The organism is Methanobrevibacter sp. UBA188, from assembly GCF_905234905.1.
GTDB lineage: Archaea > Methanobacteriota > Methanobacteria > Methanobacteriales > Methanobacteriaceae > Methanocatella.
Window position 1 is genome coordinate 1 of record NZ_CAJOJM010000003.1, and the last position, 57,671, is coordinate 57,671.

General features: G+C 31.4%; 61 protein-coding genes, 1 tRNA gene and 1 other RNA gene (1 of these 63 running past the window's edge). 17 read left to right on the forward strand and 46 right to left on the reverse strand.

Annotation, left to right across the window (positions count from 1 at the left end):
* Positions 1–414: 414 nt before the first annotated feature.
* A complete protein-coding gene (locus QZ143_RS00955; RefSeq protein ID WP_292880349.1) occupies positions 415–2,451 on the reverse strand; it encodes a hypothetical protein in 2,037 nt (678 codons plus the stop codon).
* A gap of 425 nt (positions 2,452–2,876) precedes the next feature.
* Here QZ143_RS00955 and QZ143_RS00960 point away from each other — a divergent pair, with 425 nt between their 5' ends.
* Positions 2,877–4,691 (forward strand): DUF2070 family protein, encoded by a 1,815-nt coding sequence (locus tag QZ143_RS00960; RefSeq protein ID WP_292880352.1) that lies wholly within the window; start codon positions 2,877–2,879, stop codon positions 4,689–4,691.
* Here QZ143_RS00960 and QZ143_RS00965 read toward each other — a convergent pair.
* Positions 4,686–4,958, reverse strand: coding sequence for a hypothetical protein (locus QZ143_RS00965; protein WP_292607083.1), 273 nt, complete (start codon positions 4,956–4,958; stop codon positions 4,686–4,688). The two genes, QZ143_RS00960 and QZ143_RS00965, sit on opposite strands and share 6 nt — an antisense overlap.
* A gap of 88 nt (positions 4,959–5,046) precedes the next feature.
* On the opposite strand from QZ143_RS00965, the gene rqcH reads away from it, so the two are divergent.
* The gene (gene rqcH / locus QZ143_RS00970; protein ID WP_292880355.1) at positions 5,047–7,056 is read left to right on the forward strand and encodes a ribosome rescue protein RqcH; all 2,010 of its coding nucleotides are present in this window, start codon (positions 5,047–5,049) and stop codon (positions 7,054–7,056) included.
* Here rqcH and QZ143_RS00975 read toward each other — a convergent pair.
* Together QZ143_RS00975 and QZ143_RS00980 are read right to left on the reverse strand one after the other, a co-directional pair.
* A complete protein-coding gene (locus tag QZ143_RS00975) occupies positions 7,053–7,772 on the reverse strand; it encodes a metal-dependent hydrolase (RefSeq protein WP_292607078.1) in 720 nt (239 codons plus the stop codon). The two genes, rqcH and QZ143_RS00975, sit on opposite strands and share 4 nt — an antisense overlap.
* Positions 7,772–8,938, reverse strand: coding sequence for a hypothetical protein (locus QZ143_RS00980; protein ID WP_292607075.1), 1,167 nt, complete (start codon positions 8,936–8,938; stop codon positions 7,772–7,774). Before QZ143_RS00980 ends, QZ143_RS00975 begins: the two co-directional genes overlap by 1 nt.
* 182 nt (positions 8,939–9,120) lie before the next feature.
* Between QZ143_RS00980 and QZ143_RS00985 the strand changes: the two genes are divergently transcribed.
* Both QZ143_RS00985 and QZ143_RS00990 read left to right on the forward strand, forming a co-directional pair.
* Positions 9,121–9,327 carry a class III signal peptide-containing protein gene (locus QZ143_RS00985; RefSeq protein ID WP_292607073.1) on the forward strand — a complete coding sequence of 69 codons (207 nt, stop codon included), beginning with the start codon at positions 9,121–9,123 and terminating at the stop codon, positions 9,325–9,327.
* On the forward strand, positions 9,287–9,502 hold the full coding sequence (locus tag QZ143_RS00990; protein WP_292880358.1) for a class III signal peptide-containing protein: 216 nt from the start codon (positions 9,287–9,289) through the stop codon (positions 9,500–9,502). Before QZ143_RS00985 ends, QZ143_RS00990 begins: the two co-directional genes overlap by 41 nt.
* Positions 9,503–9,519: 17 nt before the next feature.
* Here the strand turns inward: QZ143_RS00990 and fwdF are convergent, their stop codons facing one another.
* The 4 genes from fwdF to QZ143_RS01010 all read right to left on the reverse strand — a co-directional run bounded on the left by fwdF (position 9,520) and on the right by QZ143_RS01010 (position 14,321).
* Complete coding sequence (gene fwdF / locus QZ143_RS00995; protein WP_292880361.1) at positions 9,520–10,527, reverse strand: tungsten-dependent formylmethanofuran dehydrogenase subunit FwdF; 1,008 nt, start codon at positions 10,525–10,527, stop codon at positions 9,520–9,522.
* Between the two features lie 9 nt (positions 10,528–10,536).
* Entirely contained in the window at positions 10,537–10,728 is a 192-nt protein-coding gene (locus tag QZ143_RS01000; RefSeq protein WP_292607067.1) for a 4Fe-4S binding protein, read from the reverse strand.
* Positions 10,729–10,830: 102 nt separating this feature from the next.
* On the reverse strand, positions 10,831–11,289 hold the full coding sequence (locus QZ143_RS01005; protein WP_292607064.1) for a phosphopantetheine adenylyltransferase: 459 nt from the start codon (positions 11,287–11,289) through the stop codon (positions 10,831–10,833).
* 107 nt (positions 11,290–11,396) lie between these two features.
* The gene (locus tag QZ143_RS01010; RefSeq protein ID WP_292880364.1) at positions 11,397–14,321 is read right to left on the reverse strand and encodes an Ig-like domain repeat protein; all 2,925 of its coding nucleotides are present in this window, start codon (positions 14,319–14,321) and stop codon (positions 11,397–11,399) included.
* A 492-nt stretch (positions 14,322–14,813) separates the two neighbouring features.
* On the opposite strand from QZ143_RS01010, the gene QZ143_RS01015 reads away from it, so the two are divergent.
* Genes QZ143_RS01015 through QZ143_RS01025 form a run of 3 tightly spaced genes read left to right on the forward strand, consistent with a single transcriptional unit; the run spans position 14,814 to position 18,446 of the window.
* Positions 14,814–16,367, forward strand: coding sequence for a radical SAM protein (locus QZ143_RS01015; RefSeq protein WP_292880367.1), 1,554 nt, complete (start codon positions 14,814–14,816; stop codon positions 16,365–16,367).
* 59 nt (positions 16,368–16,426) lie between these two features.
* A complete protein-coding gene (locus QZ143_RS01020; protein WP_292880369.1) occupies positions 16,427–17,545 on the forward strand; it encodes a pyridoxal phosphate-dependent aminotransferase in 1,119 nt (372 codons plus the stop codon).
* The gene (locus QZ143_RS01025; protein WP_292880372.1) at positions 17,538–18,446 is read left to right on the forward strand and encodes a cation diffusion facilitator family transporter; all 909 of its coding nucleotides are present in this window, start codon (positions 17,538–17,540) and stop codon (positions 18,444–18,446) included. The genes QZ143_RS01020 and QZ143_RS01025 overlap by 8 nt, the downstream gene beginning before the upstream one ends.
* A 6-nt stretch (positions 18,447–18,452) precedes the next feature.
* Here QZ143_RS01025 and QZ143_RS01030 read toward each other — a convergent pair.
* The 9 genes from QZ143_RS01030 to hdrC form a co-directional block, all read right to left on the reverse strand.
* A tRNA-Ser gene (locus QZ143_RS01030) sits at positions 18,453–18,536 on the reverse strand.
* Between the two features lie 62 nt (positions 18,537–18,598).
* An RNA gene (ffs, locus tag QZ143_RS01035) (signal recognition particle sRNA) lies at positions 18,599–18,914 on the reverse strand.
* 154 nt (positions 18,915–19,068) lie between these two features.
* Complete coding sequence (locus QZ143_RS01040) at positions 19,069–19,461, reverse strand: CBS domain-containing protein (RefSeq protein ID WP_292607050.1); 393 nt, start codon at positions 19,459–19,461, stop codon at positions 19,069–19,071.
* Entirely contained in the window at positions 19,439–20,350 is a 912-nt protein-coding gene (locus QZ143_RS01045; RefSeq protein ID WP_292607048.1) for a 2-phosphoglycerate kinase, read from the reverse strand. The genes QZ143_RS01040 and QZ143_RS01045 overlap by 23 nt, the downstream gene beginning before the upstream one ends.
* A gap of 101 nt (positions 20,351–20,451) precedes the next feature.
* Positions 20,452–21,141, reverse strand: a complete 690-nt coding sequence (locus QZ143_RS01050; protein ID WP_292880376.1) for a metallophosphoesterase — start codon at positions 21,139–21,141, stop codon at positions 20,452–20,454.
* Between the two features lie 9 nt (positions 21,142–21,150).
* Positions 21,151–21,678 carry a DUF2096 domain-containing protein gene (locus tag QZ143_RS01055; RefSeq protein WP_292607043.1) on the reverse strand — a complete coding sequence of 176 codons (528 nt, stop codon included), beginning with the start codon at positions 21,676–21,678 and terminating at the stop codon, positions 21,151–21,153.
* Positions 21,675–21,941, reverse strand: a complete 267-nt coding sequence (locus QZ143_RS01060) for a DUF749 domain-containing protein (RefSeq protein ID WP_292607040.1) — start codon at positions 21,939–21,941, stop codon at positions 21,675–21,677. Before QZ143_RS01060 ends, QZ143_RS01055 begins: the two co-directional genes overlap by 4 nt.
* 192 nt (positions 21,942–22,133) lie before the next feature.
* Entirely contained in the window at positions 22,134–23,030 is an 897-nt protein-coding gene (hdrB, locus tag QZ143_RS01065; RefSeq protein WP_292880379.1) for a CoB--CoM heterodisulfide reductase subunit B, read from the reverse strand.
* A 23-nt stretch (positions 23,031–23,053) separates the two neighbouring features.
* Positions 23,054–24,043, reverse strand: coding sequence for a CoB--CoM heterodisulfide reductase subunit C (gene hdrC, locus QZ143_RS01070; RefSeq protein WP_292880382.1), 990 nt, complete (start codon positions 24,041–24,043; stop codon positions 23,054–23,056).
* Positions 24,044–24,226: 183 nt separating this feature from the next.
* Between hdrC and QZ143_RS01075 the strand changes: the two genes are divergently transcribed.
* Positions 24,227–24,970 carry an archaeosine tRNA-ribosyltransferase gene (locus tag QZ143_RS01075; RefSeq protein ID WP_292880385.1) on the forward strand — a complete coding sequence of 248 codons (744 nt, stop codon included), beginning with the start codon at positions 24,227–24,229 and terminating at the stop codon, positions 24,968–24,970.
* On the opposite strand, the gene QZ143_RS01080 is transcribed toward QZ143_RS01075, so the two are convergent.
* From QZ143_RS01080 to QZ143_RS01090, 3 genes are all read right to left on the reverse strand, one after another.
* Positions 24,962–25,384 carry a PsbP-related protein gene (locus QZ143_RS01080; RefSeq protein WP_292605185.1) on the reverse strand — a complete coding sequence of 141 codons (423 nt, stop codon included), beginning with the start codon at positions 25,382–25,384 and terminating at the stop codon, positions 24,962–24,964. The genes QZ143_RS01075 and QZ143_RS01080 overlap by 9 nt on opposite strands.
* Positions 25,385–25,387: 3 nt before the next feature.
* Entirely contained in the window at positions 25,388–26,299 is a 912-nt protein-coding gene (locus QZ143_RS01085) for a hypothetical protein (RefSeq protein WP_292605187.1), read from the reverse strand.
* Between the two features lie 464 nt (positions 26,300–26,763).
* On the reverse strand, positions 26,764–26,907 hold the full coding sequence (locus tag QZ143_RS01090; protein ID WP_292605191.1) for a hypothetical protein: 144 nt from the start codon (positions 26,905–26,907) through the stop codon (positions 26,764–26,766).
* A 295-nt stretch (positions 26,908–27,202) separates the two neighbouring features.
* On the opposite strand from QZ143_RS01090, the gene QZ143_RS01095 reads away from it, so the two are divergent.
* On the forward strand, positions 27,203–28,138 hold the full coding sequence (locus tag QZ143_RS01095; RefSeq protein ID WP_292605193.1) for a 3-hydroxyacyl-CoA dehydrogenase: 936 nt from the start codon (positions 27,203–27,205) through the stop codon (positions 28,136–28,138).
* 378 nt (positions 28,139–28,516) lie between these two features.
* On the opposite strand, the gene dph5 is transcribed toward QZ143_RS01095, so the two are convergent.
* Complete coding sequence (gene dph5, locus QZ143_RS01100) at positions 28,517–29,308, reverse strand: diphthine synthase (RefSeq protein ID WP_292880388.1); 792 nt, start codon at positions 29,306–29,308, stop codon at positions 28,517–28,519.
* Between the two features lie 35 nt (positions 29,309–29,343).
* On the opposite strand from dph5, the gene QZ143_RS01105 reads away from it, so the two are divergent.
* The gene (locus tag QZ143_RS01105; RefSeq protein WP_292880390.1) at positions 29,344–30,345 is read left to right on the forward strand and encodes a class I SAM-dependent methyltransferase family protein; all 1,002 of its coding nucleotides are present in this window, start codon (positions 29,344–29,346) and stop codon (positions 30,343–30,345) included.
* A gap of 27 nt (positions 30,346–30,372) precedes the next feature.
* Here the strand turns inward: QZ143_RS01105 and QZ143_RS01110 are convergent, their stop codons facing one another.
* The 10 genes from QZ143_RS01110 to QZ143_RS01155 form a co-directional block, all read right to left on the reverse strand.
* On the reverse strand, positions 30,373–30,879 hold the full coding sequence (locus QZ143_RS01110; RefSeq protein ID WP_292880392.1) for a hypothetical protein: 507 nt from the start codon (positions 30,877–30,879) through the stop codon (positions 30,373–30,375).
* Between the two features lie 71 nt (positions 30,880–30,950).
* The gene (locus QZ143_RS01115) at positions 30,951–31,277 is read right to left on the reverse strand and encodes a hypothetical protein (RefSeq protein WP_292605201.1); all 327 of its coding nucleotides are present in this window, start codon (positions 31,275–31,277) and stop codon (positions 30,951–30,953) included.
* Positions 31,278–31,662: 385 nt separating this feature from the next.
* Positions 31,663–32,592, reverse strand: coding sequence for an S-methyl-5-thioribose-1-phosphate isomerase (gene mtnA / locus QZ143_RS01120; protein ID WP_292605203.1), 930 nt, complete (start codon positions 32,590–32,592; stop codon positions 31,663–31,665).
* A gap of 233 nt (positions 32,593–32,825) precedes the next feature.
* A complete protein-coding gene (locus tag QZ143_RS01125) occupies positions 32,826–33,746 on the reverse strand; it encodes a manganese-dependent inorganic pyrophosphatase (protein ID WP_292880394.1) in 921 nt (306 codons plus the stop codon).
* 97 nt (positions 33,747–33,843) lie between these two features.
* Positions 33,844–34,710, reverse strand: coding sequence for a radical SAM protein (locus tag QZ143_RS01130; protein WP_292880396.1), 867 nt, complete (start codon positions 34,708–34,710; stop codon positions 33,844–33,846).
* Positions 34,711–34,775: 65 nt separating this feature from the next.
* Positions 34,776–35,336 (reverse strand): methanogenesis marker 17 protein, encoded by a 561-nt coding sequence (locus QZ143_RS01135; protein WP_292605209.1) that lies wholly within the window; start codon positions 35,334–35,336, stop codon positions 34,776–34,778.
* A 16-nt stretch (positions 35,337–35,352) separates the two neighbouring features.
* On the reverse strand, positions 35,353–36,594 hold the full coding sequence (locus QZ143_RS01140; protein ID WP_292605211.1) for a methanogenesis marker 15 protein: 1,242 nt from the start codon (positions 36,592–36,594) through the stop codon (positions 35,353–35,355).
* A gap of 4 nt (positions 36,595–36,598) precedes the next feature.
* On the reverse strand, positions 36,599–37,054 hold the full coding sequence (locus QZ143_RS01145) for a methanogenesis marker 5 protein (RefSeq protein WP_292605213.1): 456 nt from the start codon (positions 37,052–37,054) through the stop codon (positions 36,599–36,601).
* Between the two features lie 13 nt (positions 37,055–37,067).
* A complete protein-coding gene (locus QZ143_RS01150; protein ID WP_292605215.1) occupies positions 37,068–37,535 on the reverse strand; it encodes a methanogenesis marker 6 protein in 468 nt (155 codons plus the stop codon).
* Entirely contained in the window at positions 37,507–39,054 is a 1,548-nt protein-coding gene (locus QZ143_RS01155; protein WP_292880399.1) for a methanogenesis marker 3 protein, read from the reverse strand. Before QZ143_RS01155 ends, QZ143_RS01150 begins: the two co-directional genes overlap by 29 nt.
* A gap of 129 nt (positions 39,055–39,183) precedes the next feature.
* Here QZ143_RS01155 and QZ143_RS01160 point away from each other — a divergent pair, with 129 nt between their 5' ends.
* The gene (locus tag QZ143_RS01160; RefSeq protein ID WP_292880402.1) at positions 39,184–39,933 is read left to right on the forward strand and encodes a thermonuclease family protein; all 750 of its coding nucleotides are present in this window, start codon (positions 39,184–39,186) and stop codon (positions 39,931–39,933) included.
* On the opposite strand, the gene QZ143_RS01165 is transcribed toward QZ143_RS01160, so the two are convergent.
* From QZ143_RS01165 to QZ143_RS01180, 4 genes are read right to left on the reverse strand one after another with little or no spacing between them, the layout of a single operon-like run.
* Positions 39,930–40,718, reverse strand: a complete 789-nt coding sequence (locus QZ143_RS01165; protein WP_292880405.1) for a DUF4013 domain-containing protein — start codon at positions 40,716–40,718, stop codon at positions 39,930–39,932. The genes QZ143_RS01160 and QZ143_RS01165 overlap by 4 nt on opposite strands.
* Before the next feature lie 5 nt (positions 40,719–40,723).
* Complete coding sequence (locus QZ143_RS01170) at positions 40,724–41,698, reverse strand: methanogenesis marker 2 protein (RefSeq protein WP_292880407.1); 975 nt, start codon at positions 41,696–41,698, stop codon at positions 40,724–40,726.
* Between the two features lie 14 nt (positions 41,699–41,712).
* On the reverse strand, positions 41,713–42,834 hold the full coding sequence (locus tag QZ143_RS01175) for a DUF2117 domain-containing protein (protein WP_292880410.1): 1,122 nt from the start codon (positions 42,832–42,834) through the stop codon (positions 41,713–41,715).
* The gene (locus tag QZ143_RS01180) at positions 42,831–43,337 is read right to left on the reverse strand and encodes a ribonuclease VapC (protein ID WP_292605229.1); all 507 of its coding nucleotides are present in this window, start codon (positions 43,335–43,337) and stop codon (positions 42,831–42,833) included. The genes QZ143_RS01175 and QZ143_RS01180 overlap by 4 nt, the downstream gene beginning before the upstream one ends.
* Before the next feature lie 302 nt (positions 43,338–43,639).
* On the opposite strand from QZ143_RS01180, the gene QZ143_RS01185 reads away from it, so the two are divergent.
* Genes QZ143_RS01185 through QZ143_RS01200 form a run of 4 tightly spaced genes read left to right on the forward strand, consistent with a single transcriptional unit; the run spans position 43,640 to position 46,055 of the window.
* Positions 43,640–44,425, forward strand: a complete 786-nt coding sequence (locus tag QZ143_RS01185) for a transcriptional regulator FilR1 domain-containing protein (protein ID WP_292605231.1) — start codon at positions 43,640–43,642, stop codon at positions 44,423–44,425.
* Between the two features lie 5 nt (positions 44,426–44,430).
* A complete protein-coding gene (locus tag QZ143_RS01190; protein WP_292880412.1) occupies positions 44,431–45,228 on the forward strand; it encodes a transcriptional regulator FilR1 domain-containing protein in 798 nt (265 codons plus the stop codon).
* 6 nt (positions 45,229–45,234) lie between these two features.
* The gene (locus tag QZ143_RS01195; RefSeq protein ID WP_292605235.1) at positions 45,235–45,534 is read left to right on the forward strand and encodes an ArsR family transcriptional regulator; all 300 of its coding nucleotides are present in this window, start codon (positions 45,235–45,237) and stop codon (positions 45,532–45,534) included.
* A 14-nt stretch (positions 45,535–45,548) separates the two neighbouring features.
* Positions 45,549–46,055: a MogA/MoaB family molybdenum cofactor biosynthesis protein gene (locus QZ143_RS01200; RefSeq protein ID WP_292605237.1), complete on the forward strand. Its 507-nt coding sequence runs from the start codon at positions 45,549–45,551 to the stop codon at positions 46,053–46,055.
* Positions 46,056–46,094: 39 nt separating this feature from the next.
* On the opposite strand, the gene pyrE is transcribed toward QZ143_RS01200, so the two are convergent.
* On the reverse strand, positions 46,095–46,622 hold the full coding sequence (gene pyrE, locus QZ143_RS01205; RefSeq protein ID WP_292880489.1) for an orotate phosphoribosyltransferase: 528 nt from the start codon (positions 46,620–46,622) through the stop codon (positions 46,095–46,097).
* A 9-nt stretch (positions 46,623–46,631) separates the two neighbouring features.
* Positions 46,632–46,865, reverse strand: coding sequence for a PRC-barrel domain-containing protein (locus QZ143_RS01210; RefSeq protein ID WP_292605241.1), 234 nt, complete (start codon positions 46,863–46,865; stop codon positions 46,632–46,634).
* Between the two features lie 147 nt (positions 46,866–47,012).
* Between QZ143_RS01210 and xseA the strand changes: the two genes are divergently transcribed.
* Positions 47,013–48,401: an exodeoxyribonuclease VII large subunit gene (gene xseA, locus QZ143_RS01215; RefSeq protein ID WP_292880416.1), complete on the forward strand. Its 1,389-nt coding sequence runs from the start codon at positions 47,013–47,015 to the stop codon at positions 48,399–48,401.
* Positions 48,401–48,619, forward strand: coding sequence for an exodeoxyribonuclease VII small subunit (gene xseB, locus QZ143_RS01220; RefSeq protein ID WP_292605245.1), 219 nt, complete (start codon positions 48,401–48,403; stop codon positions 48,617–48,619). The genes xseA and xseB overlap by 1 nt, the downstream gene beginning before the upstream one ends.
* Here the strand turns inward: xseB and QZ143_RS01225 are convergent.
* The 9 genes from QZ143_RS01225 to QZ143_RS01265 form a co-directional block, all read right to left on the reverse strand.
* The gene (locus tag QZ143_RS01225; protein WP_292880419.1) at positions 48,609–49,613 is read right to left on the reverse strand and encodes an adenosylcobinamide amidohydrolase; all 1,005 of its coding nucleotides are present in this window, start codon (positions 49,611–49,613) and stop codon (positions 48,609–48,611) included. The two genes, xseB and QZ143_RS01225, sit on opposite strands and share 11 nt — an antisense overlap.
* A gap of 42 nt (positions 49,614–49,655) precedes the next feature.
* Entirely contained in the window at positions 49,656–51,266 is a 1,611-nt protein-coding gene (gene thsA, locus QZ143_RS01230; RefSeq protein ID WP_292880422.1) for a thermosome subunit alpha, read from the reverse strand.
* Between the two features lie 369 nt (positions 51,267–51,635).
* Complete coding sequence (locus tag QZ143_RS01235; protein WP_292880427.1) at positions 51,636–52,886, reverse strand: hypothetical protein; 1,251 nt, start codon at positions 52,884–52,886, stop codon at positions 51,636–51,638.
* A gap of 230 nt (positions 52,887–53,116) precedes the next feature.
* Positions 53,117–54,166 carry an aspartate-semialdehyde dehydrogenase gene (gene asd, locus QZ143_RS01240; RefSeq protein ID WP_292880429.1) on the reverse strand — a complete coding sequence of 350 codons (1,050 nt, stop codon included), beginning with the start codon at positions 54,164–54,166 and terminating at the stop codon, positions 53,117–53,119.
* Between the two features lie 9 nt (positions 54,167–54,175).
* On the reverse strand, positions 54,176–54,997 hold the full coding sequence (dapB, locus tag QZ143_RS01245; RefSeq protein WP_292880432.1) for a 4-hydroxy-tetrahydrodipicolinate reductase: 822 nt from the start codon (positions 54,995–54,997) through the stop codon (positions 54,176–54,178).
* Positions 54,998–55,009: 12 nt separating this feature from the next.
* Complete coding sequence (gene dapA, locus QZ143_RS01250; protein WP_292880435.1) at positions 55,010–55,903, reverse strand: 4-hydroxy-tetrahydrodipicolinate synthase; 894 nt, start codon at positions 55,901–55,903, stop codon at positions 55,010–55,012.
* Positions 55,900–57,120: an aspartate kinase gene (locus QZ143_RS01255; protein ID WP_292605256.1), complete on the reverse strand. Its 1,221-nt coding sequence runs from the start codon at positions 57,118–57,120 to the stop codon at positions 55,900–55,902. Before QZ143_RS01255 ends, dapA begins: the two co-directional genes overlap by 4 nt.
* A gap of 215 nt (positions 57,121–57,335) precedes the next feature.
* The gene (locus tag QZ143_RS01260) at positions 57,336–57,533 is read right to left on the reverse strand and encodes a 30S ribosomal protein S17e (RefSeq protein WP_067043908.1); all 198 of its coding nucleotides are present in this window, start codon (positions 57,531–57,533) and stop codon (positions 57,336–57,338) included.
* A protein-coding gene (locus QZ143_RS01265) for a chorismate mutase (protein WP_292605258.1) crosses the window boundary here: on the reverse strand, positions 57,520–57,671 show its 3' end. 187 nt of this gene lie beyond the right edge of the window; only the last 152 of its 339 coding nucleotides appear in the window; the start codon falls outside the window, past its right edge — the gene reads right to left on this strand; its stop codon occupies positions 57,520–57,522. Before QZ143_RS01265 ends, QZ143_RS01260 begins: the two co-directional genes overlap by 14 nt.

Below are 57,671 nucleotides of genomic sequence, written 5' to 3' on the forward strand. Positions count from 1 at the left end.
ATGCTTAGTAGATTTCATGCCTAATAGTCAAGGAAAATCCACATATTATTATGAATGGAAATGCTTTGACGAAAAAATAGGCATGGCCTAAGAATCTCCGGCTTCTACAAGCCGGAGAGGTTCAAAACATACACATATTAAAGAAAAAAATTAAACATACAGTTTTTCACTATATTATTAGACCACAAATATTTAAAATAATGATCAATAATTTTGCCTGTTTAGAATTTATTTTAATTTAAGTGATTGATATTTTTCATTAAAATAAATAAACTCAAAAAAAAAGCATCACATAATTAATAGATGCATGAATATGACTAAAATGAGAAAAAAAATAAAATGAGCAATGTTTTCCAAATCACATATGATTTAAAAACATTGCTTTAATATTGTTTCAACGCAGATAAATTAAATCTACTTAATTTTAATATTTACAGATTTAGTTACTTTTTTATAGAGTGAATTACCTTTATAGGTTATAACAGATTTAAAAGTACCTTTTTTAGTTAATTTGGTAATTTTAAATATTGCTTTACCATTGCTATTGGTTTTAGCTGTATAGGTTTTACCTTTCACTTTAAGAGTAACTTTGACATTTTTAATAACTTTATTTTTATGATTTTTCAAGGTTATTGTGTACTTTTTGGTTTTAACAGTACGTTTAAATGTTTTCGCTTTAGCAGTTATTTTCGGAGTTCCTTTAGCGACTACAACTTTAGCATCCCTAATTGAACTATCATAAGCTAAATCACCTGCAAAAGTAACTGTTGCAACATATGTTTTTGGTTTTAAATTACTTGGAACGGTAATTGATATTTGACCTGCAGAGTCTGTAACCCCACTATAGGTTTTATCATTAAGTACAACATAAAGTGTTTTACCACTTACAGGATTAGCTTCATAATCTCTTAAAGTAATAACCATTTTTTTACTGTTTAAATAAACAACACTTAAATCATCAGCATAAACTACAGTTGAAGATTTAATGCCCAATATTGCTTTTCCAGCATCTTCAATAATCTTTATAATTTCTGTAATGTTTATGTATTTAGAGATATCGAAATCTTTGATAAAGTCAATGATATTATCAATAATACCAGTGATGTTAAAGAATTTAGTAATGTTATCTAAGAAACCAGTGATATTTAACTTATTAAATAACTCTGTAAAGTTCAAATTATCTAAAAATCCAGTAATATTTAATTTATTAAATAAATCAGTGAAATTCAAATTATTTAAAAATCCAGTAATATTCAAACCATTGATAAACTCAGTGAAGTTAAAGTTATCTAAAAATTCAGTGAGATTTAACTTATCCAATAACGCAGTAAAGTTCAAATTATCTAAAATTTCAGTAATATTCCAACCTTTAAATATATCAGTAAAGTTCAAATTATCTAAAAATTCAGTAATATTCAAACCATGGATAAACTCAGTGAAATTGAAATTATCTAAATATTTAGTAATATTTGAAAGTCCAGTGATATTCAGACCATTTATAAATTCAGTAAAGTTGAAATTATCTAAAAATCCAGTAATATTTAAATTTTCTAAAAATCCGGTAATATTCAAACCACCAAATATATTAGTAAAATTAAGGTTATCTAAAAATCCGGTAATATTCAAACCACCAAATATATTAGTAAAGTTAAGATTATCTAAAAATCCAGAGACATTCCAATTATTGAAAAATTCAGTGAAATTCAACTTATCAAAAAATCCTGTAATGTTCAAACCACCAAATATATTAGTAAAGTTAAGGTTATCTAAAAATCCAGTAATATTCCAATTTTTAAATAATTCAGTAAAGTTCAAATTATTTAAAAAATCAGTAATATTAAAATTATCAAAAATACCAGTGAGATTCAAACCAGTAATATTTAAACCAGACAATAAACTAGAAGCATTCCAATTATCAAAGACGCCAGTGAGATTCAAACCAGACAATAAACTAGAAGCATTCCAATTATCAAAGACGCCAGTGAGATTCAAACCTGTGAAATTAAAACCAGTCCAGAAACTAGAAATATTCCAACCAAAGACCTCGGTGAAATTAAAATTAAAAACTCCATTTCCATCATTTAAAACAACACCATCTTGTTGAGCACCAAGGACATTATCAACATTAATTTTGGTCGGAACTGATTTGATTTCGTCGGAATTAGTATCTTCAATAACATTTACAGTCGTATCAACATCAGTCACATCATTTTCAGTTGATTGATTATTTACATCATCAGTTATGTTTTCTTCAATAGTTCCAATCTCAGTTGCCAATGATTTGTCTTCCAAATCATTTATTTCATCGACAGCTATTTGATCATTAATATTGGAATCTTTAACTGAAGAAATTACATCATTAGTGAAATTATCACTATCTGAAGCACTTACTGCACCAACAGCAAGTAAAGAAATAAGTATAACTGAAAGTATAAACGTATATTTCTTCATTAATTATTCCTCCACACTTTTGAAAAAAATCTAAAATAATATATAGATATTATTTGAATTATATTATTTAAGATAGTTATACTATATTTAACCACTTATAAAAACTTTTATAAAAAAAAACAACATCTTTAATAATATTTTTATTATGATTTGATTTTTCGACCAAAAATATCAGCATGATGTTAAAAATACTAATCATTATAATATTTCATGTGAAATTCAAGGATAGAAACCTTTTGATTAAAAACTGAAAATGATTCACATCACCAATTAAACATCAATAATTGTTGGACTAAACTTCATATCAATTATTTGTGTCATCATGAATAATGAAATATGATAATTATAAATTTGACAAATTTAATATATTTGTTATGACTAAATTTTTATATGAACATTAATTAAAAGTAGTGAGATAATTTTTTATGTCAAGCATGAGTAGCGTTGCAGGACTTTCAAAATATATAACCACCCTGCCCAAAACAAAATTTTCCATAATTGGAATGATATTGATAAGTACCCTAACAGGATCATTATATTTTTTAATTGATTCCGTGAGCCATAGTATTCTAGAAGAAATCTTATATGGTGGAATTTATTTTTTAATGATTATCGGCATTACATCAATTATGAGTGGTGGGCTTAATCAGCAGGTCATAAGTATAATGGATGGTATAAACGTTAAAATAAAGCATTCCATGTTTTTGTCTGCACTTTCAATGACAATATTATGTATTATATTACTTATTGGAGGAGTAATTTCAAGAATCCTAAATTTGGATATCTTTTTAAACTCATTATTATTCGGTTGTGTTTTGATATATGGGTTCAACACATTAGTATTCTGGGCCACTTCAAAGATGAGGTTCACAAAAGCGGTTACAGCAGCATTAATTCAACCAGTACTCATATTGGCAATGTACATTCTCGTTACATTTTTAGTAATTGACACTAGTTTTTTAGGACCTATAATTATACAAATTACATTAAAAGCATTGATTGCGGGAATAATCTTTGTTTTAGCAATTTATGCATTTATCACAATAATAGCTTCCCCATTTAAGAAAAACTTAGGAATTGGAGTTTTAGATTTATTGAGTTTATTCATTGCACACATGAACGAAGGTTCAAATTCTCTTGAAGGACTGTTTGAAAATATGAGTGAAGCTATTGATACAGTAGTTACTTTTGTTAGTTTCAAGACTGAAAAAGGAATAAAAGCATTATTTATTTCACCATCTGTCCATCCTGGCCCACTTGGAGACCTTGGAGGATCAAACATGCCCACAATACTGGCAAACAAATTCGATCACTTCACAATGGTCGCACATGGACCATCAACTCACGATTTCAACCCAATTGCAGTTTCTGAAATAGATAAAATCGAAACTGCAGTAAAAAAGGGATTGAAAAAAGTCGAATATAAACCTAGCGCAAGCGAATTTGTAAGATACAATGCACAAACAGCAAACATTGGAGTTCAATTTTTCAATGAAGGGATGGTGATATTATCAACATTTGCACCAGAGGGCAGCGACGACATTGAATTTGGTGTTGGACTTACAATGATGGCTCAAAGCAGAAGCAAATGTGCTGTTAAAGATTCGATAATAGTTGATTGTCATAATTCTTTTGCACCTGAAAGCGGAGAAGTTTTGCCTGGAAATTCTGAAGTATTCTATTTAATTGATGTAATTGATAAAATTGAGACAGATCAAAATAAAACAAGCATAAAAATTGGATGCTGGCAAAGCACCATGGACACACTTGATAAACAGGAAGGAATTGGAGAAAGTGGCATAAAAACAATGATTATAGAAGTTAATAATCAAAGAACAGCATATGTTTTATTTGATTCCAACAATATGGAAGTAGGATTTAGACAGGAGATAATGGAAGCCGTAAAAGATTTGGAAATCGATGAAATTGAAGTAATGACTACTGATACACATACAGTCAACACCATTTCAAGAGGATATAATCCTATTGGAATTACCAAAAGACCTGAAATTTTAGAATATGTTAAAAAAAGTATAAAAGAAGCAATTAATGATTTAGAAGAAGTTGAAGTTGGAACTGGAACCGAAAAAATAGAAAATCTCAACACATTTGGTCCAAAAAATTCAACTGAACTAATCTCAACAATCAGTTCAGTTGTTGCAGTCAGTAAAATTATAGCTCCAGTTTTACTAATAACTTCATTAATAATTGCATTTATTTGGATATTCTTCGGTTTATAAGTACATTACAAAGATTGTGTATGAAATAACCCAAGTAAAGAAAAATGGTGCAATTCCATCCCATAACCATTGAGAAAATCCAGAAATTTCATCTCCAGCCATTTTTTGACTGAATTGACCTACAAAATAAAGTATTATTAATGCTACAAAGCCAGCAAATATATCATTTTTAAATCCAACCCAACCTACAGTCAAAGCAGTTGAAATTATAGCGGCGACAAGTGCAGCAACAATATGAATACTAGTAACCTTAATAGTTGTGTCCATTGATATCCTCCTTAATTAAATATATTAATATAATTTTAGTAATTATAATATATTAAAGTATTGATTGATAAAAAAAAAGGTGTTTACTATGAAACCCATGTCCAATGTAGACATATTTACAATAAGTGATGAACTGAATAATTTATTAAGTGGTGCTCGAGTAGATAAATCATTCCAACCAACAAAAGACATTGTAGTAATGAGATTCCACGTCCCCGGAACCGGAAGAATTGATTTAGTAATGCAATGTGGCTCAAGAATACATACAAGCCAATATCCCCTCGAAAATCCTACCACGCCTCCAACATTTCCTATGCTTTTAAGAAAAAGAATTAAAGGTGGGCATGTTGAAAGCATAAAACAACATAATTTTGATCGTGTGGTTGAAATTAGAGTCAAAAAAGACAAATATTACACAATAATAGTTGAATTATTTGACAAAGGGAATATCATTCTTTTAGATGATGAAAACAATATCATTTTACCCCTTAAAAGGAAACATTGGAGCAATAGAGACATAAGTTCCAAAAGAGAATATGTTTTCCCGGAAGAAAGAGGAATAAACCCAATAAACATTTCAGAAAATGAATTTACAGAATTATTTGAAAATAACAGCGACAGCGACGTTGTCAGAACACTTGCAAGAAACGGACTTGGAAGTCTATATGCTGAAGAGGTTATCGCAAGAGCAAATGAAATAACTGAAATCGATAAAAATACAGTGAATAACAATCTTACAGAAGAACAGATCAATGGATTATATGAAGGATTTAAAAAATTGTTTGACAATTTAAAGAATGAATCCATCAAACCACAAATCGTCAAAAGTGATTCTAAAGAAGATGTGATTCCTCTTGATTTAATGAAATATGATTCATTTGAAAAAACATATTATAATACTTTCAATGAAGCCTGTGATGAATTCTATTCAAAAAAAGTAAACACCGACATCAAACAGATTAAAGAAAATGCATGGAATAAAAAGGTAGGCAAATTTGAAAAAAGATTAAAGTTACAGCAAGAAACACTTGATAATTTTGAAAAAACAATTGCCGACAGTACATTTAAAGGAGAAGTAATCTATTCAAATTACACAACCATCGAAAACATAATAAATGTAGTAAACACAGCTAGAGATAAGAGTTACTCTTTTAAAGAAATTGGAAAAACACTCAAAAAAGCCAAAAAAGACGGAATGGAAGAAGCTCAAATATATGAATCAATCGATCCATTAGGCGTTTTGACATTAAACATAGACGGTACAACATTAAACATCAATCCAAAATTGACAATACCTGAAAATGCTGAAAATTACTATGAAAAATCTAAAAAAGCTAAAAGAAAAACAAAAGGTGCTTTAATAGCTATTGAAAACACTAAAAAACAGCTTGAAGAAATCAAATCTAAAAAGGACAGTGCAATGGAAAACATTTCAGTGCCCAAAAAAAGAGTTAAGAAAAATCTCAAGTGGTATGAAAAATTAAGATGGTTTGTAAGTTCCGATGATGTTTTAGTGGTTGGCGGTCGTGACGCAAACAGTAATGAAAGTGTTGTGAAAAAATATCTAGAACCAAATGATATTTATTTACATGCAGATATACATGGTGCGACATCAACTGCAATAAAATTAAATGGAAATAAATTAAATGACAATCTCCTTAAAGAATCTGGTGAGTTTGCAGCATCATTTTCATCTGCTTGGTCAAAAGGTTTCACATCTCAAGACGTATTTTGGGTCCATCCGGACCAAGTTTCGAAAACACCTGAAGCGGGAGAATTTTTAGCGAAAGGATCATTTGTAATAAGAGGCCATCGTAATTATATTAGGGGAGCAAGATTAAAATTAGCTGTAGGAATAGTTGATTATGAAGGTAAACGAATTATGGCAGGTCCAATTGAAGCTTTAGAAAAGCACAGTCAAAATTTTGTTGTTTTAAAACCAGGTTTTACAAAAAAAGAAGCAATAGCTAAAAAAATATTGCATAAAATAAATGAAGACGATTTAATAACTCTTGATGATATAATAAGAGTGTTGCCGTCTGGAAAATGCGATATTGATGAAGAGTATCATCAAAGAAAAAAATATGAAAAAAATTAATCCTGATAGTTTTCAGGATCAAACTCAAAATATTCATCCGGATTCATGACCACTACATCAATGTTAGGGTTGAATTGACTAACAAAATTAGCAAAAATTGCAGGGTCCTGCTCTATTGGAGGAAAAGTATTGTAATGCATAGGTATAACTGCTTTAGGGTTTAACCACATTGAAGCCAATGCCGCTTCAAAAGGACCCATTGTAAACTTATCACCAATAGGAACCAATGCAATATCAGGTTTATAAATCTCCCCAATAATTGTTTTCATGTCACTGAATAATCCAGTATCACCGGCATGGAATATTTTTGTACCATCTTCAAATGTTATTAAAAAGCTTGCAGCAGTTCCTCCAGGAACTGTTTCTTCAACAATGTCAATGTCTGAGGAATGTTTAGCTTCAAGCATTGTAAATTTAATATTTCTAAAGATAAAAGAACCGCCAATATTAACACTAATATTTCTAATGCCCTGTTTTGCTAAAAAGAGTGAAATTTCGTGGATACATGCAATAGGAGCATTAGTATTATTGGAGATTTCCAATGCATCACCAAAATGATCAGAATGACCGTGAGTAAGTAATATAATATCAGGGTTTAAATCCTCAACTGGCACTTGACAAGCAGGATTATTGCTAATGAACGGATCAATCAATATTTTAACATCATCATCGCTAATTATTTCAAATGCTGAGTGACCTAACCATCTTATTTCCATTATGCAGCACCACCAACACTATTCATGACAACAGATTCATCAAGGCTGGATGCAATATCCCATGTCTTTTCAAAGTCAGACCTAATATCTGAAATGGAATTCCTATCATCATAAATTGCACCATATTCCATTCCGTCAGGACCATCTGAAATAATCATCGCATGAGAATCATCAGTAATTAAATTAACGGTATGTACTTTAGGAACAGTTCTAATATGAACTCCCTGTTTTAAAAGAGAAGATATTAAAAACATGTATGACATATCTGAAACATCGAATTCATCAATAATTACTCTGGAATAAATTGTAGGCACATGAGATAAAAATCTGTCTGATAAATCATTCAAGGAAGGAATTTCCAGCATTATTTCTTTAGTTACATTCACAGCCAGATTATCGAAAGCATCCTGGGAAGATACTAAACTTTCATTATATATTACATAACTGTTAAGAGATTTTGGAACTGGAAGACTTTCAGGATCATTAATATCAATTTTAATATCCCTAGGTTGTGTAAATTCTTCAGTTTCTGGTTTATGTTCGACAGTAATCTCCTCGGCAGGAGCCTCTTGAGCTAATGCTTTTTTAATTTCATTAGATTTATCAGTTTCAACTATGAATTCTGGTACATCCTTGGTGAAATAATCTTCTTCACGTCTTTTAGGGGCTCTAGTAACTTTTAACGGTTTGTCATACCTAGGAGTGAAATGAAGTTGTCTGTTGAAATCTGCATCTTCATGTGGTTCCTGACGAACAACATTTAAAACAGCTTTCGGATTATTTTCATGAATATCTTCATAAGAAGTATCAGATGAAGGTTCCTGATAATCTTCAAGCATCAATTCATCATAATTTGTATCATCATACTCATTGAATTCTCTTCGAACATGTAACGGCTGATTAGGTTTATCAGATTTCCTTTCAAACCGATTAAGAGAACGAGAATCAAATTCATTTGAAGTAATAAATTCTTTAATAGCATTTGTAGTCCTATCTGCATTTGAATCGACAAAATAACTAACAATCATAATTATTCCGACAATTGAAATGACAAGACCAACAATTAATAAAATATCTAATAAGTTATATACACTAGTCTCATACGCTATGAGAATACCTACTACAAATAAAATAAAACCTGAAACTAACTTTAATGTATTTCCCACGATTTCACCCTTATCAATTTAATCACTCTATATTTAACTAATTATATTTTATCTACAACACTATTAATAAACCTAATGGAAAAAATAGGGAAAAATCAATAAAAAAATTTTTTCGTAATACTTTTTTAAAAAATAGTAATATTCATATAATTTGAAAATCTATAATTATAATTGGTGAAAATATGAAAAAAATAAACACACTCATAAATGAAAATTCCGGACAAGGAGCTGCAGAATACATTCTACTATTTGGTGGAGTGATTGTTATTGCATTACTTGCATTAACAATTTACCGATCCTATATGGAGACCAGTGACAGAAGTTTAAAAGCAAAAGACGACATCATAGATGTCAGAAACACAATATTGGACAACAGAACCCATGTATAAAAAGAAATTAGACAACAAAGGACAGGGAAGTGCAGAATTGATCCTAATAACAGGAGGATTGATTGTTATAATACTTCTAGTTGCAAGCTATATGTCCAACATAACCCAAAAAACGCAAACAACATTAAATAATTTGTTAAAAGAAGAAAGAGATTATTTAATAAATAAAATTTGAAAATAGGGACATTAACCCTATTTTCCACTAATTAATGAATTTAAAATTTCAGCCCATGATTCAGAATTAATATTGACTAAATTCATATCTGTTCTGGTCAATACTCTAATATTCTGAGGACATGCAGTTACACAAGCACCGCATAAATTACAGAAGTCTAAATTGGTAACAGATTTCCCATCAATAATTTCAACTGCATTACATGGACAAACATCCAAACAAGCATGACATGAGTCGCCTTTGCAAATTTTTTCTTCAGTTTCCACCAATTCAAGTTTGCCTTCAAATGGTTTAGTAACTGTAATTGCATCAACAGGGCAAATCTCAGAACACCATGAACAGCTGACACATGAATTCTCTATGATAAATGCCTCACCGGAAATTTCAGGAACTTCAATTTCCTCACGCAACATACAAGTTGAACAAACTTCTTTAATTGCATCTTCTGGACAAATTCTTTTACATACACCACAGTATACACATTTGGATGTATCAACTTCAATGGAATTATTCAGTTTATCAACACTTGATGATGCAATATTTTTAAGAGTAATAGCTTCAGCAGGACATAAATCTGCACAGAAAGAACAATAAATACACTTATCTTCATCGAAACTTATTTCACCACGAACTAATGTGGAAATATCTGGAAGTTTTCTTTCAAATAATATAGAATCTCTTGGACAGACAGATTTGCACCTTCCACAATAAATGCACTCTTCTTCATCAATAGTGGATTGAACTTCCCATAAAGGATAAGAATCATCATTTTTAATATTATTACCATCAATTGTCAAAGATAATGCATCAAATGGACAAGCTACTGAACATAACCCACAGAATACACAAGAATCACTAACAGAAATTAAATCCATCTCTATTAATCCTCGTGCAATAGGAACCAACGGACCCAATCTCAAGGAAGAAGTAGGGCATGTATCAACACAAATCCCACAACCAACACAAGTTACATCATTGTAAGACAATTTACGGTGTTCTTCACCAACACGCTCTATATCAAACATAAAAATACCTCATGCTTTAGATATAGCTTGATTTGGGCAATTTTGTATACAAAGTTCACAATCATCACAATTTTCAGGGACTATCTTTACATCCCCATCTTCTTCAATAATTGCACCTTGTTCACAAAGTTTAATACATAATCCTTGCACTGGACAATCTTGGATATGTCCACATGCCTCCGAATCAATTTTTACTGCCATATAACCACCTCAAATAATTTCATATGATTATTATTAAAAATAATGCACATGTAATTAAAAATTTATCGAAATGAATATATAAACATATCGATTATATTTCGGCTAACGAATTAGATATCCTCTATTATTTATCTCACCACTCCGAATACGAGTGGAAGAAATTGGATTTCCATCATAAGCCAACACAAAACTAACAACAACAATATCAAGAGGTTTCATACCTTTAGAAATTCTAATCTCATTAATCTTAACTGCAGTTGGTTCTGTCTCAGCACTTACAACAATAGCTTCAAAATCACCATCATAAATAGTAGTACCATAAGGATCTTCCAAAGGAACAACAGTGAAATTAGATTTATCAGAAAAGAAATATTTAAGATTCTTCATTCTCAATTCACAAGAATCAATATTACCTTTTAAACCTCCAAAATCATCTGAAGTTACACCAATCTCCACAAAATCTCCGATTTCAAAAGCAGTCGATAATAATTTCTTATGACCATCATGGAATTTGTCAAAAGTTCCTCCAACAGCCACTTTAGAATAATTTTTAGAATTCATAATATTGTCTCAATAGCTTGCTAATTAAATCTTTATTAAAACTATTATAAATTATTAGCTATTGAAAAAAAAAGGATTAAAAAAAATAAAAAAATAAAAGTAGAAAACTAGAATGGTAAACTTGTGTAATAGCCATGAAGACTATAAGTATCCGGATTCCAATTTACTACATTTCCAAACGAGTTTCTAGTACTTGTTGCATCAGCAACTGTCCAAGTATCTCCTACTAAAACTTGAGCCCATACGTGACCATAAGTAGCACTGGAGAATGTACATGTACCATGGACATATCTGGCTGGAAGGCCTGCTGCCCTAGACATTGCTACAACTAAATGTGCATGATCAACACAATTTCCAGTTCCTGCATTCAATGTACCAACAGCACCATATCTAGTATCATAATAGAAACTATAAGACACTGTATCCCTAACATAATTAAAGATTGCTTTAGCTTTAGCTTTTTCAGATGTTAATCCTTTAGTCAATTTAGCAACCAAATTCTTAATTTTATCATTATTTACTTGACAATTTGCAGTAGCTGCCAAGTAAGGTTTTAAATCCTTAATAGTATTTTTAGAATTTAATTTACTAGTAGTTGACTCAGATAAAGATTTTACAGCAGTATAAGCAGGCATAACGCCTTCATTTCCATAAAATGCAACAACACGTGCTAAAGCATAAACTACACCTTTAAATCCGATATTTCCCAAATCGGAACTTACATAATTAGGCATGATACCTTTAGACTCTGCAGTTTTTACTAAACTTTTAGCTACTGCAAGATAATTATATAAATTACCCATATCTGAAGCAGATCCCGGTTTTTTAGGACTTGCAACTTTTAAAACTGGAAGATTATCTTTATTATCGGATTTCAAATTAATTATAGCTTCGGAAACTAAATATAAGAAATCTGCAGTAGAATAGTATAAACTACCAATTTTAATTTTAGAAGGTAATTTTTCATTATCTTCAACATATCCTTTAACATATTTGGATGCTGAAATAATTTGGTTTAAAGTGACCATATTTAAAACATGGATTGTTGATGAACCAGAAGTTGAATCAGCAGTAAATTGAATTTTATAATCTCCCTTAGACAATTTACCTAAACTAACTTTAGCTACACCAGCATCATTAGTTTTAGCAGCATAATTTTTCTTATTTAAAGTAAAAGTAACTTTAACTTTTTTAACAGGATTACTTTTACCATCAATAACCTTAACTGAATAATAAACAGTTTTTCCAACAGATGCATATGCTTGCTTAGCAACGAATTTTGTTCCGTTTACTAAAATTTTCTTAGTTATTGTATCTGATGTATAATACTTACCATAAACAATAGTGTCAATAGGATAATAGCCTACTTTAGCATTAATTTTTAACTTAGCCATACCTTTAGCATCAGTTTTAGCATAATAATTCTTGCCTTTGAATGTGAATTTAACAGTAACATTGAATAAAGGTTTACCAGACATATCTTTCACAGTCGCTTTGAATGAAGATCCATCTTTATATTTCATGTTTAAATTTTTTACAGTTAATTTTGAATCCAATCTGGAAACAATAATCTTATTTGAACCGTAAGCATAATCTTTTGAACCTTTCTTATCATAAGAATATTTGACTGTATAAGTACCTGGTTTCAACTTACCAACAGCAAGTTTAGCAACACCCTTTGCATCGGTTTTTGCAGTATAGGTTTTACCATTTAAATTGAACTTAATTGTTTTATTACTTAAAGGTTTATCGCGTTGTTTAAGAGTTGCTTTGAAATAAGATCCATCTTTATACTTCATTTTTAAATCAGAAGCGGTTAAATTACATGTTGGGTCTCGAACATATAATTTACTGGATTCAGAAGATGAATAAAACATACTGTTTCCACGAAAAGTATACTTAATATCATATGTACCTTTTGAAAGTCCGGAAATAGTTATTTTAGCTTTCCCGTTCTTATCTGTAATTGCAGTTAAAATTTTACCATTATAATCAAAGTATACTTTTGCCCCATTTATATTAACATCATGTTTAGATTTTAAAACAACAGTGAAAACATATTTAGTTTTAGGGTGAATGTATGTTTTATATGGTGAATGAGTAATATTAGACTTATCCTTTTTGACTACAATATTATTGGATAACTTTTCACCAGAGTATGGGTTGACTGATGTAATAGTATGACTACCTACACGTAAATTGATATTTAACTTTGCAACTCCATTTTTATTAGTTGTTCTTGTATAATTTTTTCCATTAAGTTTGAATGTGACTTTAGTATTTGCTAAAGCCGCACCATCTTTTAAGAATGTTGCTTGATACACGGAAGTATATCCGTAATATTTTTTAATGTCACTTCCTTTTACAGAAGACAATACTTTAACTTTCTTTGAAAGAGAAGAAGCAGTGTAATTGGAGTTACCTGCATAAGTTAAAGAAAGAGTATAAGTACCAACTGATAAAGCAGCTGTTTTAATTGATGCAATACCTTGATTATTAGTATTTGCAGAATATGTCTTTCCGTTAACTTTCAAAGAAATCTTTTGATTATTTAAAGCCTTACCTGAATTATCTTTTAAAGTAACTTTGAAAACTGTACCAGACTTACTATATGAAGTGTCACTTACAGACAATTTTGTAGCTACTTTACTGCTATTGCCTAAAACATCTGAATTATGTGAACTTACGCTGACAACATCATCAATGTCGGAAACGGCAATAATTTCATTGGAAGATAAAGATAATTTCTCATCTGCGATAGAAACCAAGGAAGAGTCATAAGTTCCGTTATTATCCTCATAATCTGAAATAATACTGCTTGATAAAACAGTGTCAGAAGGATAATTTTCTAAATTATCATCATGAGAATTAACTATATTAGTTTCTGAGATAGAATCCTCGTTAGAAATTTCTAATTTATTTTGTATGGATGATGCATTAACATCATCATCTAAATTTGAATATTCTGTAATTGAAACATTTGTATTATCAACTGCACTAACTGCACTTAATAAAATAAAGAATGTCAGCACTATTGATAGAGTTAATGTTTTATTTTTTATCGAAATTTTTCCACCTCTTGGTTCTCATTACGAAAATTTTATAGTAAAATATGATTATACTAATGTATAGTATTTCATAATGAGTAGATAACATTATATAATTTATCTATATATAAATGTTTTTACAACTTAAAAATCTTAAAAACAAATTAAAAACAAATAAATCGTTAAAAAAAAGTTAAAAAGATATATAAATAGGAAATAAAAGAATAATTTTACTGAAATAAAGTATAATAAGATTAAATATCTTAAATTTAATTTAAATAAAAAACAATGGCATCAAAAATGAAATTTTAATTTAATGGTTTTTTATAAGAAAAATTAGAATATAATTATGTTTTATAAAAAAAATAGAAAAATTATTGATTGATTAATGAAAATTAATTACAATACTAACACTTATATCATAAACAAAGAATTTAAATTAAAAAATAAAAAAAGTCAAAATAAATAGCTGATTATATGTTATATGAAAAAAATACATTCAGGAAAAACCATAAAAATACTGAAATTCATTTTGGATTAACTTATCCAAATATATATAAGACTGCGATGTCTTCACTAGGTTATAACATTTTATACAATCAATTGAATGAACGGGATGACACATGGTGTGAGAGGATAATATATCCGAATACAAAAAGTATCGAATCAAATATGCCCATGAAACATTTAGACATAATCAGCTTTACATTGCAATTTGAAGAAGATTACTTTAATGTCTTAAAAATGTTAAAAGAAGCTGAAATTCCACTTAAACGAAAAGAACGTGGAGACGAGTACCCATTAATTATTGCCGGAGGCCCCTGTGCAACTGCAAATCCGATGCCTTTATCCGATTACATTGATTTTTTTGTAATTGGTGAAGGAGAATACATTCTAAATGACATTTTAAATGCATATCTTAAAAGCCCAAATAAAAATCTAAAGAAGTTTCTAGAAATACCGGGAGTTTATATTCCGGAATACAACAATAAGACAAAAATCGTTCTGGTTGATGATATGGAAAATGCTTATCACATTACCGAACCTATCATAAGCAAAAGTGATGATGAAAATTATCAAACAGTTTTCAACAACACAATAATGCTGAATGTCTCAAGAGGATGCATGAGAGGATGCAGATTCTGCATGTCCGGATATCTATATAGACCCACAAGAGAGACAAGTCATGAAAAGCTGATTGACATTGCGATACAAAACAGACAGAACACAGGATTAAATAAAGTCACTTTAATTGGTGCTGCAGTATCTGACTATAGCAATCTGGAAAATCTGATAGATGGTCTTGAAAAAAAAGGTTTTCAAATATCAACTCCATCACTTAGAATTGAATCAATTAACAAAAAAACATTACTGACATTAAAAGAAAGTGGACTTAAAACAATAACGCTTGCACCAGAATCCATTCCCAAATTGAGAAAGGTAATAAATAAGGAGATACTGGATGAAACAATTTTTACAGTAATAAAAAATGCTGTTGACTTGGACTTCAAAATCAAGTTATACTTTCTGATTGGAATACCTGGTGAAAATATGGATGACATTAAAGAACTTGCCGAATACTTGAAAAGAATAGCAGATATGCATTATAATATTAAAAATGTAAAATTTAGTATAAACCCACTAATTCCTAAACCTCATACTCCATTACAATGGGAAGGATATGATTTTAAAGATATTAAAAACAAAACTAGGTATCTGAAAAAAGAATTGAAAAAATATAACATAAAGTGCGAAAGTCCTAAAAAAAGTATGATTCAATATATCCTATCTTGTGGAAATAGTGGCATTGGTGAAATTATTGAGAAAACTTTGACAAAAACGGTTACACTAAAAGAATGGAAAGAACAACTCCCACATTATCAAATTGATGATGAACTGCCTTGGGATAATATTGATGTTAGCGTAGATAAAAGATTTTTGAAAATAGAACATTCACGACTGAAAAATTTAAAACAAACACCATGGTGTCAGACTAGTCCATGCTATAATTGTGGTGCATGTGAAAAATAATTACTAGAAAAAAATTAAATTACTATAATAATATAAATAATAACAAGTGAGGAAAAATTATGATTAACCCAGCGAAAAGAACAAATACTATTGAATTGTCACAAATTAGAAAAATGTTTGAAGCAACAAAGCCTGGTGCAATAAACCTTGGAATAGGAGAACCAGATTTTAATGTACCTCAAAACATTAAGGATGCGATGAAAAAATCAATTGATGATAATGAAACACAATATACTCCAAATAAAGGATATATTGAATTAAGAGAAAAAATCGCTGAAAAATTCAAAAAGGACAATGGCATAATAACAGATCCTGAAAATATCATCGTTACAGTTGGAGCCAGCGAAGCATTATACATCAGCGCTCAGGCATTTATGGAAGCTGGTGACGAAATACTTCTACCTGATCCAAGTTTTCTATTATATGAATCATGTATTAATTTAGCAGGCGGGACTATCGTTCCGGTTGACTGTAAAATGGAAAATGAATTTAAATTAAAAGCAGATGATGTTTTAGAAAAAATTACTGATAAAACAAAAGCAATTATTTTAAATTCACCATCCAATCCAACAGGAGCAGTAATGGAAAAAGAAGACATCAAAGCAATCGCCGATTTATCAATGGATCATAATTTCCTAATCATTTCTGATGAGATATATGAAAAAATAATATACGATAAAAAACATTACTCACCAGCGAAATACAGTGACAATGTTATTACAATAAACGGTTTTTCAAAAACTTATGCAATGACAGGATTGAGAATCGGTTATTTGACTGCAAACGAAGAGCATACTGAAGAGTTGTTTAAGATACACCAAAACAGTATTGCCTGTGCCAATTCCACAGCACAAAAAGGAGCTTATGAAGCTTTAACCGGACCTCAGGACGAAGTTCATAAAATGGTTAGTGAATTTAAAAAGAGAAGAGATTTAATAGTTTCCAGATTAAATGAAATGGGATACGAAACCGTGAATGTTGAAGGAGCATTTTATGTATTTCCAAAAATTGAAGATAAAAACTTTGTTAAAAAAGCTGCAGATGCTGGAGTAGTAACAGTTTCAGGAGCTGCCTTTGGATCAAACGGTAAAGGACATGTCAGAATGTCATATGCAAATTCCTATGAAAACATTGAAAAAGCAATGGACATACTAGAAGAGCGTGTAGTAAATGGATGATTTTAGAAGCAAAGCAGGTAAAAAAGCGGCTATAGTTGCTATAGTAGCAAACTGCTTTTTAACCGCATTCAATATAGCAATAGGAATAATGTCTGGAAGTTATGCATTAATATCCGAAGGGGCACACACATTATCTGATGTAGCTACATCTGTAATCGCATTTGTTGGATTTAAAATAGGTCAAAAACCTGCTGACGATGAACATCCTATAGGACACGGCCGTGCAGAAGCAATTGGAGGATTAATAATAGTTTTATTCTTAGGAATGGTTGCTTATGAAATAATGCAGGGAGCTATTGAAAGGCTATTAAATCCATCATTAATTACAACACCAGACTTTTATGCAGCAATAATGGCAGTTTTTGGCATTATAATAAATTTTTCCGTCAGCGAATATATTATAAAAATTGGAAAAGAAATTAGAAGTCCTGCAATTGTTGCAGATGGTAAACACCAAAAAACAGATATTTTTTCATCAATAGCAGTATTGTTAAGTGTTGTTGTATCAAATATGGGTTATCCTATTTTAGACCCAATAATTGGATTAATCATTGGAGTTTTAATCTTAAAAACAGCATATGAAGTAGGTAAAGAAAACATTGACCATATTATGGGAAAGGTACCTTCCCCCGAATTCATAAACAAAATTAAAAGAGTTGCCAATAAAACTCCTAATGCACAGGATGCACATAACATCAAAGTCGATTATTTGGGTTCTTATGCAGTAGTCAGTTTACATGTCAAAGTTGATGGAAATATGACAGTAGATGAATCACATAAAATAGCGCACTCAGTTGAAAAAAACCTCATAAAAAAGATTCCCGAAGTAAAATATGCTATGGTACATGTCTGCCCAATAGGATTGGAATACAACCATGACCAGGAAAATGATGAAAAATAATAATAACGCCGGGACCGGGATTTGAACCCGGGAGGTCATATGACCATCGGATTAGCAGTCCGACGCCGTACCAGGCTGGGCCATCCCGACAATTAAAAAACAAGTATAATAAATTATATGTAAAAACTTATTTATAAACTTAATTATTTTTATTAATGGCACATTCAGAAGTGGACTAATCTCAAAAATATAAGTGATCTAAAAAACCCAACTCCACCCCGGGATTCTACAAGCATCGCATGTTAATAGTAGAGCTGCTCCCTTCCGGGCCTGACCCATTCCCATATTGAAGATGACTAATTTTTACCCTCCAGTAAAAATCTCACCACCACCAATCCTGCAGGACGAGGTTTCTATGTTGTTTTTTCTAGGCTTATACTCTCTTAAAAAGCCGCCTCCTGAACTTCGACCGCACCAAAGGGGGTATGTGCTTACAGAGGACCCCTAACCCTCCAGTCTAGCCAATATTAATATATGATATTAATATTATATAAATGTTACCTAAAATTTCCTATTAAATAATAAAAAAATAAAATAAAAAAAATTTCTAGAAAAAAAATTTTTTATAGTAATTAATTAAAAAAGCTTAAAAAATAAATAAAATAAATAATACGAAAGTAAATTAAAATATTTCTTGAATAATATCCCCATCAGATATAATACCTACCAATTTACCATCTTCAACAACTGGAAGCTGATTTAAAATTCCAGAAGAAGAAACACATTCTTTCATCATTTTTATAGCGGATTCCAGACTGTCATCAGGTGATATTGTAATGACAGATCTAATCATTATTTCATCAACACTAGTTCCCAATTCATATTTATCAAGGATTAAATTATGACCCACATCAGTTGCGGTTATAATTCCAATTAATTTATCATCCTCAACAACAGGAAGAGAACTAACTTTATGTTTCATCAATTTTTCAAAAGCATATACAACATCTATGTCTGAAGTGGTTGTAATCACATCAGTTGTCATTATATCCTTAACTTTCTTGTTCAACATCATCTATTCCTCCGAATTTTTCAAGAATATCACTTACCATGATATCTATAGTTTCATTAATATCCACATTATTAATTATACGTGCATCATGAATTTTTGCCTGTTCAACTAAAAATTTTTGAGTTTTCCTAATAGTAGGGAAATAATCCATATACCTTTCAAGAGACCTTTTAACCCAAGGCTGCCTACATCTTGAATAAAATCTTTGTCTGTGAGATTCTTCATCATCTACAGTTAAAGTAAAGATAATAATATTATTATTTTCAATTAGTTCCTCTTTAACGAATCCTGGAACAATATGGACACCTTCAATGATAGTACTGATACCCTCCTTTACAGACCGCTCAATAATTGCTTCAATACCTACATTAACAACATCGACATGATTAATAAAACCTTCAACAACAGAATCAATACGAATAGAAGGGGTTCTTAAACTTTCATATGCATCAAAACTAGATTTATGAATAACTGGACTTAAATCTTTTGAAATAATCTTACGCATGACTTCACGAATCATATCTGTACTGATAAGATTCTTCAGACGTAATCTACTGGCTAACTCAAAAGCCATTGATGAAGTTCCAACTCCGGATGCTCCACCAATCAAAATAATCAAAGGTTTTTTAGAAGTCCTAAGAGACCGCCAGTTACAATATTTTTGAGCAATATTTGGGTCAATTGCTTTTAGATGGTTTAATACTTCATTCGCCAAATCAAAACTGGAAATTTCAGTAATATTTTTTTTAATTAAATCAGCTTCAATATCACTAGCTATCGCATGTGCTCTTTCTGTACCCAAATCTGCAACGTTAAGAGAACGAGAAAGGATTCCTTTTGAAAATGGTTCCTTATACTGTTTACCATCCACATCTCCAATAACCCAAATCATAATATCACATTAATAAGAATATGATTAAATATTTTAAGTTATTGTTAAATAAAATTTGTCATTTGATTTTTTGAAAAAATAGAAAAAAAATGAATAAAAAATTATTCATCTAAAGAAATAAGGCTTAAATCATAATTAGAACCATCTTTAATGTCAATTAAAATAGCACCATTATCTTTAAGCATTCCAGGATTAGCTACATCAGTAGTTTTTCCAATTTTACTAATTGATTTAGCTTCATGAATATGACCGCAAAGATTAATTTCAGGCTCAAATTCATGAATGGATTTTAGAATTCCAGAACTTCCAACATGTTCACCATTTGCAACCCTATCCGCTTCAGTATTGAAAGGTGGGGCATGAGTAACCAATATTTTTACTTTAGGAATTTCTGAATTGTAAACATAATCATAATTAGCTAATAAATCATAAACTTCAGCATAAATCTTATCATCATCCATTTCTCCAGGAGTATCGAATGGAGTAGGATTAGAACCGCCAAAACCAAATAGAATAGCGTCCCCATAAGCGATAATGTTATTATGAAGACAAAATGCCACTTCATTAATCGCATTACATATTCCGGTAGGGTCACAATTACCTGGAATAGCTATTACATCCACATCAAAATCTGCTACTTTATTAATAAAAGTAGAAACAAAGTCTAACGGTCCAAAATCAGTTATATCACCTAAAATTAATACTAAATCAATATCATTATTGTTTAAGTAATTATATAAATTTTCGTTTTCTTCACCGTGAACATCACTAATTGCTAAAATTTTAGTCATTTTATCACCTTATTGTTCTAAAAAGAAAGATCCCATCTCTTTTAAACCAACTTGAAGGTCAGGTTTATCTCCATGTAATTGTACAGTAACATCATCATCAAACTCTATTATGAGACCATTCCATTCTGCAATTTCCTGAACTCTTTCTTCAGCTAATGGAACTTTTAAATTTATTCTACCAGTAGTTAAACCAGGAGGAGTATTTACAAGGAATCTTGATTTGGAATTTGCAAATTCAAACACTTCTTCTCCTTGCATGGCTTGTTTAAATAAGTCAAGCCAATGGTCAACATATTCATCGCCTTCTTCTTCAGCCATTATCAAAAGAGTTCTTTGAATATTATTTAAAGACATTTCAGCTTTTGCCAAACCATTGATTAATTCTGGATGAGAAGGGTCTCTTTTATATGAACTGATAGAAGATCTGATTATACCCATCTCAGCATTAACTCCCTTAGGAATATCATAACCTTTTTTACTTAAATCTGTAAGGAGATGATGATTAACTAACCAATTTTGTTCAGACGGTAAGCTCATAAATGTCCACCTATAATTTTTAAAGTAGTATGATTGATTTTAGCATCAGCTTCTTTCAATTCATTTTCAATTTCGCTGATATTTTGATAGGAATCTAAAAATAATACATGGTGAGTTGAAGTACCTGCAATATTTAAAATTGCAATTTCATCACTTTGTTTTAATTCTCTTTTTTCAATAGTCGCTTTAAATTGAACATATGGTTCATATTCTTCTGGAAGGTCAGAATATTTGAATATTCCATCCAATGTTGCTAAAAACATAATTACACCTCTAATATATTTTAGTATATTTTATCTTGATAATCATATATAAAGATGATTATAGATTATTCGTATGAATACAAACAAAAAAAATAATCCATAAAAAAAAAGGTTATCAAAAAGATAACCATTACCCGAATTGTGTTTTCAAGGCCTAAAATAAAAAAAATAAAAGGATAAAAATCCTTAAATTTATTTAGCGTTTTCACCTAATGCTTTAGCGAGTGCAGGAGTTGCATCGATTCTTTGAGCATCAAATGTTAATTCTTCAGGGGATAATCCCATTGCTAATCCGTATAATTGAGCTAAGTGGAAAACAGGAAGAGCAAAGTCAGTTCCGTATTTTTCATTAACTTCAACTTGTCCTTGGTCAAATTGTAAGTGACAGAATGGACATACGTTAACAATTGCATCTACACCAGCTGCAGTCATGTGATCGAGTTTTTCTTTGGTGAAACTAGTAGTTACATCAAGGTCTCTGGATCTTAAACCTCCACCAGCACCACAGCACATCATTTTGTCTTTGTAATCTACAGATTTAGCACCAGTAATTTCAACGAGGTCATCTAAAATAGATGGGTCTTCTGCGTTGTCTTCAATACCGATGGTTTCAGTAGGTTTTAAGAAGTGGCAACCGTAGTGTACAGCAACATTTAAGTCTAAAGGTTTTTCGATTAAGGAAGCTAATTTTTCAAATCCTACATCATCTCTTAAGATTTGAGCAAAGTGTTTAACATTAGTAGTTCCTTTGAATTCTCTTCCAACTTCTGCTAAGTTAGCATTAATTTTTGCTTTTTTGTCTTCATCTTCTTTTAACATGTGGTTACATTCGAATAATGAACCGAAACATCCGTTACATTCGGTCATGATGTCAGCACCCATGTCTTCAGCAATAGTTAAGTTACGAGCTGCAATAGTAGCCCAGGTTTCTTCATCGAAAGAACCGAATACACCAGGAGCAGGACAACAAGATGCACCTTCCATGTCTTTTAATTCAATATCTAAAGCTTCAAATAATTTTCTGGTAGCTTTTTCAACACCAGGATAACGGTTGTTCATGATACAACCTAAGAAATATGCAATTTCCATATTATAACTCTCCTCAATTAAATTTATTCTTTTAATCCGCCGGTTGCTTCATCGTAACCGATTAATTCATCAAATCCAGTAAGTTTACAAATTTTTTGTACTTCTTCTAATGCTTCAGGGAAAGCGTGAGTAGTTGGTGGAATTTCAGCAAGACCAATTTTAGCTCTTAAAGCTTTTGTAGCATCATTGATTGGTACACCGTGACCAGTATTCATTACAAATACACCAGTCATTTTGTGTGGTTTTGCCATGTATCCAGCATGTGCTGCGATGTTACGTGCTTTTTTGATGATTTCTACAATTTTAACACTTCTGAGACATCTTTCTTGGCAAGTGTAACAGGTAGTACACATCCATAAAGCATCATCAGCAATAACTTCTTCTTTTAATCCTAATAAACATTTTCTGACAATTTGTCTTACTTTGTATGGGGTTCTTCTTCCAGAAGGACAACTTCCACTACAAGTACCACATTGGAAACAGTGTTTTACAGTTTCAATTCCAGCATCAATGAACTCAGCAGTGAAATCTGGGTCACGATTACTATCATTTAATAATTCTTTATCAGTTAATAAAGTCATATTATCTCCTTTTTTATCTTCATTTGATTTTTCTTCATTTTCATCAGCATCTACTTCTTCAGAAGTTTCTTCAACTTCTTCAGCTGATTCTTCAACAATAGATTCGTCAGATTCTACTCCATCTTCAACAAGAACTTCAGCTTCCTCATCAGCTTCAGTTTCTTCCACAATTTCTTCAGATGGAACTTTATCTGGTTTAGAAAACTTAACAACAGTTTCTTTTTCTATTGTGTCTCCTTCTAAAGTTTCGATGTCTTTTTTAAAAGTCAACTCTTTAGAACCATCCTCTTTTTTATCAAAAGATATAGATATTCCTTTGGTTCTTCCAGGAGTAACTTCGACATCATCAGATGTGTTTGAAACATCAGTTTTGATGTCTTTTCCTTCATTTTCTCCTTTAAATAGATGTTTAAGACGATTTACTATAGACATTGAAAACACACCTCGGATAATCATTGGATAATTTCCTCAAATCCTTACTAATATTCTTTAAAAGAACATATATAAAGGTTACTAAAATTTTTGCTAGTGTAATCCAAATGATTACACTATAAAAAAAATTTTTATTAACCTAAAAAAATATAACTATTATCAACAAAAAGAGGAAAGAAGCAAATGATAAAAAAATTCGAAATTAAATCACATGACGGTCCTGGAAGAATCGGAAAACTTGACGGAAACTTAACTCCAAAAATTTTTTACAAAAATCAGATGAAAATTGCTCCTAATCAGGGTTCCTCATACAATATTGACCGTGAAATTGCAGAATTCAATGTAAAAGAAACATTAAGATTAGCTAAAGAACATGTTAATGATGCAGATATCGCAGTTATTCAAGGATCCAAATATATTGATTTAAGATTAGAATGCATGAAACAACTAGAAAAAATAGGTTACAATGGTTTTATCATAGCTAATGGAGATGCTCTTCTAACCAATCCAAGAGAATTAGTAGAAGTAGTCACTTCCCTTAAGAAAGAATCTAAAAAATCAAGTTACTTTATTTTTTCATTTGCAGAACTTTCTTTTATGCCCATTTTAACTTATATGGGGATTGACGGATTCCTAGTAGATTCTGCGAATTATTACAGTCATTTGAATGTACTTCAAACTCCAACAAAAGCATATGATTTGAATACATACCCAATTTATGATGACATCACACAAAAAGAACTAGAAGAAAAAAACATTGAAAATATGGAATTTACAATAAAAGAAATCCATGCACATATGAAAAATAATTCATTGAGAAATTTAGTTGAAGAAAGATCAGGAACAACACCCCAAAACATCTCAACTTTAAAAATTCTCGATAAAACTCAAATGGATTACTTATTGGAATACACCAAATTATTTTAAAATTTTAAATGATTGAATGATATTTTTGAATTGCCTTTCAGATTCACCAGAGACATCTAAAGTCCTCAACTCAAAAATATAAATCTCACCATTTTCTATAAAGACATAAGTGTGGATATCAAAGTTTATTTCAGGAGTATCCATATTGGCATGCAACTTAATTGAATCCAACCCTGCAATTTCAACAAAATCAGAAGCAATGATTACTCCACCATCATCAGATATCGCATCCTCCATGAATATCTTATAATCATCAAGATTTGTCGCTGTTGGAAACATAACTGCATTAATTAAATTATCCTGACCTTTGGACAATGTCGCAATGCAATCTGGATTTGACAATATGTCTGCCTTTTCAACTTCCCATTCGTCGGGATATTCGAAAGTGATTTTTCCACTATTAAAAGTTCTCATGAATTACTCCTCTTTTTTGGATGTTTCAATAGTTTCTGGAGCTTCTTCTATAGTGTCAATATATTTTGAGAAAGGTTCTGGAAGTTTTGGCATTACTTCTTTTAAGATTTCAGCTGCATCAAGTTCCAATGCCTGTCCTGAAAGCAATTGATTAACGTCAAATTCAAATTCAAATGGTTTTAGTAAATCTTCAGTAGGTACCCTTAAATTAATCTTGTTCTTATTCAATATCATTTTAAGAGTACTTGTATTTCTAATCTGCTCATTCATATCTTCAACAGTACTATTTATCTCATATGCTATAGCTTTATTTTTCTCATTAACATCATGTTTGGATTTTTCAATGGATTTTTCCAAATCCTTAACCAAAAGAGCATTTCTTCTGTTGATATTGTCACGAGCTTCATCAATAACAACATTTATTGCATTCAAAATAGATTTGTTGAGTTCCACATTATAAGCCAAAATCATTTTATTTTTATAATCGAGTTCTTTAAAAATAGCTACTCTTTCATCATCGATTTTAGTAATTTTTTTGTTTAGTTCATGAATTTCATCTTTGGCTTTAATGAGTTCTTCCTTATCAGTTAACTGTTCCTTTAAGGAGTCCACATCATCAAAAAAAGAGCCCTTAAGAGTCTGAATTTGGTCTTGAAGATTAGCAATCTCATCATCTTTTTCCTGAATTGTCTGATTAAACTCCTCAAGTTTTTCATCAGAAAACTGATTATCAATTAAATTTTCATATTCCTCTTGAGCAAGAACTTTCACCAATTCATTATCTTCAAAAGGATCCTCCTTTTTAAGACTTACTTGCTTTTGTTTAGATTCTTTTTCAACAGTGTTACCATCTTTATCTTTACTATTATATTTTTTAGTATAAACTCGGACAGTTCTAAATTCATCACTTTCCATTATTACACCCACTCTATAATATTAAATAAGATTAGTTTAATTTAAATAGTTAATTATTTATTTATCGAAAAAAAAGAAAAAAGAAAAAAAGTAATTTATTATTTGTTTTCCTTTTCAATCCACAACAACATAGCCTCTTCAATAGCTCGGGAATACCAACCAGTTTTAAATAACATCTTACTAGAGGCTAATCTGCGAAAATTCAAGTCAATATCATTATTGATGCTAATAGTAACACGTTTGTTTTTAGACATACAATTAGATAGTACACACTAGTTAATAAATGCTTCAGTGTTTTTTCAGGTCATTTTTCTATGTAAAAATGAATATTAGCATGATTTAATCTAAATATAGTGTGTATAAATGTTTTTAAAATTTCAATTTTTTAATTCTGAAAGATTTTGGAAAGTCATTGAATGTTTAAATCCAACAATATGAAAATTCATTGAATATGTGAAATATGATTAGTCAACCTGCTTCCATTCATTGTTTCCCAAATGTTCATATTTATTGCCGTCGGGACCTTCATGAATTTCTCCGGTGCGAATTATTCTACCTTCCTGTTTACTGTAAAATGCACCTTTATCATTATCTGAACCATCAGACATTTTTACACCTCGCAAATTTAATTATTAATGTTTTTTAATTTAAGAAAGTGCAATAATTGGCACAATCAAAAAACACAAATAGCAATTTTTTATTAAAAATTTTTAATAGTTTTTGTTATTTCAATTATATAAATTGATACCCTCAAATTTCATCAGAAACTATTCGAAAAGCATACAATTTACCCATATAGAATTTCTGACATTTTTTCATTTTAAATCCATTTTTGTAAAAAATAATTTACTGAAAAGAGATTTATATAAACAATTTCAAAAATAAGAATAGAGGTGTATCAAAATGACTATCAAAAAAGTTGTTGTGGCCGGAGGAGGAGTACTCGGAAGTCAAATTGCTTTACAAAGCGCATATTGTGGATTTGATGTAACAATCTGGCTTAGAAGTGAAGGATCAATCGAAAGAGCAAAACCAAAACTTGAAAGATTTAAAAATATCTATGTGGACACTCTTGAAAAAATGAAAACCGATGCCAACGCATATTGCAGAGGCCTAAGTAAAAAAACCGATTTAAGTGATAGTGAAATTGATGAATTGAAACAAAATGCTGAAGATGCATACAATAATATAATATTAACAACAAGTTATGATGAAGCTGCATCCGGTGCAGATTTAATTATCGAAGCAATCGCCGAAAATCCTGAACAAAAAATAGCATTCTATCAGGAGCTGGCCAAACATATGGATGAAGAAACTATTCTTGTAACCAATTCATCAACACTGCTTCCATCAATGTTTGCGGAATATACTGGAAGGCCTGAAAAATATCTTTCACTCCACTTTGCAAATACAATCTGGGAGAACAATACAGCAGAAGTAATGGGACATCCAGGAACCGATCAAAAATACTACGACGAAGTAGCTCAATTTGCTGAAGACATCAATATGATTCCATTAAAACTTAAAAAAGAACAGCCCGGATACATTCTTAATTCATTGTTGGTTCCATTTTTAAGTGCTGCTGAAGCATTACTTGCAAATGATGTTGCAGACCATGAAACAATAGATAAAACTTGGATTTTAGCAACCGGCGCTCCTGCAGGACCATTCCACATATTGGATATTGTAGGACTCACTACAGCATACAACATCATAATAATGAATCCAGAAGCGCAAGACCCGAATACAACCCCTGGAAAAATTGCTAAAATGCTTAAAGAAAAAATAGATGCGGGCAAAACTGGTATCAATGCAGGAGAAGGATTTTATAAATACTAATTCCTTCTTTTTCTTATTTTTTGATAAATTACACAAATCAAACAGCACCGGAAAAATAACTCTTTTTAAACCTGTTTTAAAACAGATGTACAATATTATCTGAAAAAATTAAAAGTATTACCTATTCGTGTAAAATATTACTACCATTACACTTTTAATAACAGAATATCATTAAACAAATAAATAAAAAATATATAAAATCTGTAAAAAATCAAATAAAAACATTTATATAATATGAAAATATAACTAATAAACGATGTGAAATAATTTTCATGTCTAATGATAACATCGGTCAACCATTTTATAATCTCCAAAATGTTTAGAATATGTTTCATTATGGGAAGTAGAAAAACTACTTCCACACTCCCCCTTTTTAAACTAATTTTCATCCAATATTTCAGGGTCAGCACCGGCAATCTCCACCAAATATTCGGCTTCAACAATGTGAAGTTTGGAAGGAATTATAATGCAGTGGAGAGGCCCCCCGAAATCATAGTCAATCAATTCTGAAATTTTGCCTGCCTTTACAATAACATCACTGGAACCGACACGGGCTATTCCCATTGCCAATGTATCTTCCCCAATCAGACCATCACGGTCCAAATCATTTTTAATGTTCATCAAATATTCCAGACCCTGATTTACAGTCATATATCTGTCTTTATGAGCCTGAATATCAAGCAAAACCAAAGTATGCAAATCCATCTTTAAGTTTTCTTCTATAGCTTCATAAGGGGATTTGGGATAAAAATTATAATCTGGGAAAGGTATTGTAGTGACTTTTCCGAATTTATACCCTTGAAGACCTGAAATCGCAGGAGCTGAAGAAAGAATTGAAGACCCATGAATAACTTCATAGTCTATTTGCTTTTTTGAGCACTGAACCAAAAAATCACTATGGGTTGTGGCAATTAAAGGATCACCACCTGTTATCAAAGCAACATCAGATGTCTTGGCTTCTTCGATAAATTTAGACTCTTCTTCAACTTCATTTCTAACCAGTATTTCAATTTTTTGACCTACCAATTCTTCAATAGCTTCAAAGCTTGAACCGAATAATCTTGATGTGAAAAACTCAGCATAAATTTTATCAACATTTTTCAAACATTCTAAACCTTTAATAGAAATATCCTTATGGTCAAATAAACCTAAACCCACTAAATAAAACATATAAATTATATAAGAATTTAAACATAATAAATCTTATGAAATGTGTAAAAGTTCCATTAAAAAGGTTAAATGACACACGAATAAAATTAATGGAAAATGGCCAAATGAATATGGAATATAAAATAAAAGCTGAAGAGAAATACGGATATATTCCCATCAATGAAGATGTTGACGATTATGAAATTGTAGATATTGAGCTAGAACCCATGAAAAGAGTTCCGCACAATTTTTCCGAATTGCTTGAAGGAGAACTAACTAACGAGGAAATTGAAAACCTAAGAACCTCATTTGATACCATTGGAGACATAGTGATTTTAGAAATTCCGGAGAATCTACAGGATAAAAAGCAAATCATCGGCGATGCGGCACTTAAATTTACAAAAAGAAAAGCAATTTACATGAAGAAAAGTGCAATCAAAGGAACAACACGAGTTCGTGATTTGGAATTTCTATCTGGAGTTGATGATTCCGTGACAATCCACAAAGAGCACGGCGCCAGATTGAAATTAGATGTGCGTGAAGTTTATTTCTCACCAAGACTTGCAACTGAACGAAAACGGGTGATGGAAAGCGTTAAAGATGGTGAAAAAATCCTTGACATGTTTTGTGGAATCGGACCGTTTCCAATCGTAATTGCCAGAAACAAAAATGTTAATATAACTGCAGTAGACATCAATGAGTCTGCAATCAGATATTTGAATGAAAATATTAAACTAAATAAACTTGAAGGTCATATCGAAACTTACTGCGGAGATATTCGGGAAGTTAGCAAGTCATTTAACTTGAAATTTGATAGAATAATTATGAATCTTCCAGGTCTTGCATATACTTTCCTTGACGTTACAGTCGATTTAATCAACGATGGTGGAATAATCAACTATTATGAATTTTCTGATTCATATGAACAGGGAATAAAACGATTAAAAGATGCCTGTAGAAAAGTTGGAAAAGAAGTGAAAATAATAAATACGCGTAAAGTAAAATCAACAAGTCCGGGAGAATGGCATGTCGCCATCGATGGGAAAATTAAACACTAAAAATCAACTTCCATCTTTTTTCTATAGTTAAGATACAATTTCACCAATCGTATTTAACTTATCACACTGAATCATGACAATTTTTCCATCTTTTGCATAGTTGAAATAATACCTCTGATGAGTATTTTTTACCAGCCCCGAAGAAGTAGTGACCGTTTCATTTCTAAAAATCCCTTTAACACCATTAATGGACTTATCATGATATGTTCCATCATTTAAAAGATTAATATCAATATCCTCACCATAATCATACACGCAAATATCTAAAAGCAATATATCATTTTGATGGAATGTTCTTTGTTCCTTTAAGACTTTATGATTTAGAATTTCATCATAATATGAGATATTTGATGAATTTTCATCCTCTAAAAACCCCCAGGAAACAGAAAAGTTAACCCCATTAATTTCAACATTTCTAGGTTCAGGAAGATGGTATTTAGAAGAGCCTGGAACCGGATCACCTCCATGATACATAAAGAGCACAGCCAAGCTAATTACAAAAAATACTATAACAAAAACAGTTTTTTTATCCATCAAATTACCAAGTTGGGTTAATTATTGGAAATTAATTAATTTAAAAAAAAATAGTTAAAAAAATAAAAAAATCAGAATTGGATTCTGTTACCAGTCCAATCGTCATCATCATTGAATGCATTGAATTTCTTTTCATCTTCAAGATATTGTTCCATATCCCTATATAATTTAACCCTGAAAATATCCGGATAAGGTATGTATAACATATCTCCATTTCCACTGGTTTCCTTTACATAGGTTTCTTCAAATTCAATGATTGAATCATCTTCTTTATTAAAATGATGAACTTCATTAGCACACAATATTTTGAAGTGTACAAAATCATCTTTTAATAATTCTTTAACTAAATCATCAATCAAAAGCGGATAATTTGCACTTTTATTACTTTTTATCTCCATAATATCTCCTCATTACAAAATAACAATAATTCAAACCATATTAAAACACAATAAAGCCATCATTCATTAAATTAGCTATTAATTTCTAAAATAATAACAGTCATATTCATAATAGCTTTTTTGTAGAAAACTCTACAAATGTTATATAAATATTTCAGAGTTATTATTTAAATAGTTATTGAAAATGATTAAAATTAAATAAATAAGTAATTTTAGCCAATTTTAAATAAAATAAATATTTTTAATTATCCAAGCGTTTTAAAAAAACATTTTCAAAAATATTGTAAAAATTATTATACATTAACAAAAATCATGCGATAAAAATTGGAAATATGGATAATGTTAAATTCAACGTCCATAATTTCCACTTAACTTTGATAATTAATTAAATAGGATCAATTATTCCTTTTTCAGTAATAATCCCAGTTATCAATTCTTTTGGAGTTATGTCAAATGCAGGATTGATGACTTCAGTCCCTTCAGGACAAATTCTAGCCCCACCATAATATCTTACTTCATCGCCATCCCTTTCTTCAATAATCGTATCATAAATTGATATTTCATTATCAAATGTAGAGTAAGGAGCAGCTACATAAAATGGTATATCATGGTGTTTTGCAGCCAATGCCACCATAAAGGAACCTACCTTATTTACGACACCTCCTTTGGCTATCCTGTCAGCACCTATTACTACCTTATCAATTTTACCTTGTGACATTAAAAATCCTGAAGCGACATCAGGAATTAATTTAACGGGGATGTTTTCCTGTTGCATTTCCCAAACACTTAAACTAGCTCCCTGTCCTCTTGGACGAGTTTCATCACATATTACGTTGATTTTCTTTCCAGCATCCCTTGCTGCCCTAAATACTCCTAAAGCAGTTCCATAATCAACACATGCAAGAGCACCAGCATTACAATGTGTCAAAACAGTATCTCCATCGTCAATTATTTCAGCACCATATTTTCCAATAGCCCTATTGGTTGCCATATCCTCTTCATACATTTTTAACGCTTCTGAAAGTGCATCCTCACTATTCAATACTCTGTCAACTGCCCAAAACAAATTTACTGCAGTCGGTCTTGCAGCCTTAATTTCTGTTGCTGCTTTTTGTAAATCTACACCCTCAATGTCAGCTAACGCCATTCCAAAAGCTGCTGAAACCCCAATAGCAGGAGCACCACGAACAGTCATATCACGAATAGCAACGATTACATCCTGATAATTATCACACCAAACATAAGTCAATTCATCAGGAAGCTTTCTTTGATCAATGAGTTTTAGTTTATTATCTTCCCATTCAAGTGTTTTCATAATTTAACACCTATAAAAAAAGTATTATAAAAAATAGTTGAAAGCATAATTAATTGTTAGTTTCTAAGTCCAATTTATAGACAATTTTTAATTATGCTCTCCGCCTAATAATATCCAATTCGGATTGATTAGAGATGTATAAAAATACATCTAATTTATATTTTTATTAAACTACTTAATAAATCTTTATATGAAACAATTAAAAATTAATGTTTTTAGAAATACCTAAAAACTTATGCATTTTCTGTCATTATAGGCACAACTTGTTTTTTACGTGACACAACACCTTCAAGTAATACTGTATTATCTTCTAATGTTACGCCATATGCCTTTTCAACTAGACTTGCATCTTTACCAAGTGCAATTACCTGTGAATTGCTGTTGACAATATCAGTGATTAAAAGCATGAATAAATCCAAATTCTCTTCTTCAATAATTTTATTTATGCCAGCTTCCAATTCTTCTTTCATTTCTAAAACATCACTTATGCTTGCAGTATTGACTTGATTGACAATGGACTTTACATTTTTAAAATCAATTTGTTTTGCATCCAATGAAAGTATTTCATCAATTGAAAAACTACTTAAATCTGTACCTGCCTTAAGCATTTCCAAACCATATTCCTCAGCGTCAATGTCAGCAATCTTTGCAAGTTTTTCAACTGCTTTTACATCATCATCAGTAGTGGTTGGTGATTTTAAAAGCAAAGTATCTGAAATGATTGCAGATAACATTAATGTAGCTATTTCCTTTGTTATTTCAATGGCATTTTCCTCATATAACTTGCATAAAATAGTTTCAGTACAACCCACCGGTTCAAATCTTAAAAATAAAGGATATGAAGTTTCCAATGCAAGTTTATGGTGGTCAACGACTTTTAAAATATTTGCATTTTCCAAATTATCTACAGATTCAGCAGGAGAATTATGATCAACTAAAATTACATTAGCATCATCTTCAACACTTTCTAAAAGTTCTGGAGTATCCATGTCCAGATAATTTAAAATAAATTCAGTTTCTTTATTAATATTTCCTAATCTGTAAGCTTTAGCTTCACTGTTGCCTAATTCCTTTTCTAAATTAGTCATTACAATACTTGATGTGATTGAATCACTATCTGGACTTTTATGTCCAAAAATAAAAGTTTCTACCATATTATCTTTCCTCACAAAAAAATAAAATCAGTATAATATATCTTCTTCATACAATATTAAAATTGCTATAAATGATAAAAAAATAAAAAAAATAGATTTAGTAATGACTTTGTGGAGTCATTCCCAAATGATGATCTTCGCTTTTTTTACCAGGTATTCCATAAGCATCCGCCCTACATTGAGTACATGCTCTGAATACTGGAATAATCTCTTCAACTTGTTCTCTTACACTTTCCATCATGGAACAGTCCGGACGAGAATAGTGTTTCATTTTAGCCAATGGAATTAATGGCAGAATATTCATCAAGGAAGCTCCTCTTTTTTTAACTTCCTTTGCAATTTCAACAATATGTTCATCATTTAATCCAGGAATTAAAACTGAATTAACTTTAACGACCATACCATTAGCTGCCGCCTTTTCAACACCTTCAAGTTGATTTTTAATTAATATTTCAACTGCTTCATAACCCTTATACACTTTTCCTTCATATTTTATGAAAGAATAAATGTCAACTGCAATATCAGGGTCAATTGCATTTATTGTTACAGTAACAGAATTTACTCCAAGTTCTGCAAGTTTATCTGCATATTTTGGAAGTAAAAGACCATTAGTACTCATACATTTGATTAAATCAGGTTGTTCAGTCGCTAATTTTTCAAAAAATTCAAATGTCTCTTCATTAGCAAGTGAATCTCCAGGTCCAGCTACCCCAACAACAGAAATTGGACCTTCAGCAGTAACTTCATTAATATGATCAATTGCAGAATCAGGATTCATGACACAGCTTGCAACGCCAGGTCTGTCTTCTTCATTATTAATATCTCTTGTACAAAAGTTACAGAAGATATTACACTTCGGTGCTACAGGTACATGCGCTCTTCCGACTTTATCATGCATTTTTTCATTAAAACATGGATGTGCTTTTGTTATGTGTGCAAATCTTGCACCTTTGTGTTCAGCCATACTCTCACCTCTCCGAAATATAACTTCGTTAATTTGTATTGATACGAACAAATATATAAAGTTTTCTACTTGCCATTATTTAACTCATCAATATATTCATGAGCCTTTTCAATCCATGCATCTTTAATTAACTCATCAGTAGCCACAACACACACGATATCTTCAGTAGACAAATCTTTAATAATTTTAAAACCTTCAGGCAATATTCTAAAGACCGCATCATAAATACGTCTTTGTAAATTAGAATGAGGGTCATCAACTACTAATGATTCTAACTCCAAATAATTACCAGATATTTCCAGTTGATATCTATTAGGTTGATAAATTTCATCCCTAGAGAATAATCTCCATAATCTTTTCAAGATATTTGGAAGATAGTTTTCATTATCAACTAAAATCATGGTAACATCCCTTTCTTTATCGTAAGTGAAATTAGCTACATCGCTAAATAAAACCACTTTAGAAGTTTTTTTCATTTTAATAGCTAAGACAAATACAGGATCATCAGGATTAACATAAGCTTTTAAATCATCTACAGATGCGCCAAGAACCAAATCTTGAAAGATTTGTTTAATGATGATTTCGTAAACTTCAGCACCCTTTTCATCATAGCATTCAACTAACATCAAATCAACCCTTAATCTATTTGTTATCTTGTCTGTGTCCCATTCCAGATACTAAAAGAGCTGCTCCGACAGCACCAATGTGTTGAGAATATTCAGGTACGATAACTTCTATTCCACCTAAGGTTTCGCTTACGGCTTCAACAAGACCTGAAATTAAACTTGTACCTCCCACTTGGATTAATGGTTCACGAATGTCAATTTCCTGAAGTTGCTGTTCATAAACTTGTTCAGATACTGAGTGACATGCCGCTGCAGCAACATCTGCTTTAGAACCTCCAGCTGCAAGAGTAGTAACAAGGTCCTGAATACCAAATACAATACAGTAAGAGTTTAACATTGCTTTTCTCCAATCTCCCTGCACTGCAAGCGGTCCCAGTTCAGTAATATCCACATCTAACCTACGGGAAGTCATATCTAAAAATCTTCCGGATGCACCAGCACAGATACCACCCATAGTGAAGTTGTCAGGAATACCATTATTAACAGTAATTACCTTGTTATCCATACCACCAATATCCAATACAGTAGCTTCACCTTTCTGACGGTCTGCCAAGTATACTGCACCTTTTGCATTTACAGACAACTCTTCCTGAATAAGTTCAGCGCCAAACTCCTGACCCATAGTGAACCTACCATAACCTGTAGTTCCAATACCATCAAGGTCATCCCAACCATAATCTGTTTGACCGAACGCTTCAGCAGCAGCTGTTTGAGCAGATTCAATGATATCTTTGGTAGATGTCCAACCAGTTCCAATAACTTCATTGTTTTCCATAAGCACTGCTTTTGTAGTGGTTGAACCTGAGTCAAGTCCAAGAGTAAGTCCTTCTTGTTTTTCACGGGCAAGAATATTTCTACGAGTTACGGTTGTAGCTAATGCTTCCATACGAATAAACAATTCATCAGCCTTTGTTCTTTCAGTGAAAGAGTAAGTAACTACTGGAATACGAGTATTGTTTTGTATGAATCTTCTTACTTCATTTCTAACCAATGCTGCTTCCGCACATCTAAAACAGGTTGCAATAAAAACTGCATCAGGTTTGGATCTGCCTTCAACAATAGCCATAGCCCTTGCAATCATTAATTTTAAACTTGAACTTTGGGCTGAAAATCCAAATTTTTCATAAGACTCATCAATATAGTCCAAATCGATTTCCGGAAGAATAATTTCAGCACCGAATTTATTTGCTGCTTTTTCTATTTCCTTTTGAATTCCACTATATTCTGTTCCACATGAAACTAAAGCAATTTTAACCATCTTATTATTCCTCCTCAGCAGTTTGTTCAAGTGAATCTACAAACTCATTGATTTGATTCACCATAACATATGTTTCATCTTGATTAGTTGGATAATTGAGTTCCAATACAGGAATACCTTTGTTTCTAAGCAAAAATATTGATAATTCATTGGTCCTTGCACAACCAATACAACCGAATCCATAAGGAGCTCCATCAACAACTATTGCTGCTTCAGCCTCATCTATAAGCGGTCCGATAATAGCCATTCTTCCACGAACACCAGATGGAACTTCAATAGCTGCATATTTAAGTCCTTTAATAGGATCTTCTTCAGTAATGTTCATTGGTGGAGAATCAATCTCCGGATCTTTAATCTTTTGTCTAATTTGTTTTTGTAAAACTAAAGGAGTATGACCTCTCCTTTCAAGTAAATCTGCCAAAATTAATGAATTTGGAGGATAAACTGCAATTTTAACCATGTTCTCACCCATATTATTTATTTTCTATACAATCATCCATAATCTTTTTAAATTCGTCAACATCAATTGGTTTTTTCTCTTCAAGTTCCACTTCTTTAGGATTTTCCAAAGCTTCAGCAACAAAACCAAGTATTCTATACTCTTTTTCCATTTGGTGGAATCCTTCCCTAGGCCCGAATCTGTGACCTCTGCATCTTCTAGGATCCCCTGGAGCGAAACCTCTTTCCTTAGTGAAAATGTGGTTTGGATCAAGTTTTCTTATTTCCTCAATTGCTTTGTAAACATCCTCACTTTTTCCACTAATCATGGACCCATAACAAGTGTTCTTAATTGTAAGAGGCAAATCAAGCATATGAAATTCGCTTACAATCTCTTGTTCACTTACATGAGCTCCCGGCCCGATAAAAATCATACGAGTAATTACGTCAGGATCCCAATCTTCTTTTCCCAAATCAGGACTCATTGTTAGATTCTGTGACATATACTACAACTCCTTCTTTTAATTTTTCAAGAGCATCATAATCAGAAACAATATCACCAATAATGTTTGTTGCTTCAAAAGCTTCGGCAGTCGGACCATATTCAAAATTATCTTCAAATCTGATACCAATCAAACCTGCACTTTTAGAAGCCATATTCGTAATACCGATTTGACCTCTTATAACCTTATCTACAGGGTTATTCTCAGGAACTAAACCTTTAGCAGATTTTTTATCCCCTTCAAACATAACAATATGCATTCCAGGTACTGCAAAATGAACTTTGATTTTACCGACAGGGTTCTCTAAAAGACCGGACAAACGTTTGAAGTATTTAACAGACCTTGGTGCATTATCTGCAAATTTAATCCTACATAAATCATCCTTATTAATTGATTTAGTAATTACTTTACCTTCTTTTAAAATATCAATTGTATGTTTAGGATTTTGTTCGACAATAATCGCATCATCATCAACCATCCCATCAATCAAATGTTCAACTCCCGCTTGAGTCAACATTTCTGTTGCTTCTTTTTGAGTTTTGTTTAAAAGCATTAATCTTTGACTTTCGGATTTTACAGTAATGAAATCATTTTCTTTTGCAACGTCAATAATTTCCATACCATTAACGATTTTACCTGCAGTAGTGTGATTAGGAGTTAAAACCCTATTTTCACGATAAATAAATAGTCTTCCAATACCCTTTCCAACATTTCTGATAGTGACTGTTCCCCTAAGCCTTTGAGTAGTGTGTTCTTTAGGCTTTTCGATTCCCTCCAAATCATAAAAGCCTATGAAAGATTCACTATCATAAGAAACTTTAATTCTTCCATCTTTGATTAATGAAAATAGATGCTCTACACAAACTGGAGACTCCTCATCAATTTCAAAAGAGATATAAGTAAATAACTCATTTCCTTCATCTAAAACAGTACTTAAATCAGATACTCCAATCATATCAGTGGTTGTGCTTCTTTCAATAATTGGTTCAATACCAATTATGGCATCATCATCTGTGAGATTTTCTAAAGTTTTCTTACCCCCAATAACACGGGCAAAAATACCCTTATTATATGGAGGTACACTATAAACGTTAGTTGTATTCGCTTTAAGTATGATTAAATGAGTAGACTCATTACTAAAACTGGATAAACTTAAAACAACATCCCCTTCAAAATATTTGTGTTCATCAGAAGTTGGTTCTAAATCAGTTACAACAGGACCAATAGCCACTTCAGTTGGAGTAGACCATCTTACATCCAAATCAACAAAATCCTCATATTGGTTTTTCCAAACATCAATTAAAGGTTTTGCTTCATCAGACTCGTCTAATTGGATGATAATGGAACCAGAATTTGTTTTAATTTTATACTTGTTTATATTTTTCTCAAGTTCCTTTTTTCCTTTAATCAAACAAACAATACTACCAGGAGTATATGGGGCGTTAGTTTCATCAATTACATCTTGAATTGTAGAATCCTCCGCCACATTTCTTTCTTCTCCATTAATTTTAATTAACATACAATCTCCTAATAAGAATTTTTAACATTTTATATTTATAATCCTTATATATATTAAAATTATTTATTTGAAATTCAAAAATTATATTTACACACAATTATAACAATTATAATAGTGGAGGTAAAAAAAATGGAATTTGGAAAAAAACATCTCTTTTGTTTGATAGTCATTTTAATTATAGCACTGTCTGCAATTTCAATTGCCAGCGCTTATACTGGAACAGGTTTTTCACATAACATACCCGGTTCAAAGTATTATGACATGTCTGCTTCAGATATCCTAAGCAAATATGGTAATACCGATTGCCACGTTGAAGAAAGCGCTGTCTGCACACAGGTGGTTGATGGAGATACAATATATTTGGACAATGGTAAAAAGATACGTTTCGTTGGTGTGAATACTCCCGAAAGAGGTGTTGAAGGATACATTACCTCTAAAAACTTTGTTCAAAAATTATGCCTAAATAAAGAAGTGGGAATAGATATTGACGATTCTAAAAACAATGACCGCTACGGGAGGACATTAGCGGTTGTTATTGTTGATGGAAAAAATGTGAATGAAATGCTTTTAAAAGAAGGCCTTGCAGAAGTGATGTATATGCCTCCAAGTGAATTCTATCCATATGACTGGGCAAATGGAGATACGCATGTTGCAAGCAGCCATTCATCCTCATCTTCCAGCCATTCACAACACACAAGTACTTCATCTTCAAGTTCATCAGACTCTGGAAGCTATGTTGGAAATGCCAATACTGGAAAATTCCACGATGCAGGATGCACTAGCGTCAGCAAAATGTCAGAAGGAAATAAAGTATTCTTTTCAAGTAGAGATGAAGCGATTAGTCAGGGATATGTGCCCTGCAAAATCTGCAATCCCTAATACAATCTTCCATACTTTATCTTTTGTACCTCTTTTTCAAATTTGTCGAAATCGAAATCATCACCAGAACCGTCAGAATATAGTAATCCTAATGAAAAAGCACGAATTAGACAAACTATAGGAATAATTATGCAGAAATATACTAAAAGTCCGACATATGGAACGAACATGGAAATGTAAAAGCATATGAATTCTATAATGGAAGTCAGGATAGGAATTATCAAAAATACTCCAAGCACTTTTAAAACACCTATGTTTCTAAGATCCCTATAGGATTGTGTAAAATCTACTGCCTTAGACAGACTATCATAATGAGCCAATCTGGCGGTTGCAATAAACTGCAAAATTGAAAATATAAAAAATACAATAGCAATTATACCTAAAATCAATCCCCATTGAACCAGAAATGAATTTAAATCATTTACTGAAAGGGACATGACCGCTCCAACTGGAATTAGAATTAAAAATAGAATCACGGGAATTATGCTGTAAACAATATCCAAAACAATTAGCTTTAAAGTATCTATAAAGTTCTTTTTAAGACTGACTTTTGGAATTTTAAATGATTCTTTTGTCCCATTTTTTACTACAGACAACATATATCCAGGCAATATGAAAATAAAAATAATTAATGAAATCAAACCTAAAATCATTACAATATTATTATCAGATATGAAGCCAAGCGGCAAAATTATGGCCAAAACAAATAGCAAAAAGGAAAAAATAAGTTCCTTGCCACTAAAGGGATACTTAAAAGAATTTGAAATAATCCTACTGAATTTCATGAAAATCACCTAAATATGAATATCGGATTTTTTTCTTGATTGAAAACTTCAATTTTTTCATCACGATATGTTAAATAAAGTGAATTGGAATCTGTAATTTCACCCACAACTTCTGCTTCAATGGAAAACCTTGCAAGATATTCTTTAATATAACCGCAGTAATCTTCATCAGCAGTGAAAACAAAACCTGAACCCGGATAAACCCGAAGCCAGTCAACCCATTCCATATTTTCATTTTTTGGAATATCTTCCAGATTAACAACTGCTCCTTTTTTGGAAGTTTCCAAAAGCATTTCCAAAGTTCCCAATATTCCAGGATTTGAAATGTCCTTTCCTGATTTGATATAATCGTTTTCAGCCAAATACTGAACTGCACTAATCTGATCGCGAACCAATTTTGCATCCTTATCATAAGTGGTGTCCCAATTTAGACTGAACATTTCATGAGGTTTGCCGTCAAGGTCAATTGCAACAATAACTTTATCCCCAACCTCGGCACCAAAACTAGTAATGATTTTATCTTTTTGAGCTATTCCAACAATTGCCACACCTAAAGAGTCGCTATCCCCATCAGGATGCAAGTGTCCTCCAACCATTGGAACGCCGAACTTTAAACATCCGTCATTTATGCCTCTCAATAAATCCTCATAGATATCATCATTTTTTATTGACATTATATTAACCATGGCTAGAGGCTTGCCGCCCATTGCAGCAATATCATTTACATTAACTAAAACTGCGCAGTATCCTGCCCAGTAAGGGTTAACATTCATTATCTGACCCCATATACCATCAGCAGCAATTAATACGACTTGATTATTACCAATGTCTATTGCAGAAGCATCATCCCCAATATCAATAACTACATCACCAGAAACATTGTAAGATTCCTTTAAAAGAGAAATGACGTTATCGATTGAACTTTTACGTGATACTCCTTCAAACTCTTGAATAGATTTTACAAGACTTTCCAAATCCACTTAAACACATCCGTTTAATCAATATAATTAATTTTGTATTTGCAATTAATATTATTTATTATTTCAATAATCTTTTGTTCAACTTGAGAGATATTTGAAAAATCAGAATTAATCTGATTATCGGTGAATAAATTCTTTTCAATAGCTTGTCCGCAGACATCATCAAAACCACTTTCAACTTCAAAGATGATGGAATTTTTAGCTTTGAATCCATTTTCCACAACCTTGTCCAAATCACCATCAGTAATTCCAACTATAGGTATATCAAATCTGTACAGAATATCAGAAGATATTAATGTCGTATCATCACCAATTGTAATAACCACATCACAACCCCTAAACCTGTAAACGTCCTCACCGGCATGGTCTAAAAATGCAACTTCAAAATCAGCATTGTCATCCCTTTGCAAAATGCGAGGAGTAACTTTGGCTTTTCTTAAAAGGCCAGTTTTAATAATTGCATTTTCAAGGTCAACTTCACCCAATTTTTCAACGCCATGCCCTTTTAGAGTTCCACCTACAATATCCACAATCACATTATCCTTTGCAATTAATGTAAGCTTGTCCGAATCAGTTTTACCGATGACCACACTGTTAACCATGATATTTTCACCAGGACTTACGCCATGAACTATCCTATGAGTATGATTATCAGGAATATCATCCTGTTTAATGTGGTTATCATAAACCTCTTCTGGAGTTATTAAAGTCAAATTTAGCCTATGAGCCAAATCCTTCGCCAATTCGAAGTTTCCATTCCAAGGTATGACACTACCATCATCCTCACCAGGCCTTTCAATTTGAATAACAGGAATTGAATTATCATCAATTTTTTGAACATAATGATTATAAACCTTATATCCAAAAACTTGGCCTGTAACATCAGATTTTCCATAATTAAGCAAAAAGATTACATCAACATTATCATCATGAAATATTTTTAAGGAATCGCTTGGAACCAGTTTTTTTCGAATATCTATAATGTTTTCCAAGCTGGCATCAATTACCGCAGTCCTGCCCATTGTTCCTCCAAGCCTTGCAGTAACCTCACCGTACTCCTTAAGCAAATCAATTAATTTTAAAGCATAACCGGAATCAATTATATTAGGGCCATGAACCACTACGCCAATTTTCATCTATTCACCTTAATTCTTTTTTTAAATATTTTAGATCCACATATTTCACAATCATCAAATGGATAATCCTCATCATATTCCTTTTTACATCCTTCACAAACCTTTTTCCAGTTATAAATTCCTTTAATTCCATCAGTAATGATTCCAGAATATGGAATATCCATTATCCTTAAAGTATTTTGTATGGTATAATCATCACTAATGACCTTTACATTTTCACCTTCCCTAAACTTCATATAAGCCAGTGAAATTAATTTTTTATCAGGAACAGATAACCTTAAAACATCCCCCGACTTGGAAATGATTTCTTCAACCGATTCCACATACTCGGCAGGAACATCCTGAATAGTCAGTCTATTTTCGGCAAGTGCAGCGTCAAATTTTAAACGTGACTCAAAATCTTTTATCTCAGAAGTTATTTCAGGGACTGTAAAATTATTTTTAGAATCTAATTGAAAGCCATTGATAAAAGCTGATGCATCTAAAATATAAACAATTTCCATACCACTATTTTTATTTTAAAATTAAATAAAACTTGGCAAAATTTTATTCAAATGGTGAAAAATATCCAAGAATACAGAATTATAAAAAACAGTTTAGAATACTACTATACTGCCCATTAATGATAAAATGAATTTAATCTAAATTAAAAGAAATAGGGGGCAAATAGGGATGAAATGGGGGGAAAATATGGTGGAAATTTGAAAAAATATATTTAAAATTTGAAAATATATCTTATATTGCAAAATAATTCGTGAATACGACATATGATATTCATGAATGAAAAAAATCGGAGGTCGAAAAAATGATTAATTCATATGATTTAAATAATGAAATACAATTTCTTGCAAAATCCGAAATTCGGCTAAAAATAATTGGCGAACTAGAAAAAAATCCAAAAACTGTCAAAGAACTGGTAAACACAACAAACATTACCTATAGTTCCATTTCAAGCAACCTGGTGAAGCTTGAGGAACGCAACTATGTCATAAAAAAGAAAAATAAGTATCACTTGAAGCCATTGAGCAAAATTTATTATAGAAATCTAATGGACTTCAAAATGAGCGTCGATTTAATAACCACTTTCGATGACTTCTGGGGCAGACATAACATTGACCAATTAACTCTTGATTCAATTCAAAACATCAATGACTTAAAAGATTCAGAACTAATAAAAACAACACCCCTAGACATTTACAAAACACACAATACAATTAAAGAAAAAATGATTACATCCAAAAGTCTTAAAGCTATTTTTCCATATCTCCATCCAGAGTATCCCCAATTGATTGAGAATATCCTGAAAAATAACGGAAAGGTTGAGATAGTCTTACCCAGAAACATGTTTTCTAAAATGATTCTTGAGATAAATGAGGATATACGAAAGCCTGCAACTGCAAAAGGTGATTTGAAAGTATATGCCACATCAAAAGAACTGAATCTATATCTGACATTATGCGATGATACAATGAGCTTAGGGTTGTTTAAAAATGACGGCAGCTTTGATCAGAACAGACTTTTAATTTCATCAAGTGAAAAATCACAAAAATGGGCAAATAATCTTTTTACAAGTATAAAAGAAAAAATGTGATTAAAATGACAAATTTACAGACAAAAAATCAATTAAATGAAGAGTACAAAAATATTAAATATATATTAACATCAACTATGCGATCCAAATTAATTTTGGCAATGTATAGCTGTTCTCGAAATCTAGAAGAATTGAGAAATGATTTAAAAAAGCCTTCAGCAACAATATTGCATGGCCTTAAAGAGTTAGAGACAGAAAATCTAGTTAAAAAAGTTCAAAAAAAGTATCAGTTAACATCAAATGGATTTCTTCTAGCTACAAACATGATAAAACTTATTGAAAATTGGTCAGCAATTAACAACAATACCGAATTTTGGGATAATCATGACCTCACATGCATTCCAAAGGAACTTCTAAAGAATATGCATCTTTTAAAGGATGCAAACTACATAACATCAACAACAAGCGACCTTTCTAATGCATTCAACAAGTATATAGACCTAATATCAAATTCCATAGAATTGAAAATTATAATGCCAATATACTCAGAAAATCACTTTAAACACATCATTGAGTTGTTAAATAATAATAAATTAAAATATATAGAACTAATAATAAGTGAAGAGATTTTAAAAGCAATAAAAATAAATGGAACTTTTAGAAAATACCTGCTTGAAAATAAAAAAGTAAAAATAATTTGCGTTAAAGAAAATTTGAAATTGTTTTTAACTTACTCACATGATTTCATGTCACTAACTCTCTTTTTTAAAGACGGGCATTATGATGATTCACAAATGCTAATTGGAAAATCTACCAACAGCTTAAAATGGGCCTCTGAAGTTTATTCAATATACAGGAGGTGAAAAAACATGGAGAATGATAATTCCTCCAAATTCATTTGCGAAATGAACAATTTAATTTTGGGAAGAAAAGGAGGCAACACTACTGTTAGAATTATCGATGAGATATTAAAACATCCTTATAATGCCAATCAATTATCAAAAGAATTGAATTTAGATTATAAGACCGTGAAATATCACATCTATTTAGTTTTAAAATCAGAAGTAGTTGTGCAAAATGAAATGAAGTATGGCACTTTGTTTTATCCTTCTCAAAAATTAATAAATAATTTAAGTGAATATGAACAAATTAAAAAGCACTTAAAATAAAGAAATGTGATATTATGAAAAGTGAAACTGCAAAGGAACATTATGATAATTCATCTAAAGATATCAAATGTGCAATAATTACTCTAAGTGACAGCAGGAAATCAAAAAAAGCAGATCTCTCCGGGCAATACATAGAAAAAGAAATTGAAACAAAATATTCCCTGAATTCAAGAATTATAATCCCTGATGAAAAAGAAGATTTATTATCATCCATTGAAAAATTAATTGAAGATAATGTTGATGTTATCATCACGACAGGAGGAACTGGGCTAGATGCCAGAGACATTACTGTTGAAACTGTAGAAGAGCTTTTCGAAAAAAGATTAGACGGTTTCGGCGAGCTATTCCGAGCTAAATCGTATGAAGAAATTGGTGCTGCAGCATTATTATCACGAGCAACAGCTGGAATATACAGGAAAACAGTAATTTTTTCAATGCCAGGTTCACCAAATGCTGTGAAAACTGGACTAAGTCTAATTATTGATGAACTACCACATTTTGTTCATCATGTAAAAAAATAATTTAATGATGAAATTTACTTTCATCATTTTTCTTTTTTTTTAATCAAAAAATTCATTGACAGTGATTAAAGGTTCAAGTGTTATGCCTTCTTTTTCAAATGCTTCAATGGCGCCTTCTTGTCTGTCAACAACAACAAATGCTCTTTTTACATTACCGCCATTGTCTTGAATAGCTGTAATTGCTTTTAAAAGTGAGCCACCAGTAGTTGATACATCTTCAACAACAATAACATTATCCCCTTCTAAAAGTTCACCTTCAATTAATTTTGAAGTTCCGTATCCCTTTTTTTCTTTACGAATCATTAATAAAGGAAGTTTAGATTCAAGAGAAACTGCAGTAGCTATAGGAACCGCACCTAATGCAGGACCTGCAACTTTATCAATGTCCTCATCTTTAATCTTATCACTAATCAATTTGGAAATTGTAGACAAAATTTCAGGTTCTGTAATGGCTTTTTTCATATTGATATAATAATTGCTCTTTTTACCAGAAGATAATGTAAAGTCGCCCTCAAGGAAAACTTCATTATCCTTCAATAAATCGATTAGATATTCTTTTGATATCATGTTAATCAATTATAATAAATCATCTTCGCCTTTAAGCAAAACTTTATCACCAATTACTTTTACAAGTTCCATTGGAATTACGTTTTCGCTAGCTTTAATCTGTTCAGAGAATCCTGTTTTTTTAATTACAAGGTCAGTAATTTCAAAAGTATCCTTATCAAAAAGCACATCATTAATTTTACCGACGATTTGAATATCTGCATCAAGAACTTCTTTTCCAAATAGTTCATCTTTAATTCTCATGTAATCACCAAAAAATTTTTATTAATATATATTTATTAGTTCATTCCCTATTATATACTTATTTTTGATTCAAAGGAAATTTTGACTTGAAAATAGCAAATTGTTTTAAATACAAACAACATATTAACAATGTAATCAGGTGAATCTATGGAAAATAACAATTTTAGTGTATCCCAAATAAATTCATACTTAAAGAAAAAGTTCAACATGGACCCTAAATTAAAAAATATCCAAGTCAAGGGAGAGCTTTCAAATTATAAATCTTACGCCAACGGCCATGATTATTTTACACTAAAAGATGAAAATTCACAAATTAAAGGAGTTTTATATAAAGGAAGAAAAAGGAACCTTGAATTTGAACCTGAAAATGGAATGAAAGTAATAATCAAAGGCAGCATTGAAGTTTATGAAAAAAACGGATATTATCAGCTGAAAGCCAATACAATCAAAAAGGATGGAATTGGTGATTTGTATATAGCCTTTGAAAAGCTAAAGAAAAAGCTTCAAAGTGAAGGATTATTTGACAAAGAACATAAAAAAGAAATACCAAAGTATCCCAAAAGAATTGGAGTCATAACTGCCAAAACCGGAGCAGCCATTAAGGATATAATCACAACCATCAACAGAAGATATCCCCAATGTGAAATTTATGTTTTCTCAACATTGGTTCAGGGAGATTTCGCAGCTCCCCAAATTGTAAGCCAACTGAAAAGATCACAGAAATATGATTTGGACACCATTATCATCGGCAGAGGCGGAGGAAGCATTGAAGATTTATGGCCATTCAATGAAGAAATTGTTGCAAGAGAAATATTTGATTGCAAAATACCAATAATCAGTGCTGTAGGACATGAAACCGATTTTACAATATCTGATTTTGCAGCTGATTTGAGGGCACCTACACCAACTGCTGCGGCTGAACTTGCAGTTCCCCAAACGGACGAATTGAATAACAGAATATATCAAATCAGTAAAAGATTAACTAAAATCATAGAAAATAAGATTTCAAACAATAAAGAAAGATTAGACAATATCTGTAAAAAACAGATTATTAAAAATCCCGAATCAATCTATGATATCAAACAGATGCACCTGGACCAGTTAATAAATAACCTTGATCACTCTTCAAAGGACATAATCACTAAAAATAAAAGCAAGCTACAGCTTCTTGAAAATAATGCCGTGCTGAAAAATCCAAAAAACATTTACGAGAACAAAAAAACACACCTCAACAACCTGATAAAGAATCTTAACTATTCATCAAAAAACATAATAACAGAAAACAAAAACAAATTAGAGATAATAAAAAGCTCAAAAATACTGAAAAATCCAAATGATATTAAAAATAAAAAAGAAGAAAGACTTATAGTTAATGTTGACAAGTTATCAATTTTAAATCCTCTACTGACATTGAAAAGAGGTTATTCAATAGCCAAATCGAAAGATAAAGTGATAAAAAGCGTGAAAGATGTTGAAAGTGGAGATGAAGTAGACATCAAAGTTGATGATGGAACTATAAATACAAAGGTGATATAATGGAAAATTTAAGTTTTGAAGAAAGTTTAGAAAAACTGGAAGAAATTGTAAACAAATTAGAAAGCGGAAACGTCCCCCTTGATGATGCGATTGATGAATTCAACAATGCAATGCAACTTGTAAAAGTATGTAACAATAAGTTAAACAATGCTGAACAGGCCATTGCTAAAATAGTTGAAGATAACGGAGAGTTAATCGATTTCAATATTAACGAATGAAATAGTCTATCCAATACTCCAACAATTTTTTTATTGGATAGCTTTCACATTTATTCTTAATCGAAATGGACAGTTTCCTGGCTTCATCCCTTTTAATTAAATTGGCATCAACTTCATCAATTAAATTTAAAATGGATGATGTTATGGCAACATTATCCTGTTTTTTCATATCCTTTTGCAATAATTTTATAAATTCAAATTTATCATAATCCAAATTATTATAAAATTCATTGATATCCAAATAATATCGATTTAACCTAACCAATGCATTTGATTGAGACTTTTGAGAAATCCAAACCTGTTTTTTTATAGCTTTTTTAGTTGATTCAATAACGCTTTTAGCAATCAGCTCCCCCAGTTTTGAATGCTTGCCTGCATTTGTTAAAGTGTTATCCGATTCAAGATTGGAAAAGATTGCTATACCATCAGTACCTGTACCCGTTGCATATCCGTTGGAATACTGGGAAGGTATTTTCAAATCATTCAATGCCACCGTTTTCGCTTCGGTTGCAGTCATAACCGCATCAATTAGAGTATCATCATTTAAGGCAACATTGGTTAAAATTATCGTATTGATTGTGCCGAATTTACCATATTCCTCATAGTAAGAAGAGGAATCACCTGCCCGTGAAGCGTTTGTTCTCACGCCCGCTGTCGTAAGGACTGTAATTTCTAAGTTTTTAAAAGATTTTTCAACAATGCTTACATTATTCATTTTTGCAAGAGTGATAAGGCCAGTGGATTGTTTATAATCAATATCAAAATTATTGCAGAGATTAATCAAATATTCCCGCACATCATGGTCAGTTAAATAATCAATGTTTTCTTGAGACAAATGATGATTAAAGACTGATTTTAGATTAGTTGAAATTCCACCATTTAATTTGGATGTTGAAATTCCCCTACGTTTAACTGAAAACTTAATAAAAATAGTGTCTTTTAAATAATATACTTCATCATCAAGTGATGTTTTGAAAATAAGCCTGTGCTTCATAAAAATAAAAAAAGAAAAGAAATTATAAAAATTTCTTTAGATTTACATCATTGGAGGCATTCCGCCCATTGCGGAAGGATCCATACCCATGTCTTCAGGGCCTTTTGTGGATGCAATTACATCATCGATTCTTAAAATCATTTCAGCTGCTTCAGATGCAGATTGGATTGCTTGTTTTTTGACACGTTTAGGTTCAATTACACCAGCTTCTTTCATATCTGCTACTTCACCAGTGAATACATCTAATCCCATGTAGAATGAGTCTTCTTGTGCAGCTCTTAAATCTACTAATGAGTCGATGCTGTCTAAACCTGCGTTTTCAGCTAAGGTTTTTGGTACGATTTCTAAAGCTTCTGCAAATGCGTTTACAGCTAATTGTTCTCTTCCAGAAATGGATTCTGCGTAATCTTTGAGTTTTTTAGCCATTGCAATTTCAGGAGCTCCTCCACCAGCAACAACTTTGTCATCTTCTACAGTAGCTGCTACAACACCGATTGCATCTTCAATTGCTCTTACAATTTCATCTACAATGTGTTTGGTACTACCTCTTACGAATAAGGTTACTGATTTTGCACCGGAACATTCTTCTACGAAGATCATGTCTTCACCGGAGATTTTTCTTTCTTCAACAGTTCCAGCAATACCTAAATCATCTTCGGTTAAGTCATCTAAGTTAGTTACAACATTAGCACCGGTTGCTCTGGATAATTTTTCAATGTCAGATTTTTTAACTCTTCTTACAGCTAAAACGCCAGCTTTGGATAAGTAGTGTTGTGCTAAATCATCAATACCTTTTTGTGCGAATAATACGTTTGCACCAGCGCCAACTACTTTATCTACCATGTCTTTAACCATTTTTTCTTCTTGTTCAATGAAAGCTTGCATTTGAGCAGGGTCAGTAATGGTAATTTCAGCGTCCATTTCAGTTTCTTTTACTTCTAATGGAGCGTTGATTAATGCGATTTTTGCATCTTTGATTTCAGATGGCATACCTGGGTGTACTCTTTCTTTGTCTACAATTACACCTTCAACTAAGTTGGATTCTTCAACAACAGCACCATCTTTTTTCTCGATTTTGATGTTATCGATATCAACTTCACCGTCTTCTTCTACTGCTTCAACAGCTTCAACGATTAATTTTGCTAATGGTTCACGTGCTGCTTCGGTTCCTTTACCAGTCATAGCAGTCATAGCTACTTTGAGTAAAATTTCAGAATCTACATCATCGATTGCGATTTCATCTAAGATTTCTTGTGCTTTTTCTGCTGCTTTTCTGTATCCCATAGCTATGATAGTTGGGTGAATGTCAGAATCGAGTAAGTTTTCGGATTTTTTTAATAATTCTCCAGCAATGATAACTGCAGTAGTAGTTCCGTCTCCAACTTCGTCTTCTTGGGTTTTTGCAACTTCTACGAGCATTTTTGCTGCAGGATGTTCAATATCCATTTCTTTTAAGATTGTTACACCGTCGTTGGTTACTACAATATCACCAAGTCCGTCAACTAACATTTTGTCCATTCCTTTTGGACCTAAAGTAGTTCTTACAGTTTCAGCTAATACTTTTCCAGCTAAAATGTTATTTCTTTGTGCATCTCTACCGACAGACCTGTTAGTACCTTCAGGTAAAATAAAAATTGGTTGTCCTTGTGCCATTAATAATCACCTTTTTTTAATTTTATAAAATAAATTAGATCAGTTTAAATATCAACATGAGAAAATAAGTTTTAGTGTTGACTAAACCTTTCTACATAATACATGAGTTTAAGGTTATATAAATACTTTATGGTATAAAGTAAATAAAAGTAAGAAAAATAATATCAAACATTATCCCAAAAAAATTAATCCAATATAATGAGATTATGCTTTGATAATTTTAACAGATTTGAAATAAAAACATCGAATAATTACAGAAAAAATAAAAAATTATAAAGTGAATCACCAAAAAAAACACATACCCACAAGAGCATATAGATACATTCACTAACAAAGTGGAATTATATTGAAAAAAATAAAAGGGTAGAATTATCTACCTTGTTTTTTCTCTAATCTAAAAGGAGGAGTTGAATCCATGGTTTCATAAGCTTCTTGTTCTTCTTGAAGTTCATTAAAGAAAGTATTGATTTCTTCCAGCCTTTTAATTTTATCATTTTTCCTATTTAACTCGTTTTGAAGTTTAATATAATCTTCTTTTGGAATAGTTTGTTCCCTTAAATATTTAAGTTCACTATCTTTTGAATTAATTTCGCCCTGAAGTTCAGTTTGAAGGGAAATGTAATCCTCACGAGGAATAGTTTTTTCTTTTAAATATTCAAGTTCCTTATCTTTAGCTACAATTTCAGTTTCCAATTTGTTTTGAAGAGAAACATATTCTTCACGAGGAATAGTTTTTTCTTTTAAATATTCAAGTTCTGTGCTTGTAGCAGCAAGTTTAGTTTCCAATTGGTTTTTAACAGAAATATACTCTTCTTTAGGAATTGTTTTTTCTTTAAGATTATTTAATAATGTGTCCAAATTACTAATTTCAGTTTCAAATTTGGATTGCAAATCATCATACTCTTCTTTAGGGATAGTTTTTTCTTTTAAAGTAGCAATTTCTGCATCCATTTCACTGATTTCAGATTCGAATTTGGATTGCAAATCATCATACTCTTCTTTAGGGATAGTTTGTTCTTTTAAAAGATTTATTTGATTATCCCTTTCAGAAATTTCACTATCTTTAAGTGAAAGTTCACTATTCTTAAGCTCGATTTGTTTTTCAAGTTCCATGATTTGATTTTGAACTTCAACGTTATTCTCTAGTTTAATGATCTTGATTTTATACTCATCGATTGTTCTTGAAAGAGAATTAATTTGAGCATCTTTTTCAGCTACGCTTCTGAAAGATTCGTTCAACCTTTCATTAACATCAGCCAATTCCTTTTTCTTATACTCTTTCAGTTGTTCAGCAAAATATTCCTTGATTTCATCAAGAGAATTATTTACATAATCCAACTCATAAATCCTGTCTTCTTGATTTTTAATCAGAATATCCTTTTCATCAAGTTGTTTTTTCAAAAGATTAATTTCATCTTCAGCCTTGAATTTAATAACAGAAACTTCTTTTTCTTTCTCTACAATGTCTTTTTCGAGTTCTTTTATCCTTAATGGAGTGTTATCATTTGCTCTTTCGACTTCGAGCTTTGTTAATTCTAATTTAAGCCGATTAAGCTCCAATAGGCAAGACCGAATTAAAGATTGTAATGTATCTTTTTCAGCATCAATTCCTATTTCCATTCTATCCCTTAGTTAAAATTTTTATCCCAATACCGATTTCAAATTACAAATATTAATGAATTTGAAAATTTCGATATATTGTACAATATAATTCCTTGATATAAAATATTAATTTTATACTATTTAAATTAAACCCTTAAAATAACCTAAAAATAAAATTAAAAACAATAAGAAAACAGATTGAAAAAATAAAAAATATTAAAAAAAATAATAGAAAAAAAGAGATAAAATCACAAGATTTTATCATTAATCAATTCAGCATTCAATATAGAAGCTCCAGCAGCACCACGAATAGTATTATGACCTACAAGAACATATTTAAAGCTATTATCAAATACTGTGTCTTTTCTTAATCTACCAACACTAACAGCCATACCATTTCCTGCATTTCTATCCATTCTAGGTTGTGGCCTGTTTTCCTCTTCACGAACAATCACAGGATTTTCAGGAGCTGAGAATAAATCAAGTTCTTGTGGCAATCCTTTGAAGTTAGCCATACTATCTTTAACATCTTCAATGTCAAAGTCATCATCCAACTCAATGAACACCGCTTCAGTATGACCATCAATTACAGCTACCCTATGACATGATGCACTTAATTTGAAATCTGCACGAACCACATCATTACCATCATAAGAACCTAAAAGATACAATGATTCGCTTTCCATTTTCTCTTCTTCACTTCCGATATATGGCACGAGATTATCTACAATAGCCATTGACGGAACACCATTATATCCTGCGCCGGATACAGCCTGCATGGTTGAAACTCTAATGGAGTTTACATTAAAATTATCAACAACAGGTTTTAATGTTAAAGCTAAAGCAATAGTGGAACAATTAGGATTGGTAACAATGAATCCGTCCCAATCATTTTCCTTTTGTTGAGCATCAATCATATCTAAGCATTCAGGATTTACTTCAGGAATTACTAATGGAATATTCTTTTTCATCCTGTGAGCGCTGGCATTACTTGCAACAACATAGTCTTTAGCAAATTCTTTTTCAACTTTTAGTGCAAAATCAGTTGGAAGAGATGAAAATACAATATCCACATCATTATCCATTGCATCAGGATTAGTTTCAACTACTTCAATGTCCCTAACAGATTCTGGCATTTCATTATCCATATACCATGTTGTGGCATCTTCATATCTTTTACCAGCAGACCTTGAAGAAGCAGCCAATGCAGTAATTTCAAAATCAGGATGATCAGCTAACAATTGTATAAATCTTTGACCTACCATTCCTGTAGCACCAAGAATACCAACATTTACCATATTAATCACCTATTCTAAACCTAAAACATCATTCATACTGCTTACAACACCTTTTTCAGCAGTAGGAACAAAACGAATTGCTCTAATAACACCAGCAATAAATACTTCTCTAGTATGAGCTTGGTGTTTAACTTCTATTCTTTCACCGTCACCAACAAACATTACAGTGTGGTCACCTACGATATCTCCACCACGAACAGCATGGATACCAATTTCTTCCTTGGTTCTTTTTCCAACCATTCCTTCTCTGCCGTAAACGCCAACTTCTTCTGGGTCACGGTCAAGAGCCTCTGCAATTACTTCAAATGCAGTAACTGCAGTTCCGGATGGTGCATCCTGTTTTTGATTGTGATGCGCTTCAATAATTTCAATATCAAAATCATATAATAATGGAGCTAACTTCTTTAAAGTGTTGAAGAATACATTAACTCCGATAGCCATATTTGATGAAATAACTGCAGAAACATTATTTTCTTTAATGTTTTTGATGTTCTCTTCCATTTGTTCTTCTGACATTCCAGTAGTACCGACAACAACGGAAACTCCACATCCAGTTGCACGTTTAATAGTATCAACAGCTGCATGAGCGATTGTGAAATCAACAAGAACATCTGCACCGGATGACTTTAATGCTTCTTCCAGATTTTGAGAGCCAGTAATTTTAACGCCCATTTCACCAATTCCAGCCTGAATTCCAGCATCTTTTCCTTCAAGAGGAGTATTTGGAATTTCAATAGCTGCAACAACTTCCATATCATCTTGTTGTGATATTTTTCTAATAATACCGGAGCCCATTCTTCCTGCTGCTCCAGTAACTGCTACTTTAATCATAATATAACCTTTTTAAATTAAATTAGAATCTTTTAATGCTTTTTTAAGTTGTTCTAAATTTTCATCTTTCATGTCGACTAACGGCAATCTTAAAGGACCAGAAGGAAGACCCATAAGATTCATTGCGGTTTTTACAGGCACTGGATTACTTTCTATGAAAAGAGTTCTGATTAATTCAACCATTTCATAGTGAAGTTCCATTGCTCTTGTGTAATCATCATTTAAGATGCTGTCAACCATCAAAACCATTCTTTTTGCATCAATATTAGCTGATGCACTAATAACACCTGTTCCACCTACAGCCATAATAGGCAATGTTAAGGAATCTTCACCGGAAAGTATGTTGAAGTCGTCTTCAAGACCTTCATGTTGAAGTGCTCTGTAGATATCGGATATTTTGTCAACGCTTCCACTAGCTTCTTTAACAGCATCAATATAGTCAATTTTTGCAAGTTCAACAATAGTGTCAACAGTCATGTCAACACCAGTACGGGATGGAACATTGTAAGCAATAATAGGCAATTCAGATTTTTCAGCCACATACCTATAATGTTCAATCAAAGCGTGTTGTTGTGGTTTGTTGTAGTATGGAGTTATTAATAAAGCTGCATCCGCTCCTGCATCAGCAGCAAATTTAGTAAGATCAGCAGCTTCATATGTAGAATTACTTCCAGTTCCAGCGACTGTTTCTACTCTACCATCAACTTCATCAACTAAAATTTCAATGATTTTTTTGTGTTCTTCATGGTCAATTGTAGCTGATTCCCCAGTAGTTCCAGCTCCAACCAAACCATTTACTCCTTGATCAATCAAATAGTTTATATTTGACCTGAAACCTTCTTCATCAATCTGTTCGTTTTTATCGAATGGAGTAACCATTGCAACATATGTACCTTCAAATCTCATTTTAAAACCTCATTAATTAAGTCACGTGCTTTTTCACCATCTTTCCAATCAACAAATAAGACAATTGCAGTCTGTGATGAAATAATTTCAACAATATTAATATCATTTTTCCTTAACGGTTCAGTAATGTCAGATATAATACCTGGTTTTTCAATAATATCCGGACTGACAAATGTAATCATTGCAGTATCACTTCCCAATGACAATGAACTTAAAACATCAGTCTCTACAACAAATTGGTGCAATAAATGATATGCCTTATTGGAATCTGCTTTATCAACAAAAGTGGACATTGAATTTTGAGCTGCGGAAATGCCGAAAATATTTATCTTTTCTTTAGCAAGACATCCACTTAATCCAGCGAATAATCCGCTTTTTTTAAGCATAGCTTCACCAACAACAGCAATAAGAGAAATAGGATTTTTATAAAGTGATACTCCCTTCAATACATCATCACTATGCGGACCAATAATTCGTGTACCTTTTGAAGACAAGTCTCCATGTTCAAAATTGATTATCTTTGCACTAATTACAGGGTCCTTATATGTTAATGCGCGAGGATGCAACACTTGCGCACCATGGGTAGCCAAATCCCTCATTTCTTCAACTGTAATTTCATCCAACAGTTTGGCACTTTCAATTTTATTCGGGTCAGTAGACATTACTCCCTCAACATCAGTAACAATGACCACTTCACTAGCATCTAAACAATGTCCAATTAAAAATGCAGAAACATCACTACCTCCTCTTCCTAGAGTAGTAATTTCACCGCGAGGGCCTTTACCTAAAAATCCGCAGATAACAGGTATGATGCCTTGATTAAGAAGAGTTTTAATTCCTTGCATTTTAACATCAGTAGATTTAAAATCAATTTTTGCTTCTAAAGGATCAGAATCAGTTATTACTGGCCATAAATCATTATAAGGGTCAATATATTCTGATTTGACACCTAATGATTCAACAGCTGCAGAGAATAATCTTGCACTAGTTAATTCACCCATAGCTACAATTTCTGCTCTTTGCCTATCAGTCAAACCTTCACCAACGGCCTCATCAGACAAACCAATAAGGTCATCAGTAGATTTATTAACTGCAGAAACTACAACTACAATTTGATTCCCTTTCATATATTCATTGACAACAGACTGTGCTGCCTTTTTAATTCTGGAACCATCACCAACCGAGGTTCCTCCAAATTTTGCTACTAACAAATCCATTAATTTCACCTATTTTTCTTAAAGTTCATTGAAATTAAGTAAATAATTATACATTAGTATTTATATTTAATCATATTAATAAACTTTATACTTAAACAACTTGCAGATAGAATAAAATATTGAAAGAAATGTTTAAAAAAAAATTAATAATTTATAAAAATTTTATACAATTAAAAATAATTAAAAAAAAGAGAAGAAAAAAATATGTAAAAAGTCTATTCTTGAGTTTGTTCTAACCTTACAAGTCTTGTTACATATCCAGCAATTTTATTTCTTAAATGTTTAGTACTTACAGTGGAGTATTCTTGTACTAATTTTTTGTTTTCTTCAAAATCAGTAGTGAAAACACCTTTATGAGTTTCAATAAGTTCTTTTGCTAAACGTTTAACAAATGAAGTTCTAATATTTCCCATCAACATTCCTCCTTAAAATTTTATTTTGCTCAATCTTACTTAATTTAGTCAGCATATCAATGATTTGATCAATAATATCCGCATCAAGACCCTTTTCTTCAGATAATTTTCTAATCTTTTTATGTATTGCCTTTTCCC

What these genes read in the sequence shown, in the direction of transcription:
- QZ143_RS01060 (WP_292607040.1), bottom strand. Translation starts at nt 21,941, where the DNA reads ATGTTTTTAGCAACATTGGATGGAATATTCAAATATTCTGACCTTCCA.
- dapA (WP_292880435.1), bottom strand. Translation starts at nt 55,903, where the DNA reads ATGAGATTTGAAGGTACATATGTTGCAATGGTTACTCCATTCGATAAA.
- QZ143_RS01055 (WP_292607043.1), bottom strand. Translation starts at nt 21,678, where the DNA reads ATGAGCTTACCGTCTGAACAAAATTGGTTAGTTAATCATCATCTCCTT.
- QZ143_RS01185 (WP_292605231.1), top strand. Translation starts at nt 43,640, where the DNA reads ATGATTAATTCATATGATTTAAATAATGAAATACAATTTCTTGCAAAA.
- QZ143_RS01225 (WP_292880419.1), bottom strand. Translation starts at nt 49,613, where the DNA reads ATGAAGCACAGGCTTATTTTCAAAACATCACTTGATGATGAAGTATAT.
- QZ143_RS01015 (WP_292880367.1), top strand. Translation starts at nt 14,814, where the DNA reads ATGTTATATGAAAAAAATACATTCAGGAAAAACCATAAAAATACTGAA.
- QZ143_RS01200 (WP_292605237.1), top strand. Translation starts at nt 45,549, where the DNA reads ATGAAAAGTGAAACTGCAAAGGAACATTATGATAATTCATCTAAAGAT.
- QZ143_RS01090 (WP_292605191.1), bottom strand. Translation starts at nt 26,907, where the DNA reads ATGTCTGATGGTTCAGATAATGATAAAGGTGCATTTTACAGTAAACAG.
- QZ143_RS01195 (WP_292605235.1), top strand. Translation starts at nt 45,235, where the DNA reads ATGGAGAATGATAATTCCTCCAAATTCATTTGCGAAATGAACAATTTA.
- QZ143_RS01110 (WP_292880392.1), bottom strand. Translation starts at nt 30,879, where the DNA reads ATGGATAAAAAAACTGTTTTTGTTATAGTATTTTTTGTAATTAGCTTG.
- QZ143_RS01105 (WP_292880390.1), top strand. Translation starts at nt 29,344, where the DNA reads ATGAAATGTGTAAAAGTTCCATTAAAAAGGTTAAATGACACACGAATA.
- QZ143_RS00985 (WP_292607073.1), top strand. Translation starts at nt 9,121, where the DNA reads ATGAAAAAAATAAACACACTCATAAATGAAAATTCCGGACAAGGAGCT.
- QZ143_RS00990 (WP_292880358.1), top strand. Translation starts at nt 9,287, where the DNA reads ATGTCAGAAACACAATATTGGACAACAGAACCCATGTATAAAAAGAAA.
- QZ143_RS01180 (WP_292605229.1), bottom strand. Translation starts at nt 43,337, where the DNA reads ATGGAAATTGTTTATATTTTAGATGCATCAGCTTTTATCAATGGCTTT.
- mtnA (WP_292605203.1), bottom strand. Translation starts at nt 32,592, where the DNA reads ATGAAAACACTTGAATGGGAAGATAATAAACTAAAACTCATTGATCAA.
- hdrB (WP_292880379.1), bottom strand. Translation starts at nt 23,030, where the DNA reads ATGGAAATTGCATATTTCTTAGGTTGTATCATGAACAACCGTTATCCT.
- QZ143_RS01140 (WP_292605211.1), bottom strand. Translation starts at nt 36,594, where the DNA reads ATGGTTAAAATTGCTTTAGTTTCATGTGGAACAGAATATAGTGGAATT.
- QZ143_RS01155 (WP_292880399.1), bottom strand. Translation starts at nt 39,054, where the DNA reads ATGTTAATTAAAATTAATGGAGAAGAAAGAAATGTGGCGGAGGATTCT.
- QZ143_RS01020 (WP_292880369.1), top strand. Translation starts at nt 16,427, where the DNA reads ATGATTAACCCAGCGAAAAGAACAAATACTATTGAATTGTCACAAATT.
- QZ143_RS01095 (WP_292605193.1), top strand. Translation starts at nt 27,203, where the DNA reads ATGACTATCAAAAAAGTTGTTGTGGCCGGAGGAGGAGTACTCGGAAGT.
- xseA (WP_292880416.1), top strand. Translation starts at nt 47,013, where the DNA reads ATGGAAAATAACAATTTTAGTGTATCCCAAATAAATTCATACTTAAAG.
- QZ143_RS01025 (WP_292880372.1), top strand. Translation starts at nt 17,538, where the DNA reads ATGGATGATTTTAGAAGCAAAGCAGGTAAAAAAGCGGCTATAGTTGCT.
- rqcH (WP_292880355.1), top strand. Translation starts at nt 5,047, where the DNA reads ATGAAACCCATGTCCAATGTAGACATATTTACAATAAGTGATGAACTG.
- QZ143_RS01080 (WP_292605185.1), bottom strand. Translation starts at nt 25,384, where the DNA reads ATGAGAACTTTTAATAGTGGAAAAATCACTTTCGAATATCCCGACGAA.
- QZ143_RS01005 (WP_292607064.1), bottom strand. Translation starts at nt 11,289, where the DNA reads ATGAATTCTAAAAATTATTCTAAAGTGGCTGTTGGAGGAACTTTTGAC.
- asd (WP_292880429.1), bottom strand. Translation starts at nt 54,166, where the DNA reads ATGGTAAATGTTGGTATTCTTGGTGCTACAGGAATGGTAGGTCAAAGA.
- QZ143_RS01175 (WP_292880410.1), bottom strand. Translation starts at nt 42,834, where the DNA reads ATGAAAATTGGCGTAGTGGTTCATGGCCCTAATATAATTGATTCCGGT.
- QZ143_RS00965 (WP_292607083.1), bottom strand. Translation starts at nt 4,958, where the DNA reads ATGGACACAACTATTAAGGTTACTAGTATTCATATTGTTGCTGCACTT.
- QZ143_RS01255 (WP_292605256.1), bottom strand. Translation starts at nt 57,120, where the DNA reads ATGGATTTGTTAGTAGCAAAATTTGGAGGAACCTCGGTTGGTGATGGT.
- QZ143_RS01210 (WP_292605241.1), bottom strand. Translation starts at nt 46,865, where the DNA reads ATGAGAATTAAAGATGAACTATTTGGAAAAGAAGTTCTTGATGCAGAT.
- QZ143_RS01045 (WP_292607048.1), bottom strand. Translation starts at nt 20,350, where the DNA reads ATGATTTGGGTTATTGGAGATGTGGATGGTAAACAGTATAAGGAACCA.
- thsA (WP_292880422.1), bottom strand. Translation starts at nt 51,266, where the DNA reads ATGGCACAAGGACAACCAATTTTTATTTTACCTGAAGGTACTAACAGG.
- QZ143_RS01160 (WP_292880402.1), top strand. Translation starts at nt 39,184, where the DNA reads ATGGAATTTGGAAAAAAACATCTCTTTTGTTTGATAGTCATTTTAATT.
- dph5 (WP_292880388.1), bottom strand. Translation starts at nt 29,308, where the DNA reads ATGTTTTATTTAGTGGGTTTAGGTTTATTTGACCATAAGGATATTTCT.
- fwdF (WP_292880361.1), bottom strand. Translation starts at nt 10,527, where the DNA reads ATGTTTGATATAGAGCGTGTTGGTGAAGAACACCGTAAATTGTCTTAC.
- pyrE (WP_292880489.1), bottom strand. Translation starts at nt 46,622, where the DNA reads ATGATATCAAAAGAATATCTAATCGATTTATTGAAGGATAATGAAGTT.
- QZ143_RS01040 (WP_292607050.1), bottom strand. Translation starts at nt 19,461, where the DNA reads ATGATGTTGAACAAGAAAGTTAAGGATATAATGACAACTGATGTGATT.
- QZ143_RS01115 (WP_292605201.1), bottom strand. Translation starts at nt 31,277, where the DNA reads ATGGAGATAAAAAGTAATAAAAGTGCAAATTATCCGCTTTTGATTGAT.
- QZ143_RS01165 (WP_292880405.1), bottom strand. Translation starts at nt 40,718, where the DNA reads ATGAAATTCAGTAGGATTATTTCAAATTCTTTTAAGTATCCCTTTAGT.
- QZ143_RS01260 (WP_067043908.1), bottom strand. Translation starts at nt 57,533, where the DNA reads ATGGGAAATATTAGAACTTCATTTGTTAAACGTTTAGCAAAAGAACTT.
- xseB (WP_292605245.1), top strand. Translation starts at nt 48,401, where the DNA reads ATGGAAAATTTAAGTTTTGAAGAAAGTTTAGAAAAACTGGAAGAAATT.
- QZ143_RS01235 (WP_292880427.1), bottom strand. Translation starts at nt 52,886, where the DNA reads ATGGAAATAGGAATTGATGCTGAAAAAGATACATTACAATCTTTAATT.
- QZ143_RS01150 (WP_292605215.1), bottom strand. Translation starts at nt 37,535, where the DNA reads ATGTCACAGAATCTAACAATGAGTCCTGATTTGGGAAAAGAAGATTGG.
- QZ143_RS01050 (WP_292880376.1), bottom strand. Translation starts at nt 21,141, where the DNA reads ATGACTAAAATTTTAGCAATTAGTGATGTTCACGGTGAAGAAAACGAA.
- QZ143_RS01085 (WP_292605187.1), bottom strand. Translation starts at nt 26,299, where the DNA reads ATGGAAAGTGATGAATTTAGAACTGTCCGAGTTTATACTAAAAAATAT.
- dapB (WP_292880432.1), bottom strand. Translation starts at nt 54,997, where the DNA reads ATGATTAAAGTAGCAGTTACTGGAGCAGCAGGAAGAATGGGCTCCGGT.
- QZ143_RS00960 (WP_292880352.1), top strand. Translation starts at nt 2,877, where the DNA reads ATGTCAAGCATGAGTAGCGTTGCAGGACTTTCAAAATATATAACCACC.
- QZ143_RS01190 (WP_292880412.1), top strand. Translation starts at nt 44,431, where the DNA reads ATGACAAATTTACAGACAAAAAATCAATTAAATGAAGAGTACAAAAAT.
- QZ143_RS01000 (WP_292607067.1), bottom strand. Translation starts at nt 10,728, where the DNA reads ATGGCAGTAAAAATTGATTCGGAGGCATGTGGACATATCCAAGATTGT.
- QZ143_RS01135 (WP_292605209.1), bottom strand. Translation starts at nt 35,336, where the DNA reads ATGTTAGTTGAATGCTATGATGAAAAGGGTGCTGAAGTTTACGAAATC.
- QZ143_RS01145 (WP_292605213.1), bottom strand. Translation starts at nt 37,054, where the DNA reads ATGGTTAAAATTGCAGTTTATCCTCCAAATTCATTAATTTTGGCAGAT.
- QZ143_RS00975 (WP_292607078.1), bottom strand. Translation starts at nt 7,772, where the DNA reads ATGGAAATAAGATGGTTAGGTCACTCAGCATTTGAAATAATTAGCGAT.
- QZ143_RS01125 (WP_292880394.1), bottom strand. Translation starts at nt 33,746, where the DNA reads ATGGTAGAAACTTTTATTTTTGGACATAAAAGTCCAGATAGTGATTCA.
- QZ143_RS00955 (WP_292880349.1), bottom strand. Translation starts at nt 2,451, where the DNA reads ATGAAGAAATATACGTTTATACTTTCAGTTATACTTATTTCTTTACTT.
- hdrC (WP_292880382.1), bottom strand. Translation starts at nt 24,043, where the DNA reads ATGTCTATAGTAAATCGTCTTAAACATCTATTTAAAGGAGAAAATGAA.
- QZ143_RS01075 (WP_292880385.1), top strand. Translation starts at nt 24,227, where the DNA reads ATGATAAAAAAATTCGAAATTAAATCACATGACGGTCCTGGAAGAATC.
- QZ143_RS01130 (WP_292880396.1), bottom strand. Translation starts at nt 34,710, where the DNA reads ATGGCTGAACACAAAGGTGCAAGATTTGCACACATAACAAAAGCACAT.